The sequence below is a fragment of the Chryseobacterium aahli genome (assembly GCF_022699665.1).
GTDB classification, from domain to species: Bacteria; Bacteroidota; Bacteroidia; order Flavobacteriales; family Weeksellaceae; genus Chryseobacterium; species Chryseobacterium aahli.
In genome coordinates this window covers 1-57671 of record NZ_JALDNB010000008.1, presented here as the reverse complement: position 1 = coordinate 57671, position 57671 = coordinate 1, and the positions used below count along the sequence as shown (strand labels likewise).

Sequence of the window (57671 nt, the reverse complement as noted above, 5' to 3'; positions counted from 1 at the left end):
TCAAAAGACATACGAGTAGGAAACCAAAAAAAACCCGGTTTCTTAAACTATATCCTTTATATTTATTAAACGACATTTTGCTTGTTAATTAATTTAGCAATGTATTTACCAACGATATCAAATTCAAGGTTGACTTTATCACCGATTTTCACATTTTTCATATTGGTAAACTCCCAAGTGTAAGGAATAATAGCTACCGAAAACTTAAAATCTCCGCTTTTGGCAACAGTAAGACTGATTCCATTCACAGTGATTGAACCTTGCGGAACTGTTACGAAACCTCCTTCTGAACTATACTGTACAGTAACAAAATAGCTGCCATCTTTGTTCTCAATGTCAATTATTTCACCGGTTTGATCTACATGCCCCTGAACAATGTGACCATCAAGTCTTCCATTCATCATCATGCAGCGCTCAAGATTCACCACACTTCCTACTTCCCACTTTCCTAAATTGGTTTTTTCTAAAGTTTCATTGATTGCAGTAACAACGTATTGGCTCTCGGTAATCTCAACCACCGTAAGACAACAGCCGTTATGGGCAAGACTCTGATCGATCTTTAATTCATGAGTAAACGGACAACTTAAAGTAAAATTAATGTTGCTGCCATTTTCTTCAATTTTTTCAATAACTCCTACCGCTTCAATAATTCCTGTGAACATATTATTTTTTGCTAAATTTGTAAAATTATAATCTTCAAAGATAATCAAAATGAGCCCAAAAAACCATAAAGTACGAGTAGGAATTTCAATTGGTGACTTCAACGGCATCGGCCCGGAAATCATCATGAAATCTCTGAAAGACAAAACTATTACCGACTTTTTCACCCCAATTATTTTCGGCTCAGGAAAATTATTCACGTACCAGAAGAATATTTTTAAGCTCAATTTAAATTTCAACTACATTACAGAAACTTCACAGGCTCAAAACGGAAAGCTGAATATGCTTAATTTGGTGAAAGATAATTCTAATGTAGAATTGGGCAAACCATCAGAAGAATCCACCAAAATGGCGATTGATTCTTTAGAAGCCGCAACCGATGCTTTGATGAAAGGTGAAATTGATGTCTTGGTTACCGCGCCCATCAACAAAGATGAAATGATGAAAATGGGTTTTAAACACGCAGGTCATACCGGTTATTTTGAAGAAAAATTCAACAAAAAAGGATTGATGTTTTTGGTAACAGATGGTTTAAAAGTGGCCGTTTCTACGCATCACATACCAATTTCTCAGGTTGCTGAAAATATTTCAAAAGAAAAAATCAAAAAACAGATCAAGGCATTAAACCAAACTTTGATTGAAGATTTTTCTATTTCTAAACCAAAAATCGCAGTTTTAGGTTTAAATCCACATTCCGGAGACGGTGGCGTCATCGGAAATGAAGAGATTGAAATCATTTCGCCAGCCATTAAAGAACTTTCAGATCAGGGAATTTTAGCTTTCGGTCCTTTTCCTGCAGATAGTTTCTTCCAACCAAGTAAATACCAAAGTTTTGACGCCGTTTTAGCGATGTATCACGATCAGGGCTTGGCTCCATTTAAAACTTTAGCTTATGAAGAAGGCGTAAACTACACCGCAGGACTTCCATTTATCAGAACTTCACCAGATCATGGCGTTGCGTATGATATTGCAGGGAAAAATATTGCCGATGAACAGAGCTTTATGGAAGCGATTTTCATGGCAATAAAAATTTTTAAAAACAGAAGCGATTATAAAGAAATGATGGCCAACAGACTTCAGCCGAGAAGAATGCCTTCAGACAACGGAATAGATGAAGATCTTCCTGTAGAAAGCGAAATGTAAAACGTTGACTCAATTAAAATTAATTTTGTTACCTATTTTATTTGTAATATTAAAATAAATGCATATTTTTGCACACTCATTTTATGGACAAGTTAAGAAACTACGATATAAGCTTTTCCGGACTGAAAATCGGTAAGCACGAGTTCAGGTTTGAGATAGATAAAGAGTTCTTTCAATTATTCGACACTGAACAGGAATTTACAAATCCTAAAATACATGTAGAAGTTTTTTTAAATAAACACACTACGTTTTTAGAATTTGAAGTAAAAGTAGATGGAACGGTAGAATTGGTTTGTGATATTACGAACGACAGTTTTGACCATGACATTGAAAACCAAATCGGTATTTTAGTAAAATTCGGAGAAGAATATGATGACAGTGAGGAAGATGTAGTAACAATCCTTGCAAACGATCATGCCTTTAACGTTGCACATTTAATTTATGAAAATGTGGCACTATCAATACCTATGAAGAAAGTATCACCGAATATCAGTGAGGAAGATTTGGCAATTCTTGATAAATTCAGCCCGAAAGAAATTGAGGAGAAAGAAGAGGAAGTTGACCCTAGATGGGACGCTTTGAAGAAATTAAAAGATAAAAATTAAAAATAATAATAATATGATGAGATGATGAAAGATCTCATCGCTCATCAAATTAAAAAAGTTATTACAAAATGGCACATCCAAAGAGAAGACAGTCGTCTACAAGAAGAGATAAGAGAAGAACTCATTACAAAGCAGTAGTTCCTCAATTGGCAAAAGATGCAACTACAGGAGAAATGCATTTATACCACAGAGCACACTGGCATGAAGGAAAATTATACTACAGAGGAAAAGTAGTATTGGAAAAAACAGTAGAAACCACTACAGAAGAAAACTAAGAGCTTTTTACCTTAAAAAGCCCTATTTAATACAAAAACCACTCAATTTTAATAAAAATGAGTGGTTTTTTGTTGCTTTTTGTGTTTTTTTGGTATCTTTGACGACAAATCAAATATCAATTTTATGGACATTAAAGACATACAGAATCTTATCAAGTTTGTATCTAAAGCTGAAGTTTCAGAAGTAAAATACAAGACTAAAGATTTCGAAATTACTATTAAAACACCACTTGGAGGAAATGAAGTAAGCTATGTTGCGCAGCCACAAATGTATCAGCAGGCTCCCCAACAAGTAGCTCCAGGTCATGCACCAGCTGCTGTTTCCGGATCTGCAGAAAAAGCTGAAGCAGTATCTGACGATAGTAAATATGTAACAATTAAATCTCCAATGATCGGAACTTTCTACAGAAAACCATCTCCAGATAAAGACGTTTTTGTAAATGTAGGTGATGAAGTATCAAACGGAAAAGTAGTTTGTGTAATCGAAGCAATGAAGTTATTCAACCAAATCGAGTCTGAAGTAAGCGGTAAAATCGTTAAAATTTTAGTTGACGACGCTACACCAGTAGAATATGATCAACCATTATTCTTAGTAGATCCATCTTAAGTAGAAGTTAGATGTTAGACATTAGATGTTAGATTAAATTCTACATTAAAATAACATTATCTAATTTTCAAATTATCTAATTTTCAAATTGAAAAAGATGTTCAAAAAAATATTAATTGCCAATCGTGGCGAAATTGCAATGCGTATTTTACGTACTTGTAAAGAAATGGGAATCAAAACCGTTGCGGTATACTCTACTGCCGACAAAGACAGTCTTCACGTAAGATTTGCTGACGAGGCAGTTTGTATTGGTCCAGCAATGAGTAAAGACTCTTACCTAAAAATCCCTAACATTATTGCTGCTGCTGAGATTACCAATGCAGATGCAATTCATCCGGGATATGGTTTCTTATCAGAAAATTCTAATTTCTCAAGAATCTGTCAGAAAAACGGTATCAAATTTATTGGTGCCAGTCCCGAGCAAATCGAGAGAATGGGAGACAAAGCAAATGCTAAAGCAACCATGAAAGCGGCAAATGTACCTTGTGTACCAGGTTCTGAAGGTTTAATTGAATCTTATGAGCACGCCGTAAAAACTGCTGAAGAAACAGGTTATCCTGTCATGATTAAAGCTACTGCCGGTGGTGGTGGTAAAGGAATGAGAGCTGTTTGGAAAGCTGAAGACCTTAAAGAACACTGGGAATCTGCAATTCAGGAAGCTGTGGCTGCATTCGGAAACGGAGGTATGTACATGGAAAAACTGATTGAAGAGCCAAGACATATCGAGATTCAGGTTGCAGGTGACCAATTTGGTAAAGCTTGTCACCTTTCTGAAAGAGACTGTTCTGTACAGAGAAGAAACCAGAAATTAACTGAAGAAACTCCTTCTCCATTCATGACTGACGAGCTTCGTGAGAAAATGGGTGAAGCAGCAGTGAAAGCAGCAGAATTCATCGGTTATGAAGGTGTAGGAACCATCGAATTCCTTGTTGACAAGCACAGAAATTTCTATTTCATGGAAATGAATACAAGAATTCAGGTAGAGCACCCAATTACTGAGCAGGTTATTGATTATGACTTAATCAGAGAGCAAATTCTTTTGGCAGCGGGAACTCCTATTTCAGGAATCAACCACTATCCTAAGTTGCATTCAATCGAATGCAGAATCAATGCGGAAGATCCTTACGCTGATTTCAGACCATCTCCAGGAAAAATCACAGGATTAAACATTCCTGGTGGACACGGAATCAGAGTTGACACTCACGTTTATTCAGGTTACACCATTCCGTCTAACTACGATTCAATGATTGCAAAACTAATCACGACAGCACAAACCCGTGAAGAAGCAATTGCAAAAATGAAACGTGCTTTGGAAGAATTCTATATTGAAGGCGTGAAAACAACTATTCCTTTCCACAGACAGTTGATGGAAGACGAAGCTTATCTTTCCGGAAACTACACGACAAAATTCATGGAGAGTTTTGTAATGGATAAGAAATATGATAATCACTAAGATTATTTGATATAAATTTAAACCGTCTCAATTTTGAGACGGTTTTTTTATTCTATATTTAAATTCAATATTCCAAAAGATATAAAAACTACATCTCATAATGACTTTGGCTAATATTTTCTGATAGATTATTTCATATCATCAAAACATACTTGAATACATCCAATACTCAGCATCATTATTCTGTTGAGCCATCTGGTTTATTATCCTTAATTTTGTACAAAATCAAATATATGTCAACAGCAGAACAAACAAAAAACTCACAATACTTCATCGAGCTCGAAGAAAAACATGGCGCACACAACTACCATCCGCTTCCTGTGGTTTTAGATAAAGGTGAAGGCGTATTTGTTTGGGACGTTGAAGGTAAAAAATATTACGATTTCCTTTCAGCTTATTCAGCTGTAAACCAAGGACATTCACATCCGAAAATCGTGAAAGCTTTAGTTGATCAGGCTAAGAAATTAGCGTTAACGTCAAGAGCATTTTACAATTCAAGTTTAGGAGAATACGAGAAAAAAATCACTACCCTATTCGGTTTTGATAAAGTTTTACCGATGAATTCCGGAGCTGAAGCGGTGGAAACGGCAGTGAAATTAGCCAGAAAATGGAGCTATGAAGTAAAAGGAATTGCTGAAAATGCAGCAAAAATTGTTGTTTGTGAAAATAATTTCCACGGAAGAACAACTACAATCGTTTCTTTCTCAAATGATCCTGATGCAAATAAAAACTACGGTCCTTTCACACCGGGATTCGTAAAAATTCCGTACAATGACCTTGCAGCTTTAGAAGAAGTTCTGAAAAATGATGCATCAAATATTGCAGCATTTTTAGTGGAGCCAATTCAAGGGGAAGCTGGAGTTTACGTTCCGGACGAAAACTTCTTGAAAGATGCTTCTGAACTATGTAAAAAGCACAACGTTCTTTTCATTGCAGATGAAGTTCAAACCGGAATTGCAAGAACAGGTCGTTTAATTGCTTGTCATCACGAAAATGTACAACCCGATATTTTAATTTTAGGAAAAGCCCTTTCGGGAGGAATGTATCCTGTTTCTGCTGTTTTGGCGAATGATGAAATCATGAATGTTATCAAACCGGGACAGCACGGTTCAACTTTCGGAGGAAACCCCATCGCTTGCGCAGTTGCCATTGCCGCTTTAGATGTTGTAGAGGACGAGAAACTTTCAGAAAGAGCGGAAGAGCTGGGTCAATTATTCAGATCTGAAATTGAAAAAGTGATTGAGAAATCCGATCTAATTACCAAAGTAAGAGGAAAAGGATTACTAAATGCCATTTTAATCAACGATACACCAGAGAGTTCAACTGCTTGGAATCTTTGTTTAAAATTAAAAGAAAACGGATTATTGGCGAAACCAACCCACGGAAACATTATAAGACTAGCTCCACCATTGGTGATTACAGAAGAGCAATTGTTGGATTGTGTGAAAATTATTGAAAAAACAGTTTTAGAATATTAAGAATTTTCACTTAGAATTTTCTTATAAAAATCAAGATAATTATTGGACATAACAGTATAGCTATATTGTTTTGTCCAATTTTTTATTTCCAAACTTATTTGTTCTTTATTTTGATGATAAAAATTCATTTTCTCATTGAAAAGATGAGCCATGGAATGAGCATCAAAATTATCAAAGTAAAATGCGGCATCCCCGCCTATCTCGGGTAGACTTGTATATTTTGAAAGGAAAACAGGCTTACCAAACGCCATTGCCTCAATTGGCGGAATCCCGAAACCTTCTGCAATAGATGGATGACACATTGCCTCGCAGTTTTGTATAAGAGCATATTTTTCTTCCTCAGAAATATTTTTAAGAAAGTGAACTCTATTAGATAGATTTAAATCTTTAATTCTTTTTCTTACAACATCAGCATAAGGTAGTTTTTCATCTGAAGCAATTAAAACCAAATCTTCTTCAATGTAAGGAAGCATTTCGATAAGGCTTAATTGATTTTTTTTATCAAATAAAACACCAATATTCAGAATATATTTTTTTGTTTGAAAATCCTGATATTTTCCTAAATCATATTTTTTATCTTCCGGAAGCTGAATACCATTGTGAATAACCACAACATCCTTAAGCTTATTAAAGTTAAAAAGATTTTTGTTTTTAAGTAAATCTTGTTTGGCGTATTCGGAAATGCAAACTACATAATCGGCATTTTTTAAGTTGCTTCTCACCTTACCCAGCATTTTTCTCCTTTTAGAATCGCTTAGATTTTCATGCAGGAAATTCAGGTCATGCAGAGTGACTATTTTAAGCGCATCCTTATAGTTTCTATGAAAATAAGACGACAGCTGATGACTTACATGAATCAAATCAAATTGCCCACTGAAACGTTCAAAAAACTTATGAGTCTTATTCCAGAAGATAGATCTTAAACAAGGTTCGTAAGCACTTAGTTGCTCTCGGTTACCAAAATAAGATATTTCAAATTCTGTATTATTTTTCTGTAAACCTTTAGTAAGATTTTTGAAAACATTTGCGATTCCGGAATTGGGATACCTAAGACGCTCAAGGTCAATTAAAATCTTTGCCATATCTGTATAACGGAAAATAATTATGAAAATTTGTTTTTAAAGAAAGAAATTTCTTTTTCTATATTGTGATCATTCTTGATAAACTCATGTGCTTTATGTCTCTGCTTATCATAAAATTCATCATTTGAAATTAAAAGATTTATGTATTCAGCAAATTTTTCGGCATCTTCTGTAACCAAACATCCATTATCATTTTTTTGTGAAAGACCATCTACACCTCTTGTATTGGTAACAACAGGCAGATTATTCGACAGTGATTCTAAAACTTTTATTTTGACACCGGTACCGCTTAACATAGGACAAATTGTAATTCTTGCATGATCATAGAATTCGTTTAAATCATTTACCATGCCATAGATTTTCACGTTAGGATATTCTTTTTTAATTTCTTTCCCTATTTTTCCAATGATATGAATTTGAATATCCGGTTTTATAAATGATAAAACATGATCTAAAAACCAGTGAATACTCGTTGTATTATGAGGATTGTTACTTGCCACATACACTACATCATATTTGTAAGTAGATTTCAGAGGCAGCAAATCTTTTTGCGGAAAAGGAATAGGAAGATATTTCACTTTTTTATTGGTAAACTGTCCGAAAATATATTCTTCTTCTACAGAATAGGTCCATATTTCGTCAAATTTTCTAAGAATATCCATTTCGCCCTGAAATATTTTTCCAATTTTTTTGATTTTCTTCCGATTTTGAGCTGTTATAAAATCATGCGTATCTACGATGAAATTTGTTTTGATTTTCACATCATCAATTACTTTACCCCATGTTGCATAACTAACAATGATGTGGTCATATTGATCTTTATTTGCAATCTCTGCAAATTCTTTTCTCAAAATCCAGCTTGTCATATCCACCGGATTTTGTTTAAAAAAATAGGGAAGTTTATATAGAAAGAAATATTTAAAAAAACTTTTTTTATACTTTTTATCTAAAAGAATCAGCTTAATATGTGGATATTTCTGAGCAAAAAGATCTTTTTCAGAATCTTCCCACAGCCCCCAGTCTTTTAAAGAAACAAAAGTAATATCTGTATTCTCGAATGTATTAAAATAAGAAAGCAACTGATTAAGTCTTGTCGTATTTCCTGCGTTTCCAGACATTGGGTTATCTGGCATAAAATACAATACTTTCTTTTTCATGAAATTTATTTTAATTTTCTTTACTTTTAGGTCTACAAATATGGATATTTGCAGCGATATATGAAAGATTTAGCAATTATAATTTTAAACTATAATTCTTATAGTGACGTAACAAGACAGATTATCGAATTCAGTAATGATGCCAAAATTAAGGATGGATTAATCATTTTGGATAATAATTCTGATGACGGTAATGCTTTATCTGAATTTTGTGATGAAAAAGATGTATTTTTCCATCAAATGGGCAGCAATTTGGGATATGCTCACGCTAATAATTGGGGTCTCAAAAAAGCAATAAGTTTAGGGAAAACAACACTTTTATTGCTTAATCCTGACATTCATATTAAAACTAAAGACATAGATGATTTATACAAAACCTTAGAAGACAATCCTGATTTGGGCGTTGTCGGTCCAAGATTATTGTATGCCGAAGAACCTTCAAAAATTTTCTCAGATGGAGGACTTCTGTTTCCTAAAAAAGGTTTTGAAGGAAATCACGTTCACTTTAATAAAAATATTGATGAAGTTAAAATTGAAGGACTCAATTATAACATTGATTACGTGAACGGAAGCTGCATGATGTTTAGAAAAGAGGTTTTGGAGGAGCTTGGTTTTATGATAGAAGAATTATTTATGTATTATGAAGAATCTGAATGGTGCTACAGAATAAAAAATAAATCTAAATGGAAAATAGCCATTGACACCGACGTGCACGCATATCAATCTGACAGCTCAAGAGGTAAAGTTTATGAATATTATATGACGAGAAACAGAATATGGCTGACTAAAAAATATTCCGGGAACTTATTTTTTGTTCTTAGAGAAAGAATGATTTTTGCAAGAAAAAAACTATTTTCATCAAAAGGAAAATTTAAAGATAACTTATCTTTTTCACGTAATGTCGTAAAAGGTATTTTTGATGGCTTAACAAACAAATTAACCAAATTATGAGTGAATTGGTTTCAATCATTATCCCATATTATAACGGGCAGGACTATATTGAAGAATGCCTTGTAAGCGTATATAATCAATCGTATAAAAATATAGAAGTTATTGTTGTGAATGATGGTTCACCACATACTTTTTTAGAAGAGCTCCAGAAAGACAAATACCCATCGCTTAAACTTCATTTACAACAAAATCAAGGACCTTCTGTTGCCAGAAACAAAGGTGTAGAATTGGCATCCGGAAAATATATTCTGTTTTTAGATTGTGATGATACGATAGAGCCAACTTTTGTAGAAAAAACACTCAATATTTTAAAAAACCAACCAGAAGTAAGATTGTGCTACACAAAAGGAAATTATTTTGAAGAAAAAACCGGAGAATGGTATCTGCCTGAATTTAATTTAAATAATTTTCTGCTTTGTAATTGCATCCCGATTTCCACTCTATTTTATAAAGAAGATTTTATAAAGTCCGGAGGTTTTGATGAACGCCTCACGTTTTTTGAAGATTGGGATTTGTGGATGTCTATTATTGAAAAAGGAAATAAAGTTGCCCGAATAGAGGAATTTCTTTTTAATTACAGAATCAGAAACCAAAAAAATTCATTGACCAATACATGGGCAAACAATCATTTTGTAGTTGCCGATTACAAATTTATTATCTATCAAAAGCATTATGCTTTGTATGAGAAAAACGGATTAGACTTTAATTCTCTCACCAATATCGTCAGTGAAAGAAATAAGTACAAGAGAAAATACTATAATGTTTGGTATAAAAAATTGATCTATAAATTTTTTAAGAAAAAAAAATATCAGGAAATTTATGGCTCAATATAAATTCACCCATAAAAAAACATAATTCACATTCGAATTATGTTTTTTTATTTTGAAAAATCATGATTAGATTTTTGTTATTCTAAAAAGTGTAAAATGCAATTTTACTCTCTGTCATATATATCTTCAATTCTTACAATGTCATCTTCACCAAAATAAGTTCCTGTCTGTACTTCAATGAACACGACAGGTTGATCAGAAAGGTTCATCATTCTATGTTTAGAGCCCAATGGAATGAAAATGCTTTCGCCGTAACCCAATTTTATTTCTTTTTCATCTAAAACTACCGTTGCATCACCTTCAATGACCGTCCATTGTTCTTGTCTTTTATGATGATATTGATAAGATAGTTTTTGGCCGGGATTCACTTCAATTCTCTTTAATTTATAGTGTGGCTCGTCTGCCAAAACGTAATATTTACCCCAAGGTCTTTCCCCTATTTCCAACATAGCATGATTTTTTTAGCGAATGTAATTAAAATACTTTTGTAAAACCAAAATCGAAATTAAATTTTCCACATTTTTGTTGTTAAACTGAGCTCTGTATTCTTTAGCATTGTTTATAATGTCTTTGGCTTCAGCTTCATGATCAATATAATATTGCAGCTTTTCTTCGAGATTTTTATAATCTTCATTGATTCCTATAAAATGCTCGTCCGGTTTCAAAGTGCCTTCCATATACCAGGTTTCCATCTTTAATGGTGGGGATACAGCGATAGAATTTGAAGACATGATCCATTTCAAATTTGTGGCTACATCATTACCCTCAAGACTCAGTATAAATTTATTTTTAAGATGTTCTGCAATACTGATTTTTGGTTTTATCCAATCAGGATTACCTCCGTTTTTATTTACTTGCCCAAGATCACACAATGTACTGTTGTAGTAATTTTCATAAAATTTAATTCTGTGCTCTTGGAAAACTGCTGCCCTGCCAATCATTTTATCTTTTTTCTGAGAATAGTTTAAAGAATCATTTACAGAAACAAAATGTCTGGCTTTATCTAAATTCAATAAGATATTATTTTCGTTATTTCCGTTAATGGGACGGCTTTTTGTAATCATCGGAAGATTCAAAATGGTATTGACGTCACCAAATGCAAAATCAATCAAATGATTTTCAGGAAAATATCTTGCATATTCATAGGTGTCAAAATAATATGCTTTGGGAGTTTTGGGCTTAAGCAAATCTTTAATGCATGTACCTTGATGGGCAACCTCTGTTTGGGAATGTATTTTATTATAATAATCTACTCTTCTTTCAACATTATTCACTTCTTCTTTAGAAAGTACACTGTACAGTTTACTGACTTTCTTTTCTAATGACTTTACGGGAAGTAGCCCCCTTGTAAACCCCTGAATATAAAAGGATAATTTATTTTTTTTTGTAACCCTTGTCATGATATATAATATGAATCAAAAATACGCTAATCTATCCATTTTTCGTAAATTTGCACCAAAATTTTATTTAAAAATGGGGAAAGTAAGAGTCCGTTTTGCACCAAGCCCTACGGGACCGTTGCATTTGGGAGGTGTAAGAACTGCGTTGTATGATTATCTTTTTGCTAAAAATCAGGGCGGAGAATTTGTATTGAGAATAGAAGACACCGATACTGCAAGATATGTAGAAGGTGCAGAAGATTATATCGAGGAAGCTCTTGAATGGTGCGGAATCATCCCCGACGAAAGCCCTAAAAAAGGCGGAAAATTTGCTCCTTACAGACAATCCGAAAGAAGAGATATCTATGACAGATACACCGAGCAAATCTTAAAAACAGATTACGCTTACATCGCTTTTGACACTGCTGAAGAATTGGATACCATCCGTGCTGAATTTGAAGCTAAAGGTGATGTTTTCTCTTACAATAATGTTTCAAGAAACCGCTTAAAAAACAGCCTTGCACTTTCTGAAGAGGAAGTTAAAAAATTGCTGGACGAAAAGACGCCTTACGTGGTAAGATTCAAAATGCCGATTGACAGAACGCTTGGCTTAGTAGATATTATCCGTGGAAACACAGCAGTGAATACCAATACTTTAGATGATAAAGTTTTAGTAAAAAACGACGGAATGCCAACATATCATTTCGCCAACATCATCGATGATCACGAAATGGAAATTACACACGTCATCCGTGGTGAAGAATGGCTACCATCTTTAGGATTGCATATTTTATTATATGAAGCAATGGGTTGGGAAGCTCCGGAATTCGCCCACCTTTCTTTGATTTTAAAACCTGAAGGTAAAGGAAAATTAAGCAAAAGAGACGGCGATAAATTCGGATTTCCTGTATTTCCTTTAAATTTTAAAGATGCCGAAACCGGAAATATTTCTAAAGGATACCGTGAAGAAGGTTATCTTCCTGAAGCTTTTATCAATATGGTGGCACTTTTAGGTTGGTCACCTGCTGATGATAAAGAAATTTTGTCTTTGGATGAAATGGTAAAAGAATTTGACTTAAATAAAGTTCACAAGGCCGGAGCAAGATTCAATAAAGAAAAAGCTGAATGGTTTAATCATCAATATATTCAATTAAAATCAGATGAGGAATTATTAGAAATACTTAAAAATTCAGATTTAAATTTAAATATCGGAGACGAAAAGCTATTGAAAATCATCAATCTGATGAAAGAAAGAGCAACGTTCCCGAAAGACATTTACGAAAACGGAAAATTCTTTTTTGAAGCTCCAACGTCTTACGACGAAAAAGCATCTAAGAAAGCTTGGAACGACGAAACGTCAAATCTTTTGACTGAATTCTCTGTCATGCTGAGCGAAGTCGAAGCATTCACTTCAGAAAATATTAAGCAAAACTTACACGATTTTGCAGAAAACAAAGGTGTAGGAATGGGAAAAGTAATGATGCCGCTACGTTTAGCTTTGGTCGGAGAATTAAAAGGCCCAGACGTTCCGGATATCGTGGAACTCGTTGGTAAAGAAGAAAGTATCGCCAGAATAAGCAATGCTATAAATAATTTTAAATAAAATTTCATAATTTTTCATACATTTGAAAGATTTAATTTACTTCAAGAATGGAATATTTAAGTTTCGAACTTCCTATAAAAGAACTGATGGATCAGTATCAAACCTGTTCATTGGTAGGAGAAGAAAGTGGTGTTGATGTAAAATTAGCATGCAGTCAGATCGAGGATAAGATTATAGATACCAAAAAACAGATCTATGGAAATCTTACGCCTTGGCAGAGAGTACAGTTATCGCGTCATCCGGATCGCCCTTATACAATCGACTATATCAAAGGTATGGTAGACAAAGGAAGTTTCTTAGAACTTCACGGTGACAGAAACTTTGCAGATGATCCTGCGATGATCGGAGGTTTGGCGACTTTAGACGGTCAAAGAGTGATGATCATCGGTACTCAAAAAGGGAGAACCACCAAAGAAAGGCAACACAGAAGATTCGGAATGCCGAATCCTGAAGGATACAGAAAAGCTTTAAGACTAATGAAATTAGCTGAAAAGTTCAAAATCCCTGTGATCACTTTAGTGGATACACCGGGAGCTTATCCTGGATTAGAAGCTGAAGAAAGAGGTCAGGGTGAAGCTATTGCAAGAAATATTTTTGAAATGACGATGCTTAAAACTCCTATTTTCACTTACATTATCGGCGAAGGAGCAAGCGGCGGAGCTTTAGGAATTGGTGTTGGTAACAAAGTTTACATGTTGGAAAACACTTGGTACACCGTAATTGCACCGGAAAGCTGTTCTTCAATCTTATGGAGAAACTGGGATCACAAAGAAGATGCAGCAAATGCATTGAATCTGACTCCAAAAGATGCTTTAAGAGAAAAATTCATCGATGGAATCATTGAAGAACCTCTTGGAGGAGCTCATTACGATCCTGAAACTACTTACTTGAATTTAAAGACTTCGATTTTGCAAAACATCAAAGCGTTCTCAAAATTCACAGGCAAAGAACTGGAAACCCAAAGACAAGATAAATTTATTGCAATGGGGCAATTTAAAGGATAAAAATAAAAAAGGTAGCTTAGAATTTCTAAGCTACCTTTTTTATTTTGATTTAAAATGAATACTAATCAGCAACATCCAGCTGTATCTCAATATCTTTTGTAATCTTTTTCAGTGAAGAATATTTGGCATCGCAGACCATTGTTGTCAAAACATAATCTCCTTTTTCAATCAATACGAAGTTCTGCCCTTTTGCGGGAACGTCGAGATTGTAATATTTTTTTCCGCTTATTTTTACAATCAGTCTGCAGTTTGATCTGTTTTTGATATTGATGTAAGCTTCTTTATCACTCGGATCATTATTAAAAAGATGAGTCAGCATTGATGCCGTTTTTTTCGCTTTATCGCTTGGTTCTGCTTTTTTACTTGCACCTCCTACACTTGCATAGGTCACATTTCTTTCTGGTGTAGAAGTGTTTTTCACATTTGAACCTAAATTTTTCCCTTTATTAAGTTCACTATTGTTTACAATATTTTCAATTTTATCTTTACTGATTGGTTTTATGGTAGGTTTTGCTTCCGGTGAATTGTCAGCCATGATGATGGTAATCAATCTTTTCTTAAAAAAATCAGTCCTTGCATGACCGGGATTTTGTTTTAGAAAACCTGCGATAATTCTGGGTTCGTTAGAAGTTTCAGCTTCTGTTTCTGTATAAATAATGACCGTTTCTTTCTCGGCGACTACTTTTGCTTTGCCTTTTTTCTTCTTTTGAGAGAAGCCAAGACAGAATATGGAGAGGAATAAGATCAGAAATAATTTTCTCATTGAGTAAAAACCTTTAAAAATTTATTAAATAATACTATAACGTGAAAAGTCATTTTTTAGTTTATCATTAAAATCATTATCTTTGCACATCTTTATAATAAACTATTAAAGTTAATCATAATTTTAAATAAAAAAATAATAAATATTATGTCTTATTCACCAGCTGCTGCAGACGTAGCAAAATTGAGAAACCAAACAGGTGCAGGTATGATGGACTGCAAGAAAGCTTTAGTTGAAGCAGAAGGAGACTTCGAAAAAGCAGTAGATATCCTTAGAAAAAAAGGACAAAAAGTTGCTGCTAACAGAGCTGACAGAGATTCTTCTGAAGGTGCAGTGATCGCTAGAGTAAACGAAGATAACACTTTAGGTACTGTTATCTCTTTAAACTGTGAGACTGACTTTGTTGCTAAAAACGAAGCATTTATCGAGCTAGCTTACGAAATCGCTGAAATGGCTATTTTCGCTGCTACTAAAGAAGAATTATTGGCTACAGATTTCCACGGAATGACTGTTGCTGAGAAATTAATCGAGCAAACTGGAGTTATCGGTGAGAAAATCGAGATCGGTGCATTCGAAAGAATTACAGGATCTTTCTTGGGAGCTTACATCCACGCTGGAAACAAAATCGCTGCAATCACTTCACTTTCTGCAAAAGTAGACGGTGCTGACGAAGCTGCTAAAGCTGTTTCTATGCAAGCTGCTGCAATGAACCCTATCGCTCTTGACGAAACTAAAGTTTCTCAAGAAACAATCGATAAAGAATTGGAAATCGAAAGACACAAACTTACAGAAGAAGGTAAGCCTGCAAACATTATCGAAAATATCTTGAAAGGTAAAATGCAGAGATTCTACAAAGACAACACTTTGGTACACCAAGATTTCATCAAAGACAGTTCTATTTCTGTTGCTGATTACGTAAAATCTGTAAACGCTGACTTGAAAGTTACAGGATTTGTAAGAGTAAGCTTAGCTTAATCAATCTTTCCAAACAAATATATAATCCCGGTGAAATTTTTTTACCGGGATTTTTTATGCAAACCAAATTATGGATATTAATTAATTATGAAGTTTATTTTAAATATTCAACACTATCCTGTTTTCACAAAAATATGTTAAAAAAATACGTAATATTTTGATTATTAATAATTAAATTTGTCGCCCTTTAAGAATCGGCATGAAAAAATTTTTATTAAGTCTTTGTATATTTCTCTCTCTATTGGTAAATGCGCAATTGGATACTGAGCATTGGTTTGCACCTATGTCTGCCAGTTCATTGCAGGGAACCGCAAAAGGTTATTTATATTTATCTACTGATCAAACGACCCCGTTTTCAGTTCAGGTATTTAATAACAATACCCTTTTTACAACTGTACAGGTAAGTAAAAATAATCCTGTACAATTGACGATTCCTAATAATTTCATGATTTCATCAGCACCCTCAAATCTTTTTGTTTCAAACTCGATGGGACTGAGTGTGAAAGGAAGCAAAAAATTCTTCGCCAACTTTAGGTTTTCTGTTCCTAACCAAGCAGAAATTATTACTTCAAAAGGATTAGCAGGTATCGGCAAAAACTTTTTTGTGGGTATGGCTCCCAACACTACGGCGAAACCTTATGTCAATTCCACGATTGGAGTTACTGCAACAGAAGACAATACAACCGTTACTTTATCCGGCTACAATCCTAATGTTGTTTTTTCTGACGGAATTTCAGCTCCAACAAGAACTTTCACCCTAAATAAGGGTAAATCATATATTATAGAAGCTCAAAGTGATCTTTCTACGAATAATTTATCCGGTTTGGTAGGAGCGAAAATTGTCGCCAGCAAGCCTATTTCTGTAACCAACGGAAATTTTAACAGTATTTATACCACTCAGAATAACAGCAACGTAGATGTTTTAATGGATCAGGCTGTCCCTGTCGAAAGATTGGGTAAAGATTTTGTCATGGTAAAAGGAAATGGCCCTTCCAATTCAGGAATGGAAGCAGCATTGGTTATCGCAACGGCAAACAACACCAAACTTACAGTCAACGGAAATCTTCTTGCCAATGTTACCTTGAATGAAGGAGATTATTATCTTGTGCAAGGCACATATTATGTTCATCAGGGGAATAATAACTTTAATATGAGTATTTCTTCGAATAACAATGTTTACGTATACCAATTGCTTGCTGGCGCATCGGGAAATACCGTCTATGCAACAGGAGGTATGAATTTTATCCCGCCATTAAGCTGCTTTATGCCTAATAAAATTGAAGAAATAGGTTTTATTAATAAAATTGGATCAGATTCATTTAGTACAAAATTAAATATCATCACCCAAACCGGTGCTGCTGTTACTTTCAACGGTAACAATATCAACACAGCAAACGGACCTTATCCTGTGATGGGAAACCCAAATTGGGTCACCTACTCGATTCCTAATGTGACAGGAAATATCACCGTGAATTCTACCAAAGCTTTAACTGCAGGAATTGCTGCCGGAGACAATGCTGTGGGATACGGAGGTTATTTTGCAGGATTTTCATCTGTACCCGCCATTACAAAAACTGGAGACTGCTACCTTGGGGTACTGCTTCAGGTTGACAACAATTATGACAGCTACCAATGGTATCTGAATGGGAGCATCATCCCGGGTGCTACTACTTTTTCTATAAATCCTGAATTATATGGTACCGGAGTCTACACTTGTATGGTTAGTAAAAACAACTGCGAAACAAAATTGACATCCGAATACGATTACACACTTTGTCCTCCAATATCTACAACGACTTATAATATCGGATCTTGTAACACCAAAGTAATTACTCCTGCTTTTACTAATTCTACGCAAGTGATTGTACCGAATCAAACTGCAATCATTGCGCCTCCTACATCAGGAACGGCTGTTGTAAATCCTACAACCGGGCAAATCACTTACACACCAAATCTAGGATTAACACTTGACACAACTGATACATTCACCTATTATATTCAAGGAAATGGAAATCCTGCGAGTTTTGAATATTTTAAAGTGATCATCAACATTGACGTTCTTCAGGCTAACAATGTGACCTTAACAACTTGTAGCGCCAATGGAAATTCCGGAATATTTAATTTAACAACAGCAGTTGTGACACCAGATGCCGGAACAACCGTAACTTATTATACAGATGCTTTATTAACTACAATCATTGGAAATCCTTCAGCATATATTTCTAATTCTGGTATTGTGTATGCCAATGTAACTTCAGCAAATGGATGTTCAAAAGTTGCACAAATCACTTTGACGGTAAATCCTGCTGCAAATATCAACACAGCCAATTACAATGCAAATCTTTGTGATGATAATTTTGATGGAATTATTAATGTAAACTTTACAACGGTAACGCCTCAAATTGTATCCAACTCAGCAAATTTCACTGTAAAATATTATTTAAATCAAGCTGACGCTACTGCAGGAAACAACAATACATTACCTACAAACTGGACATATTCAGCGAATACAACCGTTTATATTAGAGTAGAATCTACAAATGGCTGTCCGCCGGTTTTTGGACAAATAAATTTTACAATAGGAAATAAACTTCCATTGCTAACAACAGATTACACGACCTTGATTTGTGATGATAATTCTGACGGAACGGAAACGGTAAATTTAGATGTTTATAAAAATAATTTCACCACAGATAATACGGTATCAGTTACGTACCACAATACATTAGCAGATGCACAAAATGGCGCAAATGCCGTAAATGTTTTACAAACTATTGCCCCTACAAAAATACTTTATATAAGATTTCAAAAACCAAATTCTTGCCCAAATATTGCAAAAATCACATTAAGTTTAGATATTATAACATCTACTAATGCAACACTCAGTGGTTGCGCAAATAATACAGGCACTACAACTTTCAACCTTACAACAGCAAACGTATCTTCTACAGCAGGCGCTACACTTCTATACTATTCTAATGCTGCTTTGACCACACTTATTACTACGCCTTCAGCTTATAATTCTGGAACTTCTGTAGTATATGTGAAAATCACTTCACCATTCGGTTGTACGAAAACAGCTCAGATTTCATTGGTATCGAACCCACTTCCAAATGTCAATACAGGAAATTATAATGCAGCACTTTGCGATGATAATTTTGATGGAATTATTAATGTTAATTTTGCAAATATTACTCCACAAATTGTAATAAATTCTGGTAGTTTCACAGTAAGATATTATTTAAATCAAACTGACGCAACCGCAGGAAATAACAATACATTACCTTTAAACTGGACATACACAACCAGCGCTACAGTCTATGTAAGAGTTGATGGAACAAACGACTGTTCTTCGGCTTTCGGACAAATGAATTTTTCAATTGGCAACAGAATAACTTTACTGACAAACACCGTAAATACACAGATTTGCGACAATGACCTTAATGGTTCTGAAAATATGAACCTTAATGATTTTAAAAATCAATTCACAACAGATCCCTCAGTGAGTTTGACATTCCATTCGACATTAGCTAATGCCCAAGCGGGAACAAATGGCGTTGCAGCTCAACAAACAATCACAGGAGTCGGAACTTATTATATCAGATTCACAACTGCTAATGCCTGTCCAAACACAGGAACAATCACCATCACATTAAAATCCGGAAAAAAATCTGAAACACTAAAAGATCAGATCATATGCTCAGACCGAAAAGCAATTTTAAACGCTGGAGATGGCTTTACATCTTATTTATGGAGTACGGGCGAGACAACCTCCTTTATCACTGCAGGTGTAGGTACTTATTTTGTTGATTTAACATTTAACGGTTGTATTTATAGACAAACTGTAAATGTGACTACTGCACAATCACCCACCATCACAAGCATACAAGTAACCGGATCTAATGCCACAGTTAATGTATCTGGCGGAGTTTCCCCTTATCAATATTCACTAAATGGAATTGATTATCAATCTTCAAACATTTTTTACGGTTTGACGAGAGGAACTTACAAGGTGTATGTTTTGGGTGCAAACGGATGTCAGCCCATAACCAAAGAGTTTATCATTCTCAATCTTGTAAATACAATAACACCAAATGGAGATGGCCATAATGATGTTTTGAACTATTCTGAGCTTAGATTAAAACAAAATGTAAGCATTGAAGTGGTAGACAGATATGGTGCACCGGTTTATAAATCTTCAGATAAAAATTATATCTGGGACGGAAAATCTGGTGGAAGACCTCTGTCAACAGGGACTTATTGGTACATTTTGAAATGGATAGAACCCGACACAAAATTACCAGTTTCGCATTCTGGATGGTTATTAATTAAGAATCGAGAATAATTTTTATATTTTCTTTAGCATTTATTAACAATATATTAAATAATATATTAATTTTGTAGAAATCCTAATTCCATATCTTATGAAAAGATTTCTACTCAGTTTAGTTTTACTTTTGATGACATTCAGCTCTCTATCTGCACAGAGAGACACAGAGCATTGGATTGCACCAATGATGGATAGATATTCATCAAGTGGTCAACAAGTATTATACTTCTCCACAGACTCTGTAACGCCATTTCCCGTTGAGATTTATAATAACAATGTTGTAATTGGAACTGTCACTATAAGTAAAGGAAGTCCTCAAACGTTTGCAATTACAAACAGGTCACTGATTATTACGACATCATCTGCGGATTGTTTCACTTCCACACCTAAGGGCTTATACATGAAAGGTATTAAGCCGTACTATGTTACCCTAAGATTTTCAGTAACAAGCCATGCAGAAATCATTACTTCAAAAGGAAAAGCAGGTATAGGAACAAAATTCTATGCAGCCTATGCGCCTATCACAGAGAGTAGCAGTTTGTATAATTTCACAACTGGCATTATGGCTACTGAAGATAATACTACCGTAACCGTTTCTGGTTACAGCCCAACAGTAATTTTTTCTAGCGGACCTACACCAACACCCGCAACATTAACATTTACCCTAAATAAAGGACAATCTTATATTATTGAAGGAGTTGGAAATATCTCTGCAAATAATACCGGCTTTATCGGAGCTAAAATTATTTCTGATAAACCAGTTTCAGTTACCAACGGTAATATGAATGGACAGTTTGCACTTGGATCTTTTGATGGATCAGATATTGTAATGGATCAATCAGTTCCGGTGAACAGACTTGGAGATGAATTCGTTTTGGTAAAAGGAAATGGAAACATAGGAAAAGGAATGGAAGGTGCAGTAATTATTGCAACAGAAAATAACACACAAATTTTTATTAATGGCTCTGCAACGCCTGCTGCTACTATTAATGAAGGACAGCATTATCGAATCAATGACGACATGTGGATCAATCAGCTGGCAAGTGGTCACTACAACATGTTTATAAAAGCGAACAAAAATGTTTATGTATATCAATTACTTGCCGGTGTTGCTACAAGCAGTGCAACTCTCGGATATAATTATGTACCCCCATTGAACTGTTTTTTACCTAGAAAAATTGATGAAATTGGTAAAATCAATGAAATGCCAGGAATTGCTCCTGATGTGAAATTAAATATATTAACTGAAACCGGAGCTACTGTTCTTGTAAACAGCAACCCAGTTCCTACTTCACAAGGACCATTTCCTGTTACAGGGACAACTAATTGGGTATCATACACTATTCCTGCTGTTACTGGAAATGTAACCGTTCAGTCTACCAAAGCCGTTACAGCTGGTGTTATTGGAGGAAGTGGAGTTTATGGATATGGAGGCTACTTCGCAGGATTTTCTTCTATCCCGGTTATTGCAAAACAAACAGGAGACTGCATTCCAGGAATTATCTTGGAAGTTGATGATAGCTTTGAAACATATCAATGGAATCTAAATGGTGTAGCAATACCTGGTGCAACATCTAACACATACACTCCGACAATAGCAGGTAATTATACTGTAATTGTAGGAGTTGGAAGTTGCGTACCCTTAACTACACCTATTTATAAGGTATTCACTTGTCTGCAACAGACAACTAAATCTTTATACATCTGTGGCAGCAAAGCAATCACCCCAGCCTTTACCAACTCTACACAAGCTCCAACAGCAGGTTCTGTTACTATTATTACACAACCAACACAGGGAACAGCTACAATAAACCCATCAACAGGTGTCATTACATATATTCCAAATCCAGGTTCTCCTCCAGGAACACAAGATATCATTGTTTACAAATTCTGTGGTAATGCACCTGAGTTTGTAGATTGCGAACAAGTTACTTTAAACTTAAATTTAGTCCCATTCGTATTGACAGACAGAACGCTAAAAGCTTGTCAGTATTCAGGAAACGGATTTTTTGATTTAACTACAGCAAACGTTACAGACAATGCAGTGCCAACGACTAAAAAATTCTATCCTACGTTAGCAGACTTAACTGCAAATACCAATCAGATCAGTAATCCTACAAATTATTTCTCAGGAGCAGGGTCAGTATATGTATTTGTAACAACTTCTGAAGGTTGTTTTGGAACTGCAAAAATTACATTAGAATTCTTCCCTACCCCGGTAGTGAACGACGCTACTCTGACGGTATGTTTTCTTCCAAATAATGAAACAAAAGGTTTATTTGATTTAACGTCTGCTGTAATAAGCATTGAAACTCCGATTACGAAAAAGTATTATCCAACTTTCGTAGATGCAAGTAACGGAACCAATGAAATTTTGAATCCTACGCTGTATATTTCTGGTGACGGATCTGTATATGCCAGAGTTTATAACTCAAATGGATGTTATGCGATCGCTAAAATTAATCTTAAAGTAACTCCTCCCAAGAGATCAACTACATTGGTAGACAAATTCATATGTATTGACGAGAGAATCACATTAGATGCAGGAGCAGGGTTTACGTCTTATAAATGGAATACCGGTGCGACTACACAGACTCTACCAGGTGTTGCTGTGGGTGAGTATTGGGTAATTCTTGAAAACAATGGTTGTTTTATAAAACAATTTGTAAGTGTTAAGAAGGTAGGCGAACCTGTAATTACTTCAATCGAAATATCGAACAGTACAGCGACTGTAAATGTTCAGGGAGGCAATGCCCCTTATCAGTATGCAGTTGACACGCCTGCGAATTGGCAAAATTCTAATGTATTTACCAATCTTTCAAGAGGTCAGCATAGATTTTTTGTGAAAGATGCCGCTAATTGCGACCCTGTTTCTGTGGAGATTACAGTTCCTAATCTGGTAAATGCAATCACACCAAACGGAGACAACGTAAATGATTTCTTAGATTACAGCGAATTAGCCTACAAAGGCGATCTTACATTCGTAATATACGATCGATACGGTAATAAATTGTTCACCGGCGACAGATCAAACAATTACAAATGGGATGGTAAGTTTGCAGGCAAAGGAATTCTCACAGGAACTTATTGGTATCATATCAACTGGATAGAGCCAAACGCACAAAAAACACCAATCAAATACACAGGGTGGATTTTAGTGAAAAATAGAGAATAATTCTAAAATACAGAAAAAACCGCGGTTATTAACCGTGGTTTTTTCATATATCATTAATAAATCTTAAAATAATTACAAAACATATTGAATATTCTATTATTTTTGTAAAAATCCTAATTCTACGCTTATGAAACAATTTCTACTTATTTTTCTTTTAACGATTTTAGGCATCAATGTTTCTGCTCAAAGAGATACAGAGCATTGGATTGCACCATACTATGCAACCACAGCTGTTACAGCACAGTCACTTTATCTTTCTACTGACTCTGTAACACCTTTCGTGGCAACGGTATACAGCAACAACATTGCATTGGGAACGGTAACAATTAGCAAAGGAAATCCTCAGATTTTTGTAGTCCCTGCAAATAATATAGCAGCTACAATTACGGGAGAAGCTTTTACGGTAATTAATAAAGGATTATATATTAAGGCAGATAAACCTTTTTACTGTACCCTTCGATTGGTAAACTCAACTCAACATGCTGAAGTGGTAACCAGCAAAGGTAAAGCTGGTATTGGTAAAGAATTTTTTGTTGCGAACACTCCATCTGTTACGACTCGTACCAGTGACAATTTTACTGCAGGAGTTTTAGCAACCGAAGATAATACAACAGTTACTGCAACTTGGAGTGCAATTACTCCGATAACTTTCTTTGGAGCAACACCACCAACCAATACACATACTTTTACTTTAAATAAAGGACAATCTTTTATTTTTGCAGGTGGTATAGGTCCCGCGGCACCATTCATGGGAGCAAAAATCGTTGCTACTAAGCCAATCACCCTTACAAACGGAAATGTGACAGGAAATTTCGGCAATACAACTACTTCTGGGACTGATATAATTTTAGATCAGTCTGTTCCCCTTGATAGATTAGGGAATGAATTTGCGATGGTAAGAACAAGATCAAGTACTGCGAATGAACTAGAAGGAGGAATTGTGATTGCTACAGAAAACAATACTGCAATATATTTGAATGGATCTACCACTCCTGCAGCGACTTTAAATGCTGGTCAATGGTATAGGATTTCTGGAAGTAGTTATATAGTTCAAGGTGGTACACACCCTAACATGTACATCAATACTTCAAAAAATGTTTATTTGTACCAACTGGTTTCGGTAAATAATGACACTGCCACCTGTGGTTTTAATTATATCCCCCCTTTAAACTGCTTTTTACCAAGAAAAATTGATGAGATTGGTAAAGTGGGTGAAATGCCAACTGGTACCGGAGGAGCTAGTGTTGTACCTAGTGGTACTGTTGTAAAGCTTAATATTTTAACTGAAGCGGGTGCTACAGTTACTTATACCGTTAATGGAGGAGCACCAATAACTCCCACTGCTGCACAGGGTCCGTTTCCATTGACAGGAAATACCAATTGGGTAACCTATGCAATACAGCCTATCAGCGGCAATATAGCCATACAATCTAATAAAGCGGTCACCGCCGGAATTAATGGAGGACATAGTACTTCTGGATATGGAGGATATTTCGCTGGATTCTCATCAATTCCGCTTATTGCTAAGCAGATTGGTGATTGTATTCCAGGATTGGTTTTGGAAGTAGATGACAGTTATGATACGTACCAATGGTTCAGAAATGGCATCGCAATTCCGGGAGCAAACAGCAACTCTTTCACCCCGACACAATCAGGAAATTATACTGTAAGAATTACAGTGGGATCTTGTATTCCGGCAACAACTCCTGTTTATAAGGTATTTACATGTCTTCAGCAAACTACAGCTGCTAAAACTGTTTGTGAAGGCTATCTTAATATCGCTCCAGCCTTTACTTCATCTTCACAAACATTTGTTCCGAGTACTGTACAGATTATTACACCTCCAACAAATGGTACAGCAATCATCAATCCTACTACAGGAGTGATAGGATATGTTCCTAACTTTGGTTTTGCAGGAACAGACACCATTACATACAAATTCTGTGGAAACGATCCTGAATTTGTAGATTGTGAACAAATTACTTTAACCCTTACAATAGCAGAGAGCCCAGTGGTGAATAATGCACTATTGAGATCTTGCTACCTTGAAGAAAATATTGCTACAGGATTATTTAATTTAACTAATGCAAGCGTAACCACTCAGCCAGGAACAACAAAAAAATATTATCCTTCATTGACAGACGCTAACAACCAAACCAATGAAATTCTAAATCCTGCCAATTATGTTGCTCCAAATGGTATTGTCTATGTAAGAGTAAGCAATGCAAACGGATGTTACAGAGTGGCAGAAATTTCATTAGTTGTTATCCCGCCTACAAAATCAACCGTTTTAGTTGATAAAGAAATCTGTATTGAAAACAAAACAACATTAGATGCAGGTCCTGATTTTGATGGTTATCAATGGAGCACAGGAGCAACAACTCAAATCATCAGTGACGTTACCGTAGGAACATACTCAGTAATCCTTAAAAAAGGAGATTGTTTCACAAAACAAACAGTGACGGTTTATGCTACTCAGCAACCTGTGATTTCGAATATTGAAGTTACTACTAATGACATCACTGTATTTGCAATAGGAGGTACTGCTCCTTACAAATACTCAATCGATAATATCAACTGGCAGGATTCTAATGTTTTCACAGATATAAAAAGAGGTGATATTACGGTTTATGTAAGAGATTTCTTTAATTGCGAACCGTTAGAAGTGACCGTTACAGTTCCGAACATTGTCAATGTAATTACACCAAACGGTGACGGAGTAAACGATGTTCTTGATTATTCCGCCTTAGCAAACAAACCTAATTTGTTATTAGGGATTTATGACAGATACGGAGTTAAAATATTTGAAGGAAACAAAGACACCGGTTATAAATGGGATGGAACCATCAACAAAACCAAAAAAGTTTCTACCGGAAATTACTGGTTCAGCATCAGCTGGAATGAAAGTAAAAACAAAACTCCAATCAAATTCTCAGGCTGGATTCTAGTGAAAAATAGAGAATAATTATGAAAAAAATAAATATTATGAAAAAAATTCTATATACATTCTTAATTTTTTCGTCAGCAATACTATTTGGACAAAAAAACAGTAAAGTGAAATTTGCTATTTGCAATGGTGCTGTGGGAACTACTGAAATGTTTGAGCCGTACAAAAAAGATATAGAAAGTACCACTTTTTTTAAGGCTACAACAAAACTACCGCAACATCTACAAAAGTTCAGTTATTTGGCTGAAGATGGCTTGACGGAAATTAAATTTAAGAAAAATGTAGGGGCACCGGATATCATGTCACTAGCAGCTCTTAATGAACAAAGCAATGTACCTAAAGATACAAAAGTAATGATTGATGGTTATGTGTTTGATAATCCTGATACTAATATCTATAGTGTAATGGTTAAAAGGATAGATGTAAAAGAAGATAATGGCAAAAAATATCTTTCCATCTTCACTTATGATAACTAAATAAAGTGAAAATTAATTTGGCCGGAGTAATTTCCGGCCATTTTTTTTGATCTGTAAATTTAAATTAAGAACTATTAGATTAGAAGTTACAATTCCGAATATTATCAATGTAATTGCACCAAATGGCGACAGAGTAAACGATGTTCTTGATTATTCTGCTTTAATTTGATCTTAGGAATTTATGACAGATACGGAGTTAAAATATTTAAAGGAAACAAAAACACCGGTTATAAATGGAATGGAAGCATTAATAAGACCCAAAAAGTTTCTACCGGAAATTACTAACTCAGCATCAGCTGGAGCGAAAGTAAAAACAAAACTCCAATCAAATTCTCAGGCTAGATGTTGGTTAAAAACAGAGAATAACATTATTTTTAATAATATTATTAAAACCACGACCTTGAGTCATGGTTTTTTTGTTCATTTTTAAATGATTCAACGTATTTTATTATTAAATTTGTGATAAAATCAAATACAGAATGAAGAAACTTCTATCTTTTTTTCTTATTTTTTACATATTCTCTATTTCTTTTGCACAATTAGATAGAGAGCATTGGTTTGCGCCAATGGTGGATAGAACAGGAAACCCAAACCCATACCAGAAACTATACCTTTCTACAAATCGTACAACCCCCTTTCCTGTAACAATTTATAACAACAATGTTGTTATAGGAACCGTTACAATCAGTAAAAACAATCCTCAAAAATTTGATGTTTTAAGAAATTATATCATCACAACTTTGCAGACTGATCTGTTTACACCAACTACAAAAGGCCTTTATGTAAAAGCTGATTTTCCTTTTTATGCCAACTTAAGATTTTCAGTATTAAATCATGCAGAAATCATTACATCTAAGGGCATACCATCAACAGGAAAAAACTTTTATGCTGCCAACGCCCCTATTACGGTGAGCAATGGTATTCTGAATTTCATGACCAGTATTTTGGCAACAGAAGACAATACAACGGTAACCATTTCAGGATATAAGCCCGCTGTACAATTTTCAAACGGAACAACAGGATTGACCAATCCTACGATGACTTTTATTTTAAATAAAGGACAATCTTACATCATCGATGGTATCGGGAATATTGCCGGCAATTTTGACGGATTTCTAGGTGCAAAGATAACAGCCGACAAAGCCGTTAATGTTACCAACGGAAATTTCAACGGTCAGTATTCAGGAAACGTTCCTCTGAGTTCAGATATCCTGATGGATCAGTCGGTACCGGTAGAACAGCTGGGGACTCAGTTTGCGCTCGTAAAAGGTAACGGAAGTATTGGCACTAACATGGAAGGTGCTTTGGTTATTGCCACCCAAGACAACACCCAGATTTTTCTTAACAATGAAGGTTTACCGATAACAACCTTAAACACTGGTCAATATTATGTAGTACCAGATTCTAAGTATCAACTTCAGGGAACAAGCCATTATAATTTGTACATAAGAACCACTAAAAACGCCTATGTTTATCAGCTTCTTGCTGGTGATGCTCTAGGGGGAAGTGAAGCAGCAACGGGTGGATTTAATTTCATCCCTGCACTAAGCTGTTATCTACCTAAACAAATTGACGAAATTGGTTTAATTAATGAAAATTTTGTTCACTCAAATGTCAATCCAGCAGGAATCCTGAATATTCCTACTAAATTAAATTTGGTGACCGAGCGTGGAGCTGTTGTTACCGTCAACGGAGCTTTTCCGCCAGCAAGCACAGGACCATTTGACATCACTGGTCTCAATCAGTGGGTAACTTACGGCATTCCAAATACAACGGGAACTATAACCGTAGTTTCAACCAAAGCTATTACAGCGGGAATTACCGCAGGAAGTGATGCAGTAGGTTATGGAGGTTTCTTTGCCGGATTCTCTACTCAGCCAGTCATTTTAAAATCTGGTGGAGATTGCGTTCCGGGAATTGTATTGACAGTTGACCCGATCATTTACGAGACTTATCAATGGTACAGAAACGGAATTCTCATTCCTGGTGCTACTTCAGCCTCTTACACTCCTACACAATCAGGAAATTACACATGCTCTGTAACCATGGGAAGTTGCGCACCTTTGGTAACGGCAGTTTATAAAGTTTTAAACTGTGTAAAACTAACGAACGTAACTTATAATATTTGTGAAAACAAAATAATTACACCTGCATTTACTACATCAACACAAACTCCTGTAGCATCAACAGTAGCAATTGTTACAGCTCCAACTCTTGGAACTGCAACCATCAATACTACTTCAGGGGTTATTACTTATACTCCAACCAATCCGGCAGTAGCAGGAACAGATACTTTCGTCTATACTTTCTGCGGTAACGATCTTATATTTACGGATTGTGAAACGGTAACGGTAACGATAAATATTCAACCAGTTACAGTAACAAATACAACTTTAACTTCTTGCAACATAAACGGTGTTGGAACATTTAATTTAACAACTGCAAATGTCACAAATAATACACCTGTCACAAAAAATTATTACACCAGCTTAGCAGCTGCACAAAATGGAACTACGGTCGGAGAAATTCTGGCTCCACTTACGTATACTGCTCCGGCAGGAACAATTGTTTATGTTTTAGTTAAAAATCCTACTGGCTGTAAAAATATTGCAGAAATAACACTTAATCTTTTTCCTTTAGCAGTAATCACACCGGCAAATTTTGGAAACCAGTGTGATGAAAATCTTGACGGAACAGTAAATGTCGTTTTATCAGACATTACTCCATTGATACTGAATAATCCAACCTATTTTACCAACGTCAGATATTACGCCTTATTAGCTGATGCCAATTTAGGAAATGCAAATACACTTCCCAATAACTGGAGTTATACCGTAAATACTACGATTTACATTCGGGTAGAATCTCCGGACGGATGTGCACCTGTAATACAACCAATTAATTTTACGGTCGGTTCAAGACTACCTTTAATAACAAATACTTTAGTACTTGATTTTTGTGATGACGATTTAGACGGAATCAAACCTGTAAATCTTTCACAATTTATTTCACAATTTACATCTGATCCTTTGGTGTCGGTAAGTTATCATATGACTCTACTCGATGCTCAAAACGACACCGCACCCATAAGTGGAGCTGTGAGTCTAACGGGCACACAAACCTATTTTATTCGATTTGAAAAAACCGGGTTTTGTCCCAATGTTGCAACCATAAGAATTAACTTAAAAATTCCGAAAAAATCTGATACCTTAACGGATAAAGTAGTATGTCCAAAGGCGCAAACCACTTTAGACGCTGGTTCAGGATTTACAGCCTATCTTTGGAGTACAGGAGCTACTACCCCATCAATTTCCAATGTTCCTGCGGGAGACTACTGGGTAGAACTTACATTTAATGGTTGTGTATACAAGCAATTCGTTAATGTTTCTGAATCTGTACTGCCTGTAATCACTTCCATCGACATCAACGGAACGACCGTCACCATTGGAGTAACTGGTGGTATTCCTCCTTACGAGTACTCCTTAGACAACAACACTTGGCAAAGCTCAAATATTTTTTATAATGTGCAGCGTGGCAATCATAAAGTGTATGTAAGAGATTCACAAAATTGCGATGTTATAGAACAAGAATTCGTGATTATTAATTTAATCAATACCATCACTCCAAACGGAGACGGTCACAATGACGTTATTGACTACTCATCGTTAATGAACAAAGACAATCTTGAATTCAGAATATTTGACCGATATGGCGCTGAACTTTTCAGGGGGTCAGTTTCCAACAGATTTACCTGGGACGGAAAAATGAAAGGAAGACCCGTATCAACAGCGACCTACTGGTACTTTTTAGCATGGACAGAATTTGGGAAGGTCACTACCGTAAAATATACGAGCTGGCTTTTGGTGAAAAACAGAAATGACAGCTTGTGGGACAAATAGTTCAATGTTTTAGTGGCACAACCCGTATTTATAACATTCATTAACAGTTTAAATAAAAGTTTAATATAATTTTAACCTGATTTCGAGGGTGTAAAATCAGAAAATGATGCTTTTCTTGTGTAATTTTGCACATTATATGAAGAAAGCGATTACCCTTTTGTTATTGATTTTTATTATTAAAATTAATGCACAGATTTTTACGGGACAGGTATTTTTAAGAGACAATTCTGTATTGTATCTTAACCAAGTGTATGTCACCAATCTTACCACATACAAAACCGTTCTTACCAATTATAACGGAGATTACAGCATACAGGCAAATCCTGGTGATGTGATTCGTTTTACTTCAATCATTACGGAAAGAAAAGACGTTAATTTATCTGAAAAAAGTTTTGGTATTCGAAATTTAGTAGAACTAAAAGTCGCTTACCATGATATACAGGAAGTTGTGATCAACAGATTCCGTCCTACCGGGAATTTGAGATATGATGTTAATTCATTGAGAAAAGAAGACAAAGCCTACGCCCTGAAAAAGGTAATCGGACTCCCAGAACCTAAAGGTGACGGCACACCGCCAGAACTTCCGGTGGCTGGTCTGAGAGATGGCGGACTTACCTTTAGCTTAGAAAGTATTTTTGACATTCTTTCTGGCGAAAGAAAGAAAAAGCAACGTTATGTAGCTTATGAAAGAATGAATAAATCGGTCATCGATATTAAAAATTATTTAGGAAAAGATTATTTCACAAGATTTAAAATTCCTGAAAATCTTATTGATAATTTCCTTCAGTTTGTATATACTTCTGAGAACATCGAAAGCTATGTGCAAAGCGGTAATTTTGAAGCCATTAAAATTCCTATTGAAAAATATTTACCAATTTATCAACGGAGATTAAGAAATTCCCACTTACAAGATGTTTTGAAATAAATATCATTTTTATGGCACGTTCTTTTCTCTCATCAACATATTTGAAATTTTTAATATTAAAATTTAAACTAACATTTCGGAATAAATCTAAATTTTCAGTTTATTTTAAATAATTATTTCAAAAGAAACACAAATGATTCACCTCAGTTTTACATTAAATGAAAAAATTATTTTTACTCTTTACCACACTTCTATTCGTCTGTCTTTCTGCTCAAAAACAAGGCAAAGACTACAGCAATATTTTGAAAAGTAAAAGCATTTATGAAATCAACGCTTTCCTAAGAGACGCCCATCCCGATGATCCTCGCCGATCAGTTTTGAAACCAAAAGTGATGGAGTTGATGAAAGATTACATCAAAAATGCACCTCCGGGAGACCCAAAAGTGAAACAGATGCAGGATTGGTTAGCAATGCTGAAAAGAAAAGCTTCTACAAAAATTACTTTTGACGAGATGAATGCCATCATCAAGAAAAAACAAATTGCAAAATATCAAAAAGAACTACAAGTGGGGCAGTCTGCAATTGTGTACACCAAAAGTTCTCCACAAAACGTTTATGTAACTCCTTCTGCAACAGCAAAGACTAAAACAACAACAGTAATTGCTGATAACGAGGCATCAGAATTTAATATGTTGATGGCAGATAATCCTGTAGAACATAAAAATAAGACGGTAAAGATTCTTAATTCACTTTTTGACAACGATCCTAATGCTAAAGAATGCATTGTCATGATTGAGAATAAATCTGACTGCAACATCATTGTAAGAATAGAAGGTATAGGAAATACAAAGTACAGACTTCCTGTTCCTGCACATGGCGACAATTCTATGGTCATACAAAAAGGAGATTATCTATTGACAAGTATCGTTTGCGGTGCTCAGTACGCTTCACAAAAAACAATTCAAAAACCTTTGATGGTAGCTTTGGGAAGCTCATCTAAATAATTAATTTTCAAATCTATTTTTCTCTTTAAAAATCAAAGAGATTGTATCATATTTTTGCTAATTTTGCAGGCTCACATATATTACATGGGCAAGAACAAATTAGCAAGATTCGCAGAGAACAAAATATTACCAAACGTCATTCAGCCAACCAGAGACGAAGCCCTTAACAGCTTTGAACTGAGAGGAAATTGGAGAAAAGATTTCTTTAAAAATGACCAACCTATTGTTCTCGAATTAGGCTGCGGAAAAGGAGAATATACTGTAGGTCTTGCCAAAACATTTACAGATAAGAATTTCATCGGCATTGATATCAAAGGAGCCAGATTTTGGTTTGGAGCCAAAGAAGCGGTTGAAAATGACATGAAAAACGTAGCATTCATTCGTTCTCAAATCGAGCTTGTAGACCATTTTTTTGCAGAAAATGAAGTGGATGAAATCTGGATTACTTTCCCAGATCCACAAATCAAGTACAGACGTACAAAACACAGACTGACACACCCCGATTTTCTTGAGAGATATAAAAAATTCCTGAAACCTGGCGGAATTGTTCATCTTAAAACAGATTCAGAGTTTTTGCACGGGTACACTTTAGGTTATCTGCAAGGAGCAGGTTACGAAATCATTAGTGCTCACCACGACATCTATGGCGCTGCAGAGTACGATCCGGGAACACCCCATTTAAGAGATATCAAAACTTATTACGAAGAACTTTTTTCAGCAAAAGGAAAAACAATAACTTATATAAAATTTAGAATTAATTAAATGAAATAATAAACCGATGAAAAAAAATTACCTCATCATTTTATTCTTCACTCTCACTTCTTCATGTTCTACACAAACAAGCAATCATGAAGACATTTTAAAAAACACAAACATTACCGAGATTGAAGAATATTTGAAAACCGCACACCCGGAAGACCCGAAAAGGCGCATTTTAAAATCAAAACTAATTGCCCTTAAAAACAGTGAATGGACAAAAGGTTCTGCTACAGCAAAACCAATGGAAGTTCGCCCTATCATTACAGAAATTCCGCAAAATTTCAAAGCTAATCTTATTGCCAAAGACTCTGAAGAATTTAAAAAACTAATGTCAGAAACATCTTCTGAACACAAAGAAAAGACCGTACAATTGCTCAATGCGATGTTTAGTGAAGACATTAACAGTAAAGAAGCAATTTTACTTTTCAGAAATAATTCTGATTGTAATTTGGTTTTAAAAATCAGTGGAAAGAAATTTTACAATTTAGCCGTTCCTGCTCACAATGAGAATTTTATTGTTTTAGATAAAGATCATTACTCTCTTTCATCTAACATATGCGATGTTGAATATGCATCAAAAAGACAAATCAATAAAAATATTCAAATAGCAATTAATAACCCTCAGTATAAATTTAATGAAAATGAAAGTTTGGCTTTAAATAATGAACTAGGTAGGGATGCAAACAATCAATCTTCAACAAAAAAAACTAATTTAGCCAAGCAAAAAAAGACTAAAAAGAAACGTTGATATGAAAAAACTGCTGATCGGATTTGTAATTTTTCTGGTTTTAAATAGTTGCGGGACTACATATAATAATTATCCTGTCAAAAGTTCACCATCCAATACTGAAAGAGAGTATCATGAGGTGTTGAAAACTTACAAATCTGAAACTGCAGAAGTATTGACCTATTTGCTGAATGAAACATCACCAAATGACCCCAAAATAGCACTGACAGTTGAGAACGCTTCTAGATGCAATATGGTTTTAACCGTTAGTTCAAATAATTATTACAAAAAGATTCCAATTGGTGCAGGAAAAATCGGTTCTGTGATGATTCCTAAGAACCAAACTTATAAATTATCGGGAATGGTTTGTCAGTCAGCATATCAGACTTCTAAATTTATTACATCTGCTTATTCAATAAAACTTTCGAATTGATTTTAAACTTAAATTATGTTTAGGCTAAAGCCAATACTGATTTTAAAAATTCGAAAACGATCTAAAGCACATTCCTATTGATTGTCATTGCAGTTTAAACTAAAATTTAACATAAAAGCATAAAAAAACCGCTAAACAAGTTTAGCGGTTTTTCTTTATTTCAAAGATAAATCTTCAATTATTCAGCAGCAGCGTCGAAATCTGCATCTTTATCAGCAGATACTACTTCTCCTTCTTCTTTAGATTTTTCTTTATCAGCTTTTCTCTGAGACTGACCTTCTTTGATAGAATCTGAAACTACGTTTAAGATCATATCGATAGATTTTGAAGCATCATCGTTTCCTGGGATAACGAAGTCTACTTTTCTTGGGTCAGAGTTTGTATCAACAATACCGAAAACTGGGATACCTAATTTCTTAGCTTCAGTTACAGCGATGTGTTCTCTCATGATATCTACAACGAAGATTGCAGAAGGAAGACGCACCATGTCAGAGATAGAACCTAAGTTTTTCTCTAAGTTAGCTCTTTGTCTGTCAACTTGTAATCTTTCTTTTTTAGATAAAGTTTCGAACGTACCGTCTTTTTTCATTTTGTCGATAGAGTTCATTTTCTTTACAGCTTTTCTGATTGTAACGAAATTCGTTAACATACCTCCCGGCCATCTTTCTGTAATATAAGGCATATTAAGTTCAGCAGCGTGCTTAGCAACTACTTCTTTCGCTTGCTTTTTGGTAGCTACGAAAAGAACTTTTTTACCTGCAGAAGTTAATTTTTCTAAAGCGCTGCACGCTTCATCCAATTTAACAGCTGTTTTATGTAAGTCTACAATGTGAATACCATTTTTCTCCATAAAAATGTATGGAGCCATATTTGGATTCCACTTTCTAGTCATGTGACCGAAGTGTACACCAGCCTCTAGAAGGTCTTTTACATTTGCTTTTGCCATGTTTTCTGTTTTTGTTAGTTTACTTTCCGTTTCTTAAACAATCAACGACTTCTTTAGATGGGAGAAGTGTTTGGATGCTAAACGTAACGGGCAATTTTTTTGTTTTGATAAATAGCTTTCAGATATAAGACAACAGACAGAAAAAATTCTGAAATCTGATATCCTGAATCTGAAGTCTGAAAATTAACGTTTTGAGAACTGGAATCTCTTTCTTGCTTTTTTCTGACCTGGTTTCTTTCTTTCTACCATTCTTGCATCTCTTGTAAGTAAACCTGCAGGCTTCAATAACAATCTGTATTCAGCATTGATTTCGCAAAGCGCTCTAGAAATACCTAATCTGATAGCTTCTGCCTGACCTGTATTACCACCACCGAAAACATTTACGGTAACGTCATACTGACCAACAGTCTCAGAAAGGATAAACGGCTGATTTAATTTATAAACCATTACGTCTGTAGAGAAATAAGTTGCAGCTTCTTTACCGTTTACTGTAATCACACCAGAACCTGGTTTTACATAAACTCTTGCTACAGAAGTCTTTCTTCTTCCGATTTTGTGAACTATAGACATATTAATTATTTAAATTCGTTAATATTAAGTGTTTTAGGCTGTTGAGCTTCATGCTTGTGCTCAGTTCCTTCATATAAATAAAGGTTTTTGAACAAAGCAGATCCTAATTTAGTTTTTGGAAGCATACCTTTTACAGATTTTTCCAATACTTTTAAAGAATCTTTCTTTAGAAGTTCAGTAGCCGTCATAGACTTTTGACCTCCAGGATAACCTGTATGCCAAATGTAAGTCTTGTCTTCCCACTTGGTTCCGGAAAGGGTAACTTTCCCAGCATTCAAAACAATAACATTATCACCACAATCTACGTGAGGTGTAAAGTTTGCTTTGTGCTTACCTCTCAAAATCTTTGCAACCTTAGAAGCTAGTCTTCCTAACGGTTGTCCTTCAGCGTCTACTACAACCCATTCTTTATTTGCAGTAGCTTTGTTCGCTGAAACAGTTTTGTAACTTAATGTATTCACACGTTTTAGTTAAAGATTAAACATAATTTTCCCCATAAGGGTGTGCAAAGGTACAAATTATTTTTAGATTGTGAAAACATATTTAAACTTAATAAATCTGCATCTATATAATATGGTTAGATTTAAATATTCAACAACAGTTTTCAAAGAAGAATTTTTGAAGTAATATTAATTACGCAAAGACTTATTAGCCCTAAAGCTCGCAATTAAATAATACGCCACAAAAACCGTAGAGAATTTCAGAATGGCAGGAATTGCCAATTCAAGATTAAATATTAGATAACCAATTAAAACCAATAGTCCCATTGCAGCAAAAGAACTCAATAACTTTTGAACTAAAGTAAATTTCGGAGTATCAAGATAGTAAGACAATCCCCAAGCTGAGCCGAAAGCAATCGCATAAAAAATATCTAACCCAATATTTTCACTGCTGATGAAAAAATAATTAATTACAAAACTGAGAACCGTTCCCAAAGCGAAATACATCAGTGCTTTCTGCATATCATTTTAATAAGACGCAAAAATAACGAATTTTATTTTGAAAGAAAACTGTTGAAATTAAATCAGGTCTATTTTAACTCTTCGTATTTCGAAAATAAGTGAAACGCCTTTGTTTATCTTGAGTACAATAGCATCTTTAAGTTTCCCTGTCTGCCATTGCGTTTTAATCTCAATGATAGACTAAGTTTTTTAAAAAAACTTAAAACAGGAAATTTACATTTTAAAAATTTTATTTAAATATTTAAAAATCAATATCTTGAATAATTAAAATAAGTTTTTATTAAATTGTTATATTTGGAAACTTAGAAATTTTCTACAATCAATATGGAAACCCAAAAATATACTCCAACAAACAAAGTAAGAATTGTAACAGCAGCGTCGTTATTCGACGGTCATGATGCAGCTATTAATATCATGCGTCGTGTGATTCAGGGAACGGGATGCGAAGTCATTCACCTGGGTCACGACAAATCGGCTGAAGAAGTGGTAAATACCGCCATTCAGGAAGATGCAAACGCGATTGCACTGACTTCATATCAGGGTGGTCACAACGAATATTTTAAATATATCTACGACCTTTTAAGAGAGAAAAACTCTCCGCAGATCAAAATTTTCGGTGGCGGTGGCGGTGTAATTCTGCCCGAGGAAATCGAAGATATCATGTCTTACGGAATCGACAGAATTTATTCTCCGGACGACGGTCGTGAGCTTGGTTTACAGGGAATGATCGATGATTTGGTGAAAAGATCAGATTTCGCAACCGGAAAAGATGTGACGGCGGAAGATTTAGATTCAATTAGTTTTGAAAACTCTACAAGTATTGCTAAAATCATTTCTGCGGTTGAAAACTTCTCAGAAGAAAAACCAGATTTGGTAAAAGCAATTGACGAAAAATCAAAAGATTTAAATATTCCAATCATCGGTATCACAGGAACTGGTGGAGCAGGAAAATCTTCATTAACAGACGAATTGGTAAGACGTTTCTTACGCTCAAATACAGATAAAAAAATTGCTATCATCTCCATTGACCCTTCGAAAAAGAAAACCGGAGGTGCATTGCTGGGAGACAGAATTCGTATGAACGCGATTAATGATCCGAGAGTTTATATGCGTTCGATGGCGACGAGAGAAAACAACGTTTCTGTTTCGCCGTTCATTCATTCAGCATTAAATGTGTTGAAATTAGCTCATCCAGATGTTATCATTTTGGAAACTTCAGGAATTGGGCAATCAGGATCAGAGGTTTCAGATTTTGCAGATGTTTCAATGTACGTGATGACTCCTGAATATGGAGCTTCAACCCAGTTGGAAAAAATCGATATGTTGGATTATGCAGATTTGGTTGCTTTAAATAAATCTGACAAACGTGGTGCTTTAGATGCACTTCAAGCCGTAAGAAAACAGTTCCAGAGAAACCATTTATTGTGGGAAAGTCCGTTGGATGATATGCCGGTTTATGCGACAAAAGCTTCTCAGTTCAATGACCACGGAACAACCGATTTATACAATAGATTAATCGAAAAAGTGAATGAGAAATATTCTGGTTTAAACTTACAAGGATTTGTTGAACAGGAAGTTTCTGAAGATATCACGATAATTCCTCCAAAAAGAGTGCGTTATTTATCAGAAATTGTTGAAAATAATAGAATTTACGATGCTAATGTTGAAAAACAAGCCGAATTAGCAAGAAAAATGTATCACATTGAAGGAGTAAAAAAATTCCTTTCTAATGAAACGTTGGATTCTGAATATCAAAAGGCTGAAAAAGATCTTCAACAGGAAAATATTGACTTCCTTAAAAACTGGGATGATACGAAACAGGCTTTCAAAGCTGAGTTTTATTCGTATTTCGTTCGTGGAAAAGAGATTAAAGTTGAAACCTCAACAGAATCTTTATCACATTTAAGAATTCCAAAAATATCTTTACCAAAATATACCGATTGGGGTGATTTAATTAAATGGAAAGGTCAAGAAAATCTTCCAGGCGGATTTCCTTACACTGCGGGAATTTATCCTTTCAAAAGAACAGGTGAAGATCCGACAAGAATGTTTGCTGGAGAAGGCGGTCCTGAAAGAACCAACAGAAGATTCCACTACGTTTCTGCGGAAATGGATGCTAAACGTTTGTCAACAGCGTTTGACTCTGTAACACTTTACGGACAAGACCCTGCCCTACCACCAGATATTTATGGTAAAATTGGAAATGCTGGCGTTTCTATCGCAACTTTGGATGATGCGAAAAAACTATATTCCGGATTTGATCTGGTGAATGCAATGACTTCGGTTTCAATGACGATCAACGGACCGGCTCCGATGTTGTTGGCTTTCTTTATGAATGCGGCGATTGATCAGAATGTTGAAAAATATATTGCTGAACATAAATTTGAAGCAAATGTTGAGAAAGCTTTAAAAGCAAAATTTGACGATAAAGGATTAGAAAGACCAAAATATAACGGAGAATTGCCTCCTTCAAACAACGGTTTAGGTTTAAAATTATTAGGACTTACCGGAGATGAAGTTATTCCTGCAGAAGCTTATGCTGAAATTAAAGCTAAAACGATCGCAACAGTTCGTGGTACCGTTCAGGCTGATATTTTAAAAGAAGATCAGGCTCAGAACACTTGTATTTTCTCTACTGAATTTGCCTTGAGATTAATGGGTGACGTTCAGGAATATTTTATCACAGAAAAAGTTAGAAACTTCTACTCTGTTTCTATTTCAGGATATCACATTGCAGAAGCGGGTGCGAATCCGGTTTCTCAGTTGGCATTTACTTTAGCAAATGGTTTTACTTATGTGGAATATTATTTGTCAAGAGGAATGGATATCAATGATTTTGCACCGAACTTATCTTTCTTCTTTTCCAACGGTATCGATCCTGAATATTCAGTAATCGGACGTGTAGCAAGAAGAATCTGGGCAAAAGCAATGAAACTGAAATACGGAGCAGACGAAAGAAGCCAGATGTTGAAGTACCACATTCAGACTTCAGGACGTTCGCTTCACGCTCAGGAAATTGATTTCAATGATATCAGAACGACACTTCAAGCGCTTTATGCGATCTATGACAACTGTAATTCACTTCACACCAACGCTTATGACGAGGCGATTACAACTCCGACTGAGCAGTCTGTTAGAAGAGCAATGGCAATTCAATTGATTATCAATAAAGAATTAGGATTGGCGAAAAACGAAAATCCACTTCAAGGTTCATTTATTATTGAAGAACTAACGGATCTTGTTGAAGAAGCTGTTTACGCAGAATTCGATAGAATTACAGAAAGAGGTGGAGTTTTGGGCGCAATGGAAACAATGTATCAACGTTCAAAAATCCAGGAAGAATCGATGCATTACGAATGGTTGAAACATACCGGAGAATATCCAATCATCGGAGTTAATACCTTCCTTGGAAAAGATGGTTCGCCAACGGTTCGTCCGGGAGAAGTCATCCGTTCGACTGAGGAAGAAAAGCAGGTTCAGATTGAAACGCTTCATAATTTCCAACAAGCTAATGAAGATAAATCTGAAGCAGCCTTAAAAACTTTGCAACACGCTGCCATCAATCAGCAGAATTTATTTAATGTAATGATGGATGCCGTGAAATATTGTTCGCTTGGACAAATTACCAATGCTTTATTTGAAGTGGGTGGTAAATATCGTAGAAATATGTAGGCCGAAGGTCGGCTGCCAATTATTTAAATAAAAAAACCGTGGAAATCAATCCACGGTTTTTATTATTTATGATATTTCAGAAATTAGTTTTTCAGAAATTTCAATAAATTGCTCTAATGGAACCTCCCCTCTATAAATATCATCATCTACCATTGTAGTAATATCAATTTCTGATCTAATTTTAGATTTATCTTTGACATAAAAAGTTTTAGTCACTTTATCTAAATAAAATGTAAATGAAACTTCATCATAAAAATTACCATCAATCTCGACTTGTTCATCACCAGTATAAATTTTACTGTAAATATTATATAAAACTTGTTTAAAGTTATCTTTTATAGCTGTTTTATGAAATTTCAATTGAGTAGTTGTTACTCCCAAGTTAGAATCATTTACATCCTCAAACAATCCTGAAAAGCTATTAGGAATAACATTCTTATCAAGGTTTATTTCTTTCAATTCTCCGGCATTCATCATTCTTTCCATCAATTTTAAATTTGGAGCATGTGAAAGCTTAATTCTAATTCTATTTTCACCTTGAAAACCTTTTCTTACTAAAAAATTATTGAAACAATCCTCAAGACTTCTTTGAATACTGTGAGTTGATTTTCTTTGCAAAATTAGATACCCTTCATTTTTATTTTTGGGTATCTGAATATAGAAATTTAATATTCTGGCTTGTAACTCATTTGGAGTAACAGAATAGTTAGTTTCATTTGTTTCAGGATCATTAATATTGACAGGATCCCCTGTTGTCCCAGAATCAAACTTACCGCATATAAATCTTTTGTCTTTGAAAACCTTTGACGGCTCTCTTAGAGTGAGACTTTTATCTCTACCGTTTTCATTAAATTTTTTAGTATTGGTTATGATGTCTTGACAAAACTCGTCAAAAACATCAAAAAAGTCTAAATTCCCAGGTAGATTACCTAAAAAATGATTTTCCCCATTATTATTTTTAATAGAGAATTTAAAAGTTGATACTTTGTAGTTCATAATTTTTATTTCTTTTTTTATAAAATTTTGTAATAAATAATATTCTCATTTTTTAATATTATTATTTAACTCTAACGTCCGTGAGTGTTAAAACCGAATTTTATTTTGGAAAAAAGAAACATTTGAAGTACATTTGTAAAACAAAAGTAGATGAGGTAATCTCACTTCTTCGTAATTAATTTTGTTTAAATTTGGAATCCGACCCCTTATTTTTTAACAAAATTTGATAAATTTTCCTCGGCTGTTTATTCAGCCTTTTTTTATATTTTCTATCCCTCTACATTATTTTTTTCTTTTAGTTAAAATAAAAAACTCTGTTCCTTCAGAATTTTCTTTCTTTATATCATAAATATAGCTCTTAGCTTTATAATCAATTCCCTTTCTATCAAAAACATTTTTGAGATTAATATAATAATATAATCCCGCTTTAGAAACTTTAAACGCCCCTTCTTCTGTTGCAGATGAAACCATATAGATAATATCGCCTGCATTTTCACTATCGCTAAATCCTATTTTAAAATAATGCGTATTCTTCAATTCCATAAATTCTTCAGCACCAGAAGAAAAACCAATTTTACCGGTTTTCTGAATTGTTGCCTTTATAGAACCCCCTATTTTATCAGGATCCTCAAATACAATATTTTTTAAAAAATCCATACTATACTATTTTAAATACAAATATAAACAATTTATTTTACAAATCAAAATAAATCAAATAATTTATTCGATACACATCTTATTTTTTACTGATTTCCATAATGTAAAATCAAATTACTTATACAATTACTTATATTTTTACTCGTATTTTTATAAACAATCATAATTAATATTTTATTTGAAATAGCCGATAAGTATAGAAGGAATATGTAGGCTCGTGTCGGGCAGACAATTTTTAATACTACTGTTTTAAAATTATAAATCAAACCTCAAGGAAGTTTCTTTGAGTTTTTTTGTACTTTTACTTTAAGAAAAATATTAAAATGAAAAGTTTTATCAGAACAATTTCAGCAATTTACTTAATGGGATCTGCTGTCTCGTGTAAATCTTACCCGATGGAGGTTCCTCAAAAAAGCGATGTCGATAGAAATTCTGAAGAACTGCAAAAAAGACAAGCTGCGGAACGCGAAAAAACAGAGATTAGTAATCTAAATAATTTTGGAAAACCACCAAGCAAATAGCTTAATTTAAACTTTGTCACTACAGAAAACCTTCAAGAAATTTCTTTGAGGTTTTTTCTTACTTTTACTCTCATAAATTTTCAAATGACAAAATATATTTTATTAGTGATGGGAATAATTTCCAGCGCACTATTGAATGCACAAGAGGCTGACAACAATCTTCAAGGTTATTTTATGACCCAATCTAAAGAATCTTTGTATTCTTATTTTGCTTTTGATGGCAATGGAAAAGTGGATATCGCAGGCTACGGAAAGGGTGATTATTTTGTAAAAGGCGATTCTGTGGTTGTATTTCCGGATAAGGATATTTTTATATTTAAAATTTCTAAAAATCGTTTGAGCGGGAATTCAAGCTGGGTAAAAAATACAAAATGGGACTTGAAGAAAGACAGCATTGCCGAAAACAACAGAAAAGATGACGCTTCATCTAAAAAAAACGCGCAGCTTCTGTACGAGTATTACCGAAAAACCAGAGCTAAAAGCAATGATTTAGAAAAACTGTTTGATGAAACTGCAATGGGGAATTACACAAAAACCATTGATGATTTATGCAGCAGAGGTCTCGCAAAAGCCTGTATGGAGAAATTCGGATTAATGGTGATGGAAGATATGGGCGGAATGGGCGCAGTCTTGACGAGCAAAACAAAAAAGCCAAAACAAAATCCTGAAATCATCAAATTGGGACAGAAAATCATCAGTATGGGCGAAGTGGAAGGGCATACTGTTTTGGGGAGTTATTACTACAGTTTGGGTGATAAAGTAAAAGCTGACAAAGAATGGCAGAAAGGCACTGACAAAGGAAGTACAAAGGCAGGATTAGCACAGTTCGAGGCGGAAATGTCCGAAGTTAAGTAAGCAAATTTTAATTTTAAATAAATTGAAAACCTTGAAGAAAATTTCTTTGAGGTTTTTTTGTATTTTTAATTTAGAAAAAACATCAGAATGAAAAAAGAATTTCAAATAAAAGAACCTTGCAACGTGGGTCGGGAAAATATGAAAGAAATTCCTGGCGGAAGCTTTTGTGATCTTTGCTCAAAAAAAGTACATGATCTTACCAACAAGAATGATGATGAGATAAAATTAATCCTAAGTTCCAATGATTCTATCTGCGGGAGAATACAGGTTTCCAGACTATATTTCAGTGAAGAAAGACCAAAAACAAATTACAATTTTTTCCAGTTTCCTTTCAGAAAAGTTGCAAGCCGGATTTTTATTGCTGCATTGTTTTCAAATAGTCTGAATGCTCAGCAAAAAATAGAAGATACACTCAGAAATAATGAAACTTTTGATGGAGTAATCCTGTATGCACCGAGATCTGATGATGATGAAGATCGAAATTATTACACTCCACCACAAAATATCAACCTAGAAATAAAATTTTCAGGCAATAAAGATTTATTAAATCCGAATTGGGAATTATATATTCTTAGGCTGGAAAAAAGATTCAAAGCAGGATATGGAAGTAGCATCAGAATTCCTGAAGATTATTTAGGTTTTAAAAACATCTTTGTTTTTGAGAATGCTTCCAATAAAGAAAATGACATCAATCAAAATCAATATTATACTTTCATCAGTAAAAACAAGTTTACTGACAATGGCAAAACAGTAGATTTTAATTTAGATAAAATAAAAAAAATAGAATTCAAGCGCAAAAACATAGATATTTTGTACTTTTTAGACGGTGCTGAAATTTCTAAAGAAGATTTTGAACAAAAAAGAAAAGAGAAAAAAATAGAGTCTTATTTCTTGTCTGAAATATATGCGAGAGAACTGTTGGGAGACGATTACGATATTGAAGACGGAATTATTCTCTCTTACTCTGAAAATTAAGAGTCGGAGCAAAATAAATTTTGCGCCGACTCACTTTTTAAATTAGCTTAAAAAAATTACTTTTTATTAAAATCCCCGGCAAAAACTGAAGTCATTTTATCTTCACTGATGTATTTTTTCAACACATCGTTCACCTGGTTCACTTTTAAGGCCTTTATTTTTGTTTCTAAAGCGTCATAATCTTCTAAAGGAACACCGTATTGCAATTGTTGATTGACCAATCCCATCAAAGCTCCGTCTGTTCCTAAGTTGGTTTTTCGGGAAGTCAGCCACGAGTTTAAATTAGACTTAAATTCATCTTCTGTAAAACCGTCTTTCACTGCTTTATTTACTTCTTCTTTCAAAGCTTTATTAACGTCATTTTTCTTTGTAGGATTAAAAAATGCATACCAACCCCAAGATGCCACATCATTGCTCACAGGCACGCTCATGTAAGAACCTGCACCATAGCTGATGCCTTCTTTTTCACGAAGTCTTGTCGGAATTCTTGAAGTTAAAAACCCTCCACTTCCCAACATTTCGTTGGCAATCAGAAGTGCAGGATAATCCGGGCTCTTTGTATCCATAGTAAAGCTGATTTTCCCTACAGCAGCGCCGTTTTCTTTATCGGGAGTGATAAAGTCTTTATCTTGTTTTTTTTTTGCAAAAAGTTCCGGTTTTACATATTCATACTTAGATTTTGAATGCCATTTACCGAAAGTCTGATCAAGCAATGTTGAAGCAGTTTTGGTATCTAAATCGCCAATTATACTTCCCACTCCGTTATTGCTTCCTAAAATTTTGTTGTAGAAATCAACAAGATCTTCTCTTTTTATTTTTTTATTATTATCAATCTGTTCTTGCGTAGAAGATGTGTAATATATGCTTTCTTTAGGATAAGCCTCCGTCATTTTTTCTATTTCGGTAAAGGCAATTGACTGTGGGTCGTTCAATGAACTTTCCAGATACGTATTGTATTCATTCACTGTTTTTGCCAATTCAGCTTCAGGAAAATTAGATTCGGTCAGAATTTCTTTCACTAATCCCATTACTTTTGGTAAATGTTCTTTGTAAGTGCTGATGTTGACATAAAAGGTTTGTCCACCGAATCCGAAATTCACATTAGATTTCCATTGATCAAGCATATCCTGAATTTGCTCTTTCGTATGCGATTTTGTACCGGTTTTCAAAACTTGAGCCATCAGCGAACCAATATGCGATTTACCGCTTAAATCTTTAGCGTTACTCACCGGAAATCTAAAGCTTCCCAATACTTTCCCGCCTTTAATTTCTTTTTTAATGACACCGTATTTCATCCCGTTGCTTAATTTACCTTCGGTAAGGTTAGCTTTAAGGTTTTTTACGCTTGCTTCAAAAGGTGCGACTTCTTTTTCAAGAGCTTTCCCTTTATAATCTTTCGTTAATGAAGCAATCTGCTCATCAGAATATTCCAGATTTTTCACCCTTACCTCATCTTTAGTCGGGATGAAAACTCCTATCGTTCTGTTGTTATCTTTAAAATATTTATCTGAAACCCTCTGAACATCGGCCAACGTTAATTTCTCGATGTTATCACGATAAAGCATAGACAGTTTGTAATTCCCTGCACCTACAATTTCGGTTAAACTAATTGCTAGATTGATTGTATTGTTTTTAGTATTTTCAATCTGTTTCAGGATTTTGGCTTTTGCTCTTTCGACATCCTGAGCAGTATATTTGATTGCAGTTATTTTACTAAGCTCTGCTCTGAAATCATTTTGTACAGCTTTTACGTCTTTATCAGCAGGCACTTCCAATCCGAAATACATAAAAGAGGCATCTCTTACGGTTGGCTGATAAGAATATACAGACGCAGCTTTACGGGAATCAATCATCGCTTTGTACAAATATCCTGACGGATCTGAAGTAAGAATCTCAGACAAAGCATCCAAAGCCGCATAATCTTTATCGGCATAAGGGGCAGTATGATACAACGCGCCAACAATTTTACTTTCACCAGAACGTTTCAGCTCTACAAAACGTTCACCATCTTGTGCCGGCTCTACAGTGTAAGGCTGATCGAGCACTCTGGAAGGTTTCGGAATAACCGAAAAGTATTGCGAAACGTAATTAAGAGCCTGCTTTTCATCAAATTTTCCTGCAACAATCAATGTAGCATTATCCGGCTGATAAAATTTCTCATAAAACTTCCTCAAAGTTGGCGCTTTTACTCTCTCAATATCTTCTTTGCTTCCGATGGTACTGTTTCCGTAGTTGTGCCACAAATAAGCCGTTGAAACAATACGCTCCATCAAAACACCACCCGGATTGTTTTCGCCAATTTCAAATTCATTTCTTACTACAGAAAATTCTTTGTCGAGGTCAGTCTGCAGAATAGTTGCATTGATCATTCTGTCGGCTTCCATATCCAAAGCCCACTTTAGATTTTCATCACTCGACGGAAAGATTTCGTAATAATTGGTTCTGTCGTACCAAGTTGTTCCGTTCGCATCACCACCTTTATCAGAAAGCTGTTTCTTTATATCACCCAATCTTTTAGTGCTTTTGAAAAGCATGTGCTCAAGCAAATGCGCCATCCCTTTTTCGCCGTATCCTTCATGTTTAGAACCGACATTATACACAATATTGACAATCATATTGCTTTGTGAACCATCAGGAATTAAAAGAACTTTCATCCCGTTATTCAACGTATATTCTTTAATGCCTTCCGTGTTGCTTACAAATTTTGGAGTTTCAGCTTTTTGGGAAAATACAGGATTGATGCTTCCTGTAAAAAAGAGAACAGCCGTACCTAATAAAAAGTTTTTCATATTATTATTTTAAGATTTTAAATTTAGAAAATTTTTCAACGCCATGATTAGATATTTCACCTTTATATTTGATTTTGTAATAGTTATAAAATGACTTTAAAATATTTTAAACATCATTTCTTTCAACTCATCTTTAAATCTTATATTGCTGAATGAAACCCAAAGCCATCTTCAACTGGAGCAGCGGAAAAGATTCTGCTCTTGCCTTATATAAAATTTCAAAAGAGAATCAATTTGAAATCACATCTCTCTTAACAAGCATCAATCAGGAGTTCCAAAGAATCTCGATGCATGGCGTTCCTGTTTCACTATTAGAAAAACAAGCTGAAAGTTTAGGTTTTCCTTTAATTAAAATGGAAATCCCTAAAGAACCATCGATGGAAGATTACCAGAAGATTATGTCTGAAACGATGACAAAAATTAAATCTCAGGGCGTCACCCACTCTATTTTTGGAGATATTTTTCTGGAAGATTTGCGCGCCTATCGTGAAGAACAATTACAATCTATCGGAATGAAAGCTGTTTTTCCTCTATGGAAACAAAATACTTCAGATCTCATCCACGAATTTTTAGATTTGGGATTTAAAACCATCGTCACCTGCGTAAACGAAACCTATCTCGATAAAAGTTTTGCAGGCAAAATTATCGACGAAGATTTCATTAAAGATTTACCTAAAAATGTGGATCCATGTGGAGAGAACGGAGAATTTCATACTTTCACTTTTGATGGTCCTGTTTTTAAAAATCCTATTGCATTTGAAATTGGAGAAACGGTAAAAAAGACTTATCCGAAACCAAAGTCTGATGAAACCAGTGAGGAAGGAGAATATGTTTTTTGGTTTTGCGATTTGATTTCTAAATAATTTCTATTTTTATGTTAATCATATTTTTCATATTTTTAAAAAAACAATCTTAAATGCTGAAAAAATCACTCTTCCTCTCCTCTCTTTTTATCTTTTTAATTTCCTGTCAAAAACCAGAAACGCCAAAACCCGTTGATAAAAAAGCAATCGCAGATTCTGCGGTGGCAATTTTTCAGAACAAACTGTATCAAAATCAAATTGATTCCGTTTTTTCAAAATATAATTTTAATGGAAGTGTAGCAGTTTTTAAAGATTCAACTGAAATCTTTAGAAAAAATAATGGTTTTGCTGATTTTAAAAATAAAAAGGAAATTGACAATCAGACGATTTTTGCCATCGGATCGGTCAGCAAGCAATTTGCGGCCGTTTTAATTTTGTTAAAAATGGAAGAAGGAAAATTGAATTTGGAGGATAAAGTTTCAAAATATCTAAAAGAATTTCATTCGAATGGATATGAGAATATTATCATTTCTCAACTTTTGAATCATACTTCCGGACTGAATAATTTTGGCGAAAAATTAATGTTCAAAAGTGGAACCGGTTTTAATTATTCTAATGGTGGCTTTAATGCTTTAGGGAAAATCATTGAAGAAGTCTCAGGTAAATCTTATGATGAAAATGTGATAGATTTACTTAAAAAAGTTGGAATGACTAATTCGTCTACCGGAAATCTATTTCAAGGTGAAAACTTTGCCTCAGCATATTTGGGGTATGGAAAAAGCTTTGAAATTATCGGGAATATGCCCAAAAGATTAGGCGGAAAAGAAATTGGAATTACTGCAGGCGGAATTCTATCTACGATTGATGATTTGCATTTGTGGAATAATGCTCTCTACTCCGGAAAAATAATACAGCAGGAAACTTTAAAGAAATTTTTAACCAAAAGTGCCGAGAGACAACATCCTATTTTCGGGAAAATGGGTTACGGCTACGGAATTATGATGAACATCGGAAATCCAACTGCTTACTTTCACAGCGGCTATGTAAAAGGCTCACCTTCACTTAATATTTATTATCCCGAAACAAAAACATCGGTCATCATTCTTTCAAACATTGCTGATGAAGAAAAAGGAAAAAGCTCAACTTTCAAACCTCATCGTGAGATCAAAAACTTCACCGATATGATGGAAAGTATTTCTCATTAATCACATTCATCACTAGCTTACCGAGTTTTGATAAAATTCTGAATTTTCAATAATGCTTTTTTGTGTTCAAGAAAATTGATAATTGAAAAAACTACTAAAGTCTGCAATAAAATAGGAACAATCAACATAATGAGAAAAGGAGCAAAACTACTATTTCCTTCTTTTAGAAATAAATAAGTATATGCTTTACCACTATTCGTTAAACTTTGAGCCATAGTTGAAATGCTAACAATCATCAAGCCCAGATTCTGCTGATACATTGAGTAACTTATCTGGCCTCGATATTTAAAATCATGTTTTATGTATTTCCAGATTTTGTAATTGGTTACGATTAAAAAAATAGGAACCATTATAAAAAGAGCATTCTGAATTTTATAAAACAACCTGAAAGTTTCTTCGTCTGGAGAAATGTAAATCAGCAACAAATTCAAAGCAAAAGAAATCGCAGCAACGGAAACTGCTTTTCTAAAGATTCTTCGATAATTCGCCTTTACAATTTTTTTGAAAATTGCAGGAATTTCCTGAGAAGAAAACATAAAATATCTTGTCATTTTAAATTCGTCTTCCCAAGCAATTTTAGTTTTAAAAAACGCCTTTTCAAAACTCAGATTTTCATGAACCTGAGTATCCAAAATCTGCGAAATCATGTGGTCACGAACTTCCAGCAAAATATCCAATGGAAGTTTGTTCAGAATCAGATAATCGTCTATTTGTTTTTCTTCTGCTGAGGTTATCATTCTAAAAAATACTTAAATTAAAACATTCACTTTTTTACTTCTGAAATACAATAATTGAATTTGTACCAATGCAGTATAAATGCTAAAAACTTTGATGACCTCAAAATCCCAAAAATGTGCACTTTGAGTAAAATAGCCCACTCCTAGAAATAGAATACATCCTACTACAAGGTTTTTCAAAATCAAAGGATGAAAACTTAATTCTATGTATTCTCTGAATTTCATTTTTTTGAATGCAAAATTGTATACAAGCATAGAAATACAAATAACAGCTAGACTGGCTTGCACTATGTAGAAATAATCATTCAAAAATAAAAATGCGACCAACCCAATCATAGAAAGGGAGATTGATGAAAGAATAATATTTCTAAATCTCGATTTCAAAACTGATTTCTCAATTCTTGCAATTTTTTTGAATGACAAAACATCTGCCTTCACCATTTCCAATTCATATTGCCAGCCGATTTTAGTTTTAAGAAATGCTTCCTGAAAACTTACATTTTCTTTCATTAATTCTGAAATCTGAACGACAAAATGATCATAAATTTCATTTAAAATAACAGCACTTAATTTTTTTCTGCGCAGAAAATCTTTTATCTCACGCTCCTGAAAGTCAGTCATCATATATTGAAAATGGTATTTAGATTAAACAAGTAAGTTTTCATTTCGGCTTCCTGAGCGGCTTGCTGCTTTTTTCCTTTTTCAGTTAAAAGATAATATTTACGATCCCTGCCATTAATTTTCTGAATTTCGGAAGTAATGAGGCCGTCGCCTTCCAACTTGTGCAGCAAAGGGTACAGAGCGCCTTCGGTCATCTCCAACTCGCCCGCTGTAAGCTCTTTTGCCCGCTGAGTCATTTGGTAACCATACATTTTAATCTCTTTTGAAAGTAATTTCAAAATGATATTTTGTAAAGTTCCTTTGTAAAGACTGTTTTTTTTCAATTCTCAATTTTATACATAACAAATCTATGTATAATTTTCTTATGTATAAAGTCTTTAAATCTAATTTTTAAAAAGTTTATTTTTACGGTATGAAGAAAATGTATTTCATAGCCATCTATCCACCACAGGAAATCATTGATGAGGTGAGGGTTTTCAAGGAAGATTTAGCTTTAAATTTTAGTAATTCTAAAGCGTTGAAAAATGATGCACACATTACATTATTTCCACCTTTTGAGAGAGAATTAGCTTTGGAGAATGATATCCACGAAGCTTTTCAAAAGATTGACACCAATGTTTCCCCTTTCGAAATTACACTGAATGGTTTTGGAAGTTTTCCGAATCCTAAAAATCCGGTTTTATATGTACAACCTGAAGAAAATGATGATTTGAACGATTTACATTTAAACGTAAAAGAAAGATTTAGTTTTAAAAACCATTCATTCCATCCTCATGTAACGGTAGGATTTCGTGATTTAACATTCGAAAACTATCTTAAGGCTTGGGAAATTTATAAAGAAAAAGAATTTAAAACTAAATTCATCGTTGACAAAATTTATCTTCTTCGTCATGATGGAAAATGGGTTCCGATTGCAGATAAGAAACTTGAAGGCATTAAAAAACCGACCTGAAAAAGTCGGTTAAATTAAAAAATGTGTGATAATTTATTCTTTGATCATCTTCTGAGAAATGATCATATTTTTATTCTCAGTAGCCGTCACCGTATAGACGCCCGCAGGAACATTTTTGATATCAACATAAACAGTTGCGGCATCTTTCAATTCAAATTTTACAGGAACTAACTTTCCTGATGCATCAAAAAGATGGATGTTTACATCTTTCGAGAAATTTGATTTTCCTTTAATGAAAAATTCATCATTTGCAGGATTAGGATAAATGCTGAATCTTCGCTCTTCCGCTTTAATTTCTGATGTTCCTAAAGTACTCTTATTTAAAGTCCACGAAACATTCGTAAAATGCAATGTACTGTGATTATCTGTTTTCACTAACGCTGTATTATCTGTTACGGAAAAAAGCAATGTATTATTTCCGTTATTAAGCTGCGATGGAGTGACCGTCAGTGTATTTGCTGTCGAGGCAAGTACAGTTCCGTTTAACGTCCATTTGTTGACCAAAGTATTCGGTATCGGAAGAATTTCGTTGACGGTGAAAGTGACATTAGCATTAGCATCTACAGAACTACTGTTTGCAGGAGTGTAAGAATCAACAGGAGATACCAATCCGTGAATTTTCTCAACAATTCCCTCTTTACAAACCGAGCAGAATTGCTGATTGAGATACCTCATTTCGCAACTTTGATGCGGTCTGTACCAATTCGGGCTTTCTGCATGTGAATAAACTCCAACATTATTAATACCTATCCAATTTTTCCATTTGATTATTGTTGGACTGGAAGTTTGAGTTTTATTCGCTGCCTCACCAGAGCCAGAGAACCAATACTCGTCGGCTAATTTACCAAATGAATGACCTAACTCGTGCACCACAATTTCGTTTGCAGAAGCATTGAGCGAAGCAAAAGCATAAGTTCCTCCACAACCGCCATATTCTGTAGTATTTCCTAAAATATAAGCTATATCAAAATCCGGAAGATTGGCAGCTAAAGTCTGTGTAACTTTTGTAGCATTTCCATAATAACATCTGTGTACTCCGTTATCAAAAGTAGAACTGAAATAATTATTCGGATTAGAAACCGGAAAAATAGGCTCGGTGACATCAGTAGCTGTTCCCGGATGTTTTACACCAGATTCTGCAGAAATTACATTAATTGCATAAGCATTAAAATAATTTTTGTATTCTGTGTAAGGACTTTTCGTGAATAAATAATTAATCGTTGCCTGAGCAGAACCGACAAAAGCAGTCTGCTGCGTCGCAGTAAAACCATCTCCTAATACTGCGATATTGATGCGTTTGTCATTGGTGCCATTTTGAAGTAACGGTGAAGTAGTAAATGTCTGAGATAAGCAAAAGGAGCTACCCATCAACAGGAAGAATATATATTTTTTCATGATTAAAAGTTTTGGGTAAAGAGTACTTGTTTTTTAGAATTATTAATTCTTTCAATTTTGACAGATTTAATTTCATCAGAATAAGGAAATCTAAAACTGAATTCACTTTCCTGCAACGACATTTTGTGTCTTTCTATCGTATCCCCGTAACTTTCAAATTCAGGATTTAACGGATCTTCTACAGACTGTTTGATAACTTCGTTCCCTTGTGCATCAGATAAAGTAATTACAAAATCATTCTGCAAAGCCTCTCTATCACCAAAAGCTGGTATTGATTTTAATTTTCCTTTTACAATTTTCTTGTCATACAAAGAAATTTTTTCTACGCCCTTGGTGTCTTTATTAATCTTAAAAAAAAGATATGCAATCTGGTTTTCATTTTGCTGGCTGGTGTTTTGAGTATGTTTTGACTGGCTTTTGAGAGTGCCTACCCCACAACACAACAACATACTGATTGCCAATAAATTATTTACTATTTTCATGATAGTTTTTTTACTAAATTATAAAAAGAAACTTTAAGTTGAGTAAATTTTTAAATAAATTTAAGAATGCCTTATCTTTGGTGCGATGATTTCAACAGAGAAAATAATTTTAGGTATCGACCCAGGGACTGCCATTATGGGTTTTGGACTTATTTCGATAAAAAAAGGGAAGATGGAAATGATTTCTATTCATGAACTGATTTTAAAAAAATATCCCAATCATGAAACCAAGCTTAAATATATTTTCGATAAAACGTTGGCATTGATTGACGAATTTCATCCTGATGAAGTCGCATTAGAAGCTCCATTTTTTGGTAAAAACGTACAGTCAATGCTGAAATTGGGACGCGCGCAAGGTGTTGCAATGGCCGCAAGTCTTCATAGAAACATTCCTATTACAGAATATTCTCCAAAAAAAATAAAAATGGCCATCACCGGAAACGGAAACGCCAGTAAAGAACAAGTCGCAGGAATGCTGAAAAACCTTTTAAACCTGAAAGAATTTCCTACAAAATATCTTGATGCTACCGATGGTTTGGCTGTTGCCGTCTGTCATCATTTTAATTCCGGAACGATTGCTGATACGAAATCTTACACGGGCTGGGAAAGTTTTTTAAAACAGAATCCTGATCGATTGAAGTGATCTATTTTTTTCGTAGATATATTTTCTATCTCTGCTTTAATTTAAGTATAAAAAAAGCCCTTACAAAAAGGGCTTCTTAGTTGTTAATTGTTAAGGAATTTTTTCGATCCTTGTTTGTCGCCATCTGAATAATTGACAATATATGTACCTTTTACTAATTCTTGATTGATCTGGATTTCATTTGTTTTTGAATTTCCTTTCTGAATCAGTTTTCCACTCATATCATAGATTTGATAGTCACCAAATACTAGTTTGCTGGCTCCAAAAATCTGAAGCTTGTTAGTGGCTTTGGTATAAACAATTTTAGTTTCAGTATTATCTTTTTTAATATCAGAAGTACTTAATGTTTCCAAAATCCTAACTGCGTAGTCCTCCATTTGGCCATATTGCAATTGCGAACATGCATCAAAGTCAGGGAAAGTTACTCCATTGAATGTAGCAGCATCTACCACTATTCTCATTCTTAAGTATACATTCTTTACAGCACTTGCGGGAGGTGTGATGTTATTGGTTATGGTAAGTCCTGAAGTGGTTAAATTGGCTGATAAGTTATTAACTACCAGTTCTGAGTTTTCAAAAATCCCATTGTTATTATAATCAATCCAAACTTTCGTTCTAAATTTTTCAGCATGGTTAAATGCATAAGCGTAAGTTACCTTCAACTGTGTTGCAGTATTTGAAGCAATGTCTGTAAAATAAGCAGGTCTTATGCAGCTTGCCGTAGCATAATTTGCGTAATAAACAGGAGCCGCTTCGTCAGAATCATATCCGTTACTTATACTGTTGATAGTTCCGAAAATTACTCGTGTCGGCCCCACAGCACTATTAGTTGGATTTACTATTCCGGAAGGACTACATTGTGCGTTCACTACAGAAACGGGAGTAGTGACAACTGTTGCAGGATCGGTACCGGCAAGTGAATTGAGCAGATTTTTTCTATATTCCATCATCAGCAGAACAGCTCTGTTTCTCTGCCCTTCTGTAAATTTACGGTTAGAATTTGTGTAGTTCATTACATTATACTGCGTACCGTCGTAATTTTGAGCTGTACATGGATCTATAGCATTATTGTTGGGAATTGCAACTCCATACATACTTCTAGATGGTGAAGTATCACAAACCCGGTCACCTTCTGTTGAGCAGTTGTTATTTACTGGACAGCTTGTTTGACTGCTTGCCGAAATTCCTTGAAAAGTATGATAAAGCCCAAAAGCATGACCCAGCTCGTGAGTAAGTGTTGTATCATTTTGATTCTTAATCGTTGCTACTTTCATAAAACTTTCATAATCGTAATCATATGAAGTTGGAAATGCAGCATAACCCATTAGTCCATAAGATAACTGCTGCTCTCCGTCAAAACCAATGACTACATAAATATTAAAGTATGAATTTTCAGGCCAATGTGGTGCAAGTTGGTTTTTAATTTGAGAATCTGTGGCTCCGGAATCTGTAACTCCATTTTGATCATAATCAGGAAGAGTACTTCCGTTATAGCGTATAATACCAGTTGTAGGCATACATGTTGGCGATCTTTTTGCCAAAACAAGTTTAAATGGCATTACATTTCCACCGGCAGGGCCAGCCCCTTCAGGATAAAAGCCGTTACCATAAGTTGTGGCATACATACTGTTTGCTCTTCCAATCCAATTGATAATTTCTTGGTCAGTTACTGCTAAATTAGCATTTGCTGCATCCTGTGATTCGATTACATGTACAACAACAGGGATCTCATAAAGCTGTCCGGTATACAATGCATTCCACGAAGAAGTTGCCCCGACTTTATTTAGAAAAGCCTGTTGATTGATACTGCTGATCTTCTGCTCACCTTCTTCTCTCAATTTTTTTTGACCCGGATGTCTGTCATCCAATTTTTGCATGATTTTATCAAAGCCACATTCTTTATGTATGTCCTGCGAAAATGAATTAATAAAAAACATAACCAACAAAATAGTACTGATTCTTTTCATTTTTACTTAAATTTTTAAATATTCGACTGCAAACCTACTATTTTTTTAGCAATTCTTCAGTTAATAAAACTTTTTAATTTACAATAAATTAATATCAAGCAGATTACAACATCTAAATAAATGATAATCAATTATTTAAACACCAAAAGATAGATACTTGGTAAAACATATTACTGTTTGTAACATTGGTATGATTTTTAATACTAATTTTGTATAAATTTTCAATAATGAAAAACACTCAACAAACTATAAATCAGACGAGTCATCAAATTAATTGGTTTCAGAAATTTTTGATGGTCTGCTCAGGAGGAAATATTCATATCCTCAGAAAAACACCAAGCGAATGGAATAAATTTTCCGGAATTGGTGGTATTGTATTTTTTACAGCGATTTTTGCAACACTTTCTGCTGGTTACGCAATGTATACCGTATTTGATGATCTATTAATTTCCGTGGGATTTGGGATTTTGTGGGGATTGATGATTTTTAACTTAGATCGTTACATTGTTTCATCCATAAAAAAAACTGGAACATGGTGGAATCAGATTTTGATGTCGATTCCGAGATTGATTTTAGCAACATTTTTAGGAATTATTATTTCCAAACCTTTAGAGCTTAAAATTTTTGAAAAGGAAGTCAACAAACAATTAAATACCATTATTCAAAGAAATAAAAAACAATTACAAGGCGAAATGAGCGGAAGAATACTTCAGCAAAGTGGGCCTTTTGATACCGAGAAAAAACAAATCTCTGATAAAATTGCTCAATACCAAAAGTCTTATGATTCTGCAGCCGTTGAATTGGAAAAAGAAATTTTGGGAAAACAATCCGGATTAACAAGCGGTAAAGAAGGTTACGGGCCGAATGCAAAACGCAAACAAGAATTAAAAGAGCAACGCAGAATTGATCTTGAAAATTACCAAAAGCAGGCTGCTCCAAGATTAGAATATTTAGACAAAGAAATTTCAAAAGTTTACACCAACCTGGAAACCGAAAGAAAATCCACTGAAACTATTGAAGATAAGTTCAATGGTTTTGCTGCGAGACTTCAGGCTTTGGATGAATTAGGAAAAAACTCAGCCATTATAGCAACTGCCGCAGCATTCATCATGGGACTTTTCATTTGTCTGGAAATTTCTCCGGTTTTGGTGAAGTTGATTTCCCAAGTCGGACCTTATGATTATCTATTAGAAAAAACTGAAAATGATTTCAGGTTATATTCTAAAGAAAAGATAGAAAAAGGAAATGCTCTGACGGATTTTCGGATTGATGATTTTAAAGACAATCTTAAACATTAAAGTAAAAATAGTATCATAACAAGAATCGGCGGTCGCTTTGCGACC

51 protein-coding genes (1 of these 51 running past the window's edge) are annotated in these 57671 nt (G+C 34.5%); 31 read left to right on the top strand and 20 right to left on the bottom strand.

The window, feature by feature from the left end:
• Together MQX03_RS13240 and MQX03_RS13235 are read right to left on the bottom strand one after the other, a co-directional pair.
• Window positions 1–76, bottom strand: the start of a protein-coding gene (locus MQX03_RS13240) for a sensor histidine kinase (protein ID WP_242803653.1). It extends 1379 nt beyond the left edge of the window; 76 of the gene's 1455 nt are visible here — the first part of the coding sequence; the start codon lies at window positions 74–76; the stop codon falls past the left edge of the window.
• Window positions 66–662, bottom strand: coding sequence for a riboflavin synthase (locus MQX03_RS13235; RefSeq protein ID WP_242803652.1), 597 nt, complete (start codon window positions 660–662; stop codon window positions 66–68). The genes MQX03_RS13240 and MQX03_RS13235 overlap by 11 nt, the downstream gene beginning before the upstream one ends.
• 49 nt (window positions 663–711) lie before the next feature.
• Here MQX03_RS13235 and pdxA point away from each other — a divergent pair, with 49 nt between their 5' ends.
• The 6 genes from pdxA (at window position 712) to rocD (ending at window position 6221) form a co-directional block, all read left to right on the top strand.
• The gene (gene pdxA, locus MQX03_RS13230) at window positions 712–1803 is read left to right on the top strand and encodes a 4-hydroxythreonine-4-phosphate dehydrogenase PdxA (protein ID WP_242803651.1); all 1092 of its coding nucleotides are present in this window, start codon (window positions 712–714) and stop codon (window positions 1801–1803) included.
• Between the two features lie 83 nt (window positions 1804–1886).
• Window positions 1887–2408 (top strand): YceD family protein, encoded by a 522-nt coding sequence (locus MQX03_RS13225; RefSeq protein ID WP_242803650.1) that lies wholly within the window; start codon window positions 1887–1889, stop codon window positions 2406–2408.
• A 68-nt stretch (window positions 2409–2476) separates the two neighbouring features.
• Entirely contained in the window at window positions 2477–2683 is a 207-nt protein-coding gene (gene rpmF, locus MQX03_RS13220) for a 50S ribosomal protein L32 (protein WP_047445089.1), read from the top strand.
• A 124-nt stretch (window positions 2684–2807) separates the two neighbouring features.
• On the top strand, window positions 2808–3290 hold the full coding sequence (gene accB, locus MQX03_RS13215; RefSeq protein WP_242803649.1) for an acetyl-CoA carboxylase biotin carboxyl carrier protein: 483 nt from the start codon (window positions 2808–2810) through the stop codon (window positions 3288–3290).
• A gap of 97 nt (window positions 3291–3387) precedes the next feature.
• Entirely contained in the window at window positions 3388–4743 is a 1356-nt protein-coding gene (gene accC, locus MQX03_RS13210) for an acetyl-CoA carboxylase biotin carboxylase subunit (RefSeq protein ID WP_242803647.1), read from the top strand.
• A gap of 233 nt (window positions 4744–4976) precedes the next feature.
• Window positions 4977–6221, top strand: a complete 1245-nt coding sequence (gene rocD, locus MQX03_RS13205; protein ID WP_242803645.1) for an ornithine--oxo-acid transaminase — start codon at window positions 4977–4979, stop codon at window positions 6219–6221.
• Here rocD and MQX03_RS13200 read toward each other — a convergent pair.
• Both MQX03_RS13200 and MQX03_RS13195 read right to left on the bottom strand, forming a co-directional pair.
• Window positions 6218–7303, bottom strand: coding sequence for a glycosyltransferase family 4 protein (locus tag MQX03_RS13200; RefSeq protein WP_242803643.1), 1086 nt, complete (start codon window positions 7301–7303; stop codon window positions 6218–6220). The two genes, rocD and MQX03_RS13200, sit on opposite strands and share 4 nt — an antisense overlap.
• A gap of 20 nt (window positions 7304–7323) precedes the next feature.
• Entirely contained in the window at window positions 7324–8460 is a 1137-nt protein-coding gene (locus MQX03_RS13195) for a glycosyltransferase (protein ID WP_242803641.1), read from the bottom strand.
• 60 nt (window positions 8461–8520) lie between these two features.
• Here MQX03_RS13195 and MQX03_RS13190 point away from each other — a divergent pair, with 60 nt between their 5' ends.
• Together MQX03_RS13190 and MQX03_RS13185 are read left to right on the top strand one after the other, a co-directional pair.
• On the top strand, window positions 8521–9411 hold the full coding sequence (locus MQX03_RS13190) for a glycosyltransferase (RefSeq protein ID WP_242803640.1): 891 nt from the start codon (window positions 8521–8523) through the stop codon (window positions 9409–9411).
• The gene (locus tag MQX03_RS13185) at window positions 9408–10244 is read left to right on the top strand and encodes a glycosyltransferase family 2 protein (protein WP_242803639.1); all 837 of its coding nucleotides are present in this window, start codon (window positions 9408–9410) and stop codon (window positions 10242–10244) included. The genes MQX03_RS13190 and MQX03_RS13185 overlap by 4 nt, the downstream gene beginning before the upstream one ends.
• Window positions 10245–10345: 101 nt before the next feature.
• On the opposite strand, the gene MQX03_RS13180 is transcribed toward MQX03_RS13185, so the two are convergent.
• A complete protein-coding gene (locus MQX03_RS13180) occupies window positions 10346–10687 on the bottom strand; it encodes a phosphomannose isomerase type II C-terminal cupin domain (RefSeq protein WP_185145195.1) in 342 nt (113 codons plus the stop codon).
• 15 nt (window positions 10688–10702) lie between these two features.
• On the bottom strand, window positions 10703–11641 hold the full coding sequence (locus MQX03_RS13175) for a glycosyl transferase family 90 (RefSeq protein ID WP_242803638.1): 939 nt from the start codon (window positions 11639–11641) through the stop codon (window positions 10703–10705).
• Window positions 11642–11714: 73 nt separating this feature from the next.
• On the opposite strand from MQX03_RS13175, the gene gltX reads away from it, so the two are divergent.
• The gene (gltX, locus tag MQX03_RS13170) at window positions 11715–13223 is read left to right on the top strand and encodes a glutamate--tRNA ligase (protein WP_242803637.1); all 1509 of its coding nucleotides are present in this window, start codon (window positions 11715–11717) and stop codon (window positions 13221–13223) included.
• A gap of 47 nt (window positions 13224–13270) precedes the next feature.
• Window positions 13271–14227 carry an acetyl-CoA carboxylase carboxyltransferase subunit alpha gene (locus MQX03_RS13165; protein WP_242803636.1) on the top strand — a complete coding sequence of 319 codons (957 nt, stop codon included), beginning with the start codon at window positions 13271–13273 and terminating at the stop codon, window positions 14225–14227.
• 61 nt (window positions 14228–14288) lie between these two features.
• On the opposite strand, the gene MQX03_RS13160 is transcribed toward MQX03_RS13165, so the two are convergent.
• Window positions 14289–14990, bottom strand: a complete 702-nt coding sequence (locus tag MQX03_RS13160; protein WP_242803635.1) for a DUF6759 domain-containing protein — start codon at window positions 14988–14990, stop codon at window positions 14289–14291.
• Between the two features lie 147 nt (window positions 14991–15137).
• On the opposite strand from MQX03_RS13160, the gene tsf reads away from it, so the two are divergent.
• The 12 genes from tsf (at window position 15138) to MQX03_RS13100 (ending at window position 34580) form a co-directional block, all read left to right on the top strand.
• Window positions 15138–15965: a translation elongation factor Ts gene (gene tsf, locus MQX03_RS13155; RefSeq protein ID WP_242803633.1), complete on the top strand. Its 828-nt coding sequence runs from the start codon at window positions 15138–15140 to the stop codon at window positions 15963–15965.
• A 199-nt stretch (window positions 15966–16164) separates the two neighbouring features.
• Entirely contained in the window at window positions 16165–20310 is a 4146-nt protein-coding gene (locus MQX03_RS13150; protein ID WP_242803631.1) for a T9SS type B sorting domain-containing protein, read from the top strand.
• Between the two features lie 79 nt (window positions 20311–20389).
• Window positions 20390–23470, top strand: coding sequence for a T9SS type B sorting domain-containing protein (locus MQX03_RS13145; RefSeq protein WP_242803629.1), 3081 nt, complete (start codon window positions 20390–20392; stop codon window positions 23468–23470).
• Window positions 23471–23597: 127 nt separating this feature from the next.
• On the top strand, window positions 23598–26435 hold the full coding sequence (locus MQX03_RS13140) for a T9SS type B sorting domain-containing protein (protein WP_242803627.1): 2838 nt from the start codon (window positions 23598–23600) through the stop codon (window positions 26433–26435).
• Between the two features lie 2 nt (window positions 26436–26437).
• Window positions 26438–26893 carry a hypothetical protein gene (locus MQX03_RS13135; protein ID WP_242803626.1) on the top strand — a complete coding sequence of 152 codons (456 nt, stop codon included), beginning with the start codon at window positions 26438–26440 and terminating at the stop codon, window positions 26891–26893.
• A gap of 165 nt (window positions 26894–27058) precedes the next feature.
• A complete protein-coding gene (locus MQX03_RS20590) occupies window positions 27059–27178 on the top strand; it encodes a hypothetical protein (RefSeq protein ID WP_394801750.1) in 120 nt (39 codons plus the stop codon).
• Between the two features lie 194 nt (window positions 27179–27372).
• The gene (locus MQX03_RS13125; protein ID WP_242803624.1) at window positions 27373–30792 is read left to right on the top strand and encodes a T9SS type B sorting domain-containing protein; all 3420 of its coding nucleotides are present in this window, start codon (window positions 27373–27375) and stop codon (window positions 30790–30792) included.
• A gap of 103 nt (window positions 30793–30895) precedes the next feature.
• On the top strand, window positions 30896–31717 hold the full coding sequence (locus MQX03_RS13120) for a hypothetical protein (RefSeq protein ID WP_242803623.1): 822 nt from the start codon (window positions 30896–30898) through the stop codon (window positions 31715–31717).
• 158 nt (window positions 31718–31875) lie between these two features.
• On the top strand, window positions 31876–32661 hold the full coding sequence (locus MQX03_RS13115) for a DUF6759 domain-containing protein (RefSeq protein WP_242803622.1): 786 nt from the start codon (window positions 31876–31878) through the stop codon (window positions 32659–32661).
• Window positions 32662–32745: 84 nt separating this feature from the next.
• Window positions 32746–33423, top strand: a complete 678-nt coding sequence (trmB, locus tag MQX03_RS13110) for a tRNA (guanosine(46)-N7)-methyltransferase TrmB (RefSeq protein WP_129535868.1) — start codon at window positions 32746–32748, stop codon at window positions 33421–33423.
• Between the two features lie 16 nt (window positions 33424–33439).
• Window positions 33440–34168, top strand: coding sequence for a DUF6759 domain-containing protein (locus tag MQX03_RS13105; protein ID WP_242803621.1), 729 nt, complete (start codon window positions 33440–33442; stop codon window positions 34166–34168).
• A 1-nt stretch (window position 34169) separates the two neighbouring features.
• Window positions 34170–34580 (top strand): DUF6759 domain-containing protein, encoded by a 411-nt coding sequence (locus tag MQX03_RS13100; protein WP_242803619.1) that lies wholly within the window; start codon window positions 34170–34172, stop codon window positions 34578–34580.
• A gap of 178 nt (window positions 34581–34758) precedes the next feature.
• Here MQX03_RS13100 and rpsB read toward each other — a convergent pair whose 3' ends face one another.
• From rpsB to MQX03_RS13080, 4 genes are all read right to left on the bottom strand, one after another.
• On the bottom strand, window positions 34759–35526 hold the full coding sequence (rpsB, locus tag MQX03_RS13095; RefSeq protein WP_047445142.1) for a 30S ribosomal protein S2: 768 nt from the start codon (window positions 35524–35526) through the stop codon (window positions 34759–34761).
• Window positions 35527–35709: 183 nt separating this feature from the next.
• Window positions 35710–36096 (bottom strand): 30S ribosomal protein S9, encoded by a 387-nt coding sequence (gene rpsI / locus MQX03_RS13090; protein WP_129535866.1) that lies wholly within the window; start codon window positions 36094–36096, stop codon window positions 35710–35712.
• Window positions 36097–36101: 5 nt separating this feature from the next.
• Entirely contained in the window at window positions 36102–36557 is a 456-nt protein-coding gene (gene rplM / locus MQX03_RS13085) for a 50S ribosomal protein L13 (protein ID WP_047445148.1), read from the bottom strand.
• A 168-nt stretch (window positions 36558–36725) separates the two neighbouring features.
• On the bottom strand, window positions 36726–37058 hold the full coding sequence (locus MQX03_RS13080) for a hypothetical protein (protein ID WP_129535865.1): 333 nt from the start codon (window positions 37056–37058) through the stop codon (window positions 36726–36728).
• A gap of 324 nt (window positions 37059–37382) precedes the next feature.
• Between MQX03_RS13080 and MQX03_RS13075 the strand changes: the two genes are divergently transcribed.
• On the top strand, window positions 37383–40730 hold the full coding sequence (locus tag MQX03_RS13075) for a methylmalonyl-CoA mutase family protein (RefSeq protein WP_242803618.1): 3348 nt from the start codon (window positions 37383–37385) through the stop codon (window positions 40728–40730).
• 66 nt (window positions 40731–40796) lie between these two features.
• Here MQX03_RS13075 and MQX03_RS13070 read toward each other — a convergent pair whose 3' ends face one another.
• Together MQX03_RS13070 and MQX03_RS13065 are read right to left on the bottom strand one after the other, a co-directional pair.
• Window positions 40797–41726 (bottom strand): hypothetical protein, encoded by a 930-nt coding sequence (locus tag MQX03_RS13070; protein ID WP_242803617.1) that lies wholly within the window; start codon window positions 41724–41726, stop codon window positions 40797–40799.
• Between the two features lie 282 nt (window positions 41727–42008).
• On the bottom strand, window positions 42009–42383 hold the full coding sequence (locus MQX03_RS13065; protein ID WP_242803616.1) for a hypothetical protein: 375 nt from the start codon (window positions 42381–42383) through the stop codon (window positions 42009–42011).
• 323 nt (window positions 42384–42706) lie between these two features.
• On the opposite strand from MQX03_RS13065, the gene MQX03_RS13060 reads away from it, so the two are divergent.
• From MQX03_RS13060 to MQX03_RS13050, 3 genes are all read left to right on the top strand, one after another.
• The gene (locus tag MQX03_RS13060; protein WP_242803615.1) at window positions 42707–42904 is read left to right on the top strand and encodes a hypothetical protein; all 198 of its coding nucleotides are present in this window, start codon (window positions 42707–42709) and stop codon (window positions 42902–42904) included.
• Between the two features lie 84 nt (window positions 42905–42988).
• Entirely contained in the window at window positions 42989–43759 is a 771-nt protein-coding gene (locus MQX03_RS13055) for a hypothetical protein (protein WP_242803614.1), read from the top strand.
• A gap of 87 nt (window positions 43760–43846) precedes the next feature.
• On the top strand, window positions 43847–44734 hold the full coding sequence (locus MQX03_RS13050; RefSeq protein WP_242803613.1) for a hypothetical protein: 888 nt from the start codon (window positions 43847–43849) through the stop codon (window positions 44732–44734).
• 56 nt (window positions 44735–44790) lie between these two features.
• Here the strand turns inward: MQX03_RS13050 and MQX03_RS13045 are convergent, their stop codons facing one another.
• Entirely contained in the window at window positions 44791–47523 is a 2733-nt protein-coding gene (locus MQX03_RS13045) for a M16 family metallopeptidase (protein WP_242803612.1), read from the bottom strand.
• A 152-nt stretch (window positions 47524–47675) separates the two neighbouring features.
• On the opposite strand from MQX03_RS13045, the gene MQX03_RS13040 reads away from it, so the two are divergent.
• Window positions 47676–48386, top strand: a complete 711-nt coding sequence (locus MQX03_RS13040; RefSeq protein ID WP_242803611.1) for a Dph6-related ATP pyrophosphatase — start codon at window positions 47676–47678, stop codon at window positions 48384–48386.
• 53 nt (window positions 48387–48439) lie between these two features.
• Window positions 48440–49531 carry a serine hydrolase domain-containing protein gene (locus tag MQX03_RS13035; RefSeq protein WP_242803609.1) on the top strand — a complete coding sequence of 364 codons (1092 nt, stop codon included), beginning with the start codon at window positions 48440–48442 and terminating at the stop codon, window positions 49529–49531.
• Window positions 49532–49548: 17 nt separating this feature from the next.
• On the opposite strand, the gene MQX03_RS13030 is transcribed toward MQX03_RS13035, so the two are convergent.
• Genes MQX03_RS13030 through MQX03_RS13020 form a run of 3 tightly spaced genes read right to left on the bottom strand, consistent with a single transcriptional unit; the run spans window position 49549 to window position 51212 of the window.
• The gene (locus MQX03_RS13030) at window positions 49549–50268 is read right to left on the bottom strand and encodes a hypothetical protein (RefSeq protein ID WP_242803607.1); all 720 of its coding nucleotides are present in this window, start codon (window positions 50266–50268) and stop codon (window positions 49549–49551) included.
• A gap of 12 nt (window positions 50269–50280) precedes the next feature.
• The gene (locus MQX03_RS13025) at window positions 50281–50892 is read right to left on the bottom strand and encodes a hypothetical protein (protein WP_242803605.1); all 612 of its coding nucleotides are present in this window, start codon (window positions 50890–50892) and stop codon (window positions 50281–50283) included.
• Window positions 50889–51212 carry a PadR family transcriptional regulator gene (locus tag MQX03_RS13020; RefSeq protein ID WP_242803603.1) on the bottom strand — a complete coding sequence of 108 codons (324 nt, stop codon included), beginning with the start codon at window positions 51210–51212 and terminating at the stop codon, window positions 50889–50891. Before MQX03_RS13020 ends, MQX03_RS13025 begins: the two co-directional genes overlap by 4 nt.
• An 89-nt stretch (window positions 51213–51301) precedes the next feature.
• Here MQX03_RS13020 and MQX03_RS13015 point away from each other — a divergent pair, with 89 nt between their 5' ends.
• Complete coding sequence (locus MQX03_RS13015; RefSeq protein ID WP_242803601.1) at window positions 51302–51841, top strand: 2'-5' RNA ligase family protein; 540 nt, start codon at window positions 51302–51304, stop codon at window positions 51839–51841.
• Between the two features lie 33 nt (window positions 51842–51874).
• Here the strand turns inward: MQX03_RS13015 and MQX03_RS13010 are convergent, their stop codons facing one another.
• Both MQX03_RS13010 and MQX03_RS13005 read right to left on the bottom strand, forming a co-directional pair.
• A complete protein-coding gene (locus tag MQX03_RS13010) occupies window positions 51875–53236 on the bottom strand; it encodes a T9SS type A sorting domain-containing protein (RefSeq protein ID WP_242803599.1) in 1362 nt (453 codons plus the stop codon).
• Between the two features lie 2 nt (window positions 53237–53238).
• On the bottom strand, window positions 53239–53718 hold the full coding sequence (locus tag MQX03_RS13005) for a hypothetical protein (protein ID WP_242803598.1): 480 nt from the start codon (window positions 53716–53718) through the stop codon (window positions 53239–53241).
• An 88-nt stretch (window positions 53719–53806) separates the two neighbouring features.
• On the opposite strand from MQX03_RS13005, the gene ruvC reads away from it, so the two are divergent.
• Entirely contained in the window at window positions 53807–54361 is a 555-nt protein-coding gene (gene ruvC, locus MQX03_RS13000) for a crossover junction endodeoxyribonuclease RuvC (RefSeq protein ID WP_242803853.1), read from the top strand.
• 83 nt (window positions 54362–54444) lie between these two features.
• Here ruvC and MQX03_RS12995 read toward each other — a convergent pair whose 3' ends face one another.
• Window positions 54445–56328 carry a zinc-dependent metalloprotease gene (locus MQX03_RS12995; RefSeq protein WP_242803597.1) on the bottom strand — a complete coding sequence of 628 codons (1884 nt, stop codon included), beginning with the start codon at window positions 56326–56328 and terminating at the stop codon, window positions 54445–54447.
• 227 nt (window positions 56329–56555) lie between these two features.
• Here MQX03_RS12995 and MQX03_RS12990 point away from each other — a divergent pair, with 227 nt between their 5' ends.
• A complete protein-coding gene (locus MQX03_RS12990; protein WP_242803596.1) occupies window positions 56556–57626 on the top strand; it encodes a DUF4407 domain-containing protein in 1071 nt (356 codons plus the stop codon).
• Window positions 57627–57671 lie beyond the last annotated feature (45 nt).

What these genes read in the sequence shown, in the direction of transcription:
- MQX03_RS13235 (WP_242803652.1), bottom strand. Translation starts at nt 662, where the DNA reads ATGTTCACAGGAATTATTGAAGCGGTAGGAGTTATTGAAAAAATTGAA.
- pdxA (WP_242803651.1), top strand. Translation starts at nt 712, where the DNA reads ATGAGCCCAAAAAACCATAAAGTACGAGTAGGAATTTCAATTGGTGAC.
- MQX03_RS13225 (WP_242803650.1), top strand. Translation starts at nt 1,887, where the DNA reads ATGGACAAGTTAAGAAACTACGATATAAGCTTTTCCGGACTGAAAATC.
- rpmF (WP_047445089.1), top strand. Translation starts at nt 2,477, where the DNA reads ATGGCACATCCAAAGAGAAGACAGTCGTCTACAAGAAGAGATAAGAGA.
- accB (WP_242803649.1), top strand. Translation starts at nt 2,808, where the DNA reads ATGGACATTAAAGACATACAGAATCTTATCAAGTTTGTATCTAAAGCT.
- accC (WP_242803647.1), top strand. Translation starts at nt 3,388, where the DNA reads ATGTTCAAAAAAATATTAATTGCCAATCGTGGCGAAATTGCAATGCGT.
- rocD (WP_242803645.1), top strand. Translation starts at nt 4,977, where the DNA reads ATGTCAACAGCAGAACAAACAAAAAACTCACAATACTTCATCGAGCTC.
- MQX03_RS13200 (WP_242803643.1), bottom strand. Translation starts at nt 7,303, where the DNA reads ATGGCAAAGATTTTAATTGACCTTGAGCGTCTTAGGTATCCCAATTCC.
- MQX03_RS13195 (WP_242803641.1), bottom strand. Translation starts at nt 8,460, where the DNA reads ATGAAAAAGAAAGTATTGTATTTTATGCCAGATAACCCAATGTCTGGA.
- MQX03_RS13190 (WP_242803640.1), top strand. Translation starts at nt 8,521, where the DNA reads ATGAAAGATTTAGCAATTATAATTTTAAACTATAATTCTTATAGTGAC.
- MQX03_RS13185 (WP_242803639.1), top strand. Translation starts at nt 9,408, where the DNA reads ATGAGTGAATTGGTTTCAATCATTATCCCATATTATAACGGGCAGGAC.
- MQX03_RS13175 (WP_242803638.1), bottom strand. Translation starts at nt 11,641, where the DNA reads ATGACAAGGGTTACAAAAAAAAATAAATTATCCTTTTATATTCAGGGG.
- gltX (WP_242803637.1), top strand. Translation starts at nt 11,715, where the DNA reads ATGGGGAAAGTAAGAGTCCGTTTTGCACCAAGCCCTACGGGACCGTTG.
- MQX03_RS13165 (WP_242803636.1), top strand. Translation starts at nt 13,271, where the DNA reads ATGGAATATTTAAGTTTCGAACTTCCTATAAAAGAACTGATGGATCAG.
- MQX03_RS13160 (WP_242803635.1), bottom strand. Translation starts at nt 14,990, where the DNA reads ATGAGAAAATTATTTCTGATCTTATTCCTCTCCATATTCTGTCTTGGC.
- tsf (WP_242803633.1), top strand. Translation starts at nt 15,138, where the DNA reads ATGTCTTATTCACCAGCTGCTGCAGACGTAGCAAAATTGAGAAACCAA.
- MQX03_RS13150 (WP_242803631.1), top strand. Translation starts at nt 16,165, where the DNA reads ATGAAAAAATTTTTATTAAGTCTTTGTATATTTCTCTCTCTATTGGTA.
- MQX03_RS13145 (WP_242803629.1), top strand. Translation starts at nt 20,390, where the DNA reads ATGAAAAGATTTCTACTCAGTTTAGTTTTACTTTTGATGACATTCAGC.
- MQX03_RS13140 (WP_242803627.1), top strand. Translation starts at nt 23,598, where the DNA reads ATGAAACAATTTCTACTTATTTTTCTTTTAACGATTTTAGGCATCAAT.
- MQX03_RS13135 (WP_242803626.1), top strand. Translation starts at nt 26,438, where the DNA reads ATGAAAAAAATAAATATTATGAAAAAAATTCTATATACATTCTTAATT.
- MQX03_RS13125 (WP_242803624.1), top strand. Translation starts at nt 27,373, where the DNA reads ATGAAGAAACTTCTATCTTTTTTTCTTATTTTTTACATATTCTCTATT.
- MQX03_RS13120 (WP_242803623.1), top strand. Translation starts at nt 30,896, where the DNA reads ATGATGCTTTTCTTGTGTAATTTTGCACATTATATGAAGAAAGCGATT.
- MQX03_RS13115 (WP_242803622.1), top strand. Translation starts at nt 31,876, where the DNA reads ATGAAAAAATTATTTTTACTCTTTACCACACTTCTATTCGTCTGTCTT.
- trmB (WP_129535868.1), top strand. Translation starts at nt 32,746, where the DNA reads ATGGGCAAGAACAAATTAGCAAGATTCGCAGAGAACAAAATATTACCA.
- MQX03_RS13105 (WP_242803621.1), top strand. Translation starts at nt 33,440, where the DNA reads ATGAAAAAAAATTACCTCATCATTTTATTCTTCACTCTCACTTCTTCA.
- MQX03_RS13100 (WP_242803619.1), top strand. Translation starts at nt 34,170, where the DNA reads ATGAAAAAACTGCTGATCGGATTTGTAATTTTTCTGGTTTTAAATAGT.
- rpsB (WP_047445142.1), bottom strand. Translation starts at nt 35,526, where the DNA reads ATGGCAAAAGCAAATGTAAAAGACCTTCTAGAGGCTGGTGTACACTTC.
- rpsI (WP_129535866.1), bottom strand. Translation starts at nt 36,096, where the DNA reads ATGTCTATAGTTCACAAAATCGGAAGAAGAAAGACTTCTGTAGCAAGA.
- MQX03_RS13080 (WP_129535865.1), bottom strand. Translation starts at nt 37,058, where the DNA reads ATGCAGAAAGCACTGATGTATTTCGCTTTGGGAACGGTTCTCAGTTTT.
- MQX03_RS13075 (WP_242803618.1), top strand. Translation starts at nt 37,383, where the DNA reads ATGGAAACCCAAAAATATACTCCAACAAACAAAGTAAGAATTGTAACA.
- MQX03_RS13070 (WP_242803617.1), bottom strand. Translation starts at nt 41,726, where the DNA reads ATGAACTACAAAGTATCAACTTTTAAATTCTCTATTAAAAATAATAAT.
- MQX03_RS13065 (WP_242803616.1), bottom strand. Translation starts at nt 42,383, where the DNA reads ATGGATTTTTTAAAAAATATTGTATTTGAGGATCCTGATAAAATAGGG.
- MQX03_RS13060 (WP_242803615.1), top strand. Translation starts at nt 42,707, where the DNA reads ATGAAAAGTTTTATCAGAACAATTTCAGCAATTTACTTAATGGGATCT.
- MQX03_RS13055 (WP_242803614.1), top strand. Translation starts at nt 42,989, where the DNA reads ATGACAAAATATATTTTATTAGTGATGGGAATAATTTCCAGCGCACTA.
- MQX03_RS13050 (WP_242803613.1), top strand. Translation starts at nt 43,847, where the DNA reads ATGAAAAAAGAATTTCAAATAAAAGAACCTTGCAACGTGGGTCGGGAA.
- MQX03_RS13045 (WP_242803612.1), bottom strand. Translation starts at nt 47,523, where the DNA reads ATGAAAAACTTTTTATTAGGTACGGCTGTTCTCTTTTTTACAGGAAGC.
- MQX03_RS13040 (WP_242803611.1), top strand. Translation starts at nt 47,676, where the DNA reads ATGAAACCCAAAGCCATCTTCAACTGGAGCAGCGGAAAAGATTCTGCT.
- MQX03_RS13035 (WP_242803609.1), top strand. Translation starts at nt 48,440, where the DNA reads ATGCTGAAAAAATCACTCTTCCTCTCCTCTCTTTTTATCTTTTTAATT.
- MQX03_RS13030 (WP_242803607.1), bottom strand. Translation starts at nt 50,268, where the DNA reads ATGATAACCTCAGCAGAAGAAAAACAAATAGACGATTATCTGATTCTG.
- MQX03_RS13025 (WP_242803605.1), bottom strand. Translation starts at nt 50,892, where the DNA reads ATGATGACTGACTTTCAGGAGCGTGAGATAAAAGATTTTCTGCGCAGA.
- MQX03_RS13015 (WP_242803601.1), top strand. Translation starts at nt 51,302, where the DNA reads ATGAAGAAAATGTATTTCATAGCCATCTATCCACCACAGGAAATCATT.
- MQX03_RS13010 (WP_242803599.1), bottom strand. Translation starts at nt 53,236, where the DNA reads ATGAAAAAATATATATTCTTCCTGTTGATGGGTAGCTCCTTTTGCTTA.
- MQX03_RS13005 (WP_242803598.1), bottom strand. Translation starts at nt 53,718, where the DNA reads ATGAAAATAGTAAATAATTTATTGGCAATCAGTATGTTGTTGTGTTGT.
- MQX03_RS12995 (WP_242803597.1), bottom strand. Translation starts at nt 56,328, where the DNA reads ATGAAAAGAATCAGTACTATTTTGTTGGTTATGTTTTTTATTAATTCA.
- MQX03_RS12990 (WP_242803596.1), top strand. Translation starts at nt 56,556, where the DNA reads ATGAAAAACACTCAACAAACTATAAATCAGACGAGTCATCAAATTAAT.